The organism is Streptomyces sp. NPDC001450, assembly GCF_053597295.1.
In genome coordinates this window covers 111,491-166,938 of record NZ_JBSFHY010000015.1, presented here as the reverse complement: position 1 = coordinate 166,938, position 55,448 = coordinate 111,491, and the positions used below count along the sequence as shown (strand labels likewise).

Below are 55,448 nucleotides of genomic sequence, written 5' to 3'. Positions count from 1 at the left end.
CCGGATCGTCGAGTCCGGCGGTGCCGAGCTCGCCGACAAGCTGGAGGACGAGGGCTACGAGGCGTACACGAAGGGTGGCGCATCCGAGTGACACAGCTGCCGGGCCTCCTCGACACCGAGGCGATCCGCAAGGACTTCCCCGTCCTGGACCGACTGATCCACGACGGCAAGAAGCTCGTGTACCTGGACAACGCGGCGACCTCGCAGAAGCCGCGCCAGGTGCTGGACGCCCTGAGCGAGTACTACGAGCGCTACAACGCCAACGTCCACCGCGGTGTGCATGTGCTCGCCGAGGAGGCCACGGCGCTGTACGAGGGCGCGCGCGACAAGGTCGCCGCGTTCATCAACGCGCCGAGCCGCGACGAGGTGATCTTCACCAAGAACGCCTCCGAGTCGCTGAACCTCGTGGCGAACATGCTGGGCTGGGCCGACGAGCCCTACCGGGTGGACCACGAGACCGAGATCGTCATCACGGAGATGGAGCACCACTCCAACATCGTGCCGTGGCAGCTGCTGGCGCAGCGCACGGGCGCGAAGCTGAGGTGGTTCGGCCTCACCGACGACGGCCGGCTGGACCTGTCCAACATCGACGAGATCATCACCGAGAAGACGAAGATCGTCTCCTTCGTGCTGGTGTCGAACATCCTGGGCACGGTCAACCCGGTCGACGCGATAGTCCGTCGCGCCCAGGAGGTCGGTGCGCTGGTCTGCATCGACGCCTCGCAGGCCGCCCCGCACATGCCGCTGGACGTGCAGGCCCTGCAGGCCGACTTCGTGGCCTTCACCGGCCACAAGATGTGCGGACCCACGGGCATCGGTGTCCTCTGGGGCCGCCAGGAGCTGCTGGAGGACCTGCCTCCCTTCCTGGGCGGCGGCGAGATGATCGAGACGGTGTCGATGCACTCCTCGACCTACGCCCCGGCCCCGCACAAGTTCGAGGCGGGCACACCGCCGATCGCCCAGGCTGTCGGTCTCGGTGCCGCGATCGACTACCTGAACTCGATCGGCATGGAGAAGATCCTCGCCCACGAGCACGCGCTCACCGAGTACGCGGTGAAGCGCCTGGCAGAGGTCCCGGACCTGCGGATCATCGGCCCGACCACGGCCGAGGACCGCGGGGCGGCGATCTCCTTCACGCTGGGCGACATCCATCCGCACGACGTGGGCCAGGTTCTCGACGAGCAGGGCATCGCGGTCCGCGTCGGCCACCACTGCGCGCGGCCCGTCTGCCTCCGCTACGGAATTCCTGCGACCACACGAGCGTCGTTCTATCTGTACTCCACGCCGGCCGAGATCGACGCACTGGTCGACGGCCTGGAGCACGTACGGAACTTCTTCGGCTGAAGGGCGTGCTGAAAAGGTGAAGCTGGACTCCATGTACCAGGAAGTCATCCTGGACCACTACAAGAACCCGCACGGGCGTGGTCTGAGGGATGGCGACGCCGAGGTGCACCACGTGAACCCGACGTGCGGCGACGAGATCACCCTTCGCGTGAAGTACGACGGAACGACGATCAGGGACGTCTCGTACGAGGGCCAGGGCTGCTCCATCAGCCAGGCCTCGGCCTCCGTGCTGAACGAGCTCCTCGTCGGCAAGGAACTGGCCGACGCGCAGAAGATCCAGGAGACCTTCCTGGAGCTGATGCAGTCCAAGGGCAAGCTCGAGCCCGACGACGCGATGGAGGACATCCTGGAGGACGCGGTCGCGTTCGCCGGTGTCTCCAAGTACCCCGCCCGGGTCAAGTGCGCCCTCCTCAGCTGGATGGCGTGGAAGGACGCGACGGCCCAGGCGCTGGGTGGCGCCGACGCCGAAAGGAAGACGGCATGAGCGAGACCGCTGAGATGAAGCCGGCCTCGGAGGAAGAACTCCGCGAGGCGCTGTACGACGTCGTCGACCCCGAGCTGGGCATCGACGTCGTCAACCTCGGTCTGATCTACGGCATCCACATCGACGACGCGAACATCGCGACGATCGACATGACCCTGACCTCGGCGGCCTGCCCGCTGACGGACGTCATCGAGGACCAGGCCAAGTCCGCAACGGACGGCCTGGTCAGCGAACTGCGTATCAACTGGGTCTGGATGCCCCCGTGGGGCCCCGACAAGATCACGGACGACGGCCGGGAGCAGCTTCGGGCGCTCGGGTTCAACGTCTGAGACATCCGCGTACGTGAAGCGGCGGCACCTGAGAGGTGCCGCCGCTTTCGTGTGTTCAGGAGAGCCCGTCCACCAGTAGGAACGCCGAGTCGGCCCGGTACAGGTCGGTGTTCTGGTACGGGTCCAGCTTCAGCTGGAAGTTCTGGTGGCGCAGGAAGCGGCCCGGGTAGTTGACCGACTCCAGCATGGTCGCGCCGGTGAAGGAGGACGTGCGGGGGCAGAACGTGGCGTCCTGCTCGAACAGGCGGGAGCCGTCGTCGTGTTCGGCGCGCAGGAGGAAGTCGCGGTGGCGGAGGTAGTCGCCGTCGGCCGTGGCGAAGGAGTAACAGCGGGCGTCGGACAGGCCCTTGACGAGTGCGAAGGTGGCGGCGCGGCGGGCGGAGGGTGAGCCGACCGGGTCGAGCTTCACGTAGTCGTCGACGACGTGCCAGTAGCGGTCGGGGTAGTTGAGGGAACGGACGGAACGCCGGTCGGCGGTCGGCTTCGGGGAACTTCCGTGGTGCGCCGGGGACTTGGCGGGGGCGGGTGTCGAGCCGGCCGCGTGTGTGGCCGTGGGTGCGGGGGACCCGGCTGTGGACGGTGTTGCCGAGGCCATGCTCGTCCTGCCCTTCGGCGGAGCGGGCGTACTCGCCGAAGGGGAGGCGAAGGAGAGCAGGCCGGGGCCGCTGTCCGTGGATGCTCCGGCCGCGGGTGGGGTGGCCCGCTGCTCGCGGGTCTGGTCGGTCACGGCTATCGCCGTCACACACGCCGTGATCGTGGCCACGGCAAGTGCGCCTGCCAGCCAGAGCCTTCGGGTGCCGGGAGCCCGGGAGGTGTCCGGGTTCCAGCCGTTCTCCCAGGGCTGGCGTTGCGGGGAGTGGGGGGTGTTTTCAGGCATGCGGCTCTCCACCGCCGCCGGGGCGACGGCCGGGGTGTGTGGGTGAGGTGAGTGAAGCGTGAAGCAGAAGTGGTGCCGAGGGGCTGCACATTAGCGGAGCGGGGTGTGATGGCGAGCGATTTCTATGAAACTGAAACTTTCTCGTTGTGTACGGCCGTACACAACGCTGGGTACGCTTGTGCCCATGGGATACCTGTTGCTCGCCGGCGCCATCGCCGCCGAGGTCGCCGCCACGACGGCGATGAAGTTCAGCGAGGGCTTCAGCAGGCTCGGGCCCTCGCTCGTGACGGCTCTGGGCTACCTCGTCTCCTTCGCGCTGCTCGCCCGGACGCTGAAGACCGTGTCGATCGGCACGGCGTACGCGATCTGGTCCGGGGTGGGCACCGCGACCATCGCCGTCATAGGTCTGATGCTGTTCGGGGAGGGGCTGAGCGCGACCAAGGTCGCCGGGATCCTGCTGATCGTCGGGGGAGTGGTGGTGCTGAACCTGGGCGGGGCGCACTGATGCCCCGCCGTTACGACCCCGAGCGGCGGCAGCGGATCATCGACGCGGCGATCCGGGTCGTGGGGAAGAAGGGCATCGCCGGGCTCAGTCACCGCACGGTCGCCGCCGAGGCGGACGTGCCGCTCGGCTCCACGACCTACCACTTCGCCTCCCTGGACGACCTCCTGGTGGCCGCCCTGTGCCAGACCAACGAGGGGTTCGCCAAGGTGCTCGACGCCAGCGAGGTGCTGGCGGACACCGACGGTGATCTCGCTGCGGGCCTCGCCCGGGTCCTCGGCGAGTGGCTGGGCGGCGACCGGCCGGGCATCGAGCTGGAGTACGAGCTGTACCTCGCGGCCCTCAGACGCCCCGCCCTGCGCCCCGTCGCCGCGCAGTGGACCGAGGAGACGGCCGCGCGGCTCGCCGCGCGCACCGATCCGGTGACGGCGCGGGCGCTGCTCGCGCTGATGGACGGCATCTGTCTGCAGGTGCTGCTGACGGGAGGTTCGTACGACGAGGAGTACGGGCGCGCGGTGCTGAAGCGGGTGATTCCCTGATCACCCGCGCGTTCACCGGTCGAGCGACGACTTCCGGAAAACCATGAACTCTCCGATGCCCATCGGGGAACAGGAGGTGACACGCACTCACCGACGAATCAGGGGAGCCTTGTGAGCGGACCACCGCCGTCCACGGTACGGACGGAGGACGACGCGGAGATAGTCGCGCAGTCGCTGGAGCAGCCGGAGCTGTTCGCCCTGCTCTACGACCGCTACGCCCCCGACATCCACCGCTACGCGGCTCGCCGCCTGGGCGACACCGCTGCCGACGACATCACCGCCGACACCTTCCTGGTCGCGTTCCGGATCCGGTCCCGCTACGACCGTGCGCGCCCCAACGCGCGTCCCTGGCTGTACGGCATCGCCGGAAACCTCATCGGCAAGCAGCGCCGCGCCGAGGTGCGGGCGCTCAGGGCGCTCGCCCGCACCGGCCACGACCCGGTCGCCGAGTCCTGGGGCGAGTCCTGGGTCGAGGACACCGACAGCCGGATCGCGGCGCAGGGCCCCCTGGCCGGCGCCCTCGCCGGGCTGTCGGCGCCCGACCGGCACGTCCTGCTGCTCGTCGCCTGGGCCGAACTCACCTACCAGGAGGTCGCGGAGGCGTTGGACATACCGGTCGGCACGGTTCGCTCGCGGCTCAACCGGGCGCGACGCAAGGTACGTACGGCGCTGGGCGCCGATCCCGCATTCGTGACCGACGCGGCGGAGGTGGCGTAGCGATGGACGAGATGACCGAGGTGCGCGAGCTGCGCGCCAACGCACCGGTGCCCGACCGGGCCCGGCTCGCGCCGGGACGGGCGCGGCTCACCGAGGCCGCGCGGGCCGGGGAGCTGCGCCGCGCGTTGTGGCGACGGCGGGAGTTCGTGATCGTCGCGGTCGTGGCCGCGGTGACCGCCGTCGCCGTCACCGCCGCCCTGCTGGTGGGCGGGAAGGGTACGGGACGCAAGGTGCAGCCCGCGGCCACGCCGGGCGTGCGCTTCAAGGGGGTGAGCGCCGCCGAGTTCCTGCGGCAGGCCGCCGACGCGGTCGAGGCACAGCCGGACGGCGCCGTTCCGACGGCGAAGCAGTGGATCTACACCAAGTCGGCGCAGGAGCCTTTGGACAAGTCCCGGAGCCCGCTGGGCGAGCAGGAGAGCTGGATCCGGTACGACGGCTCCGCCAGCGCCTCCCGGATGGGAGACGAACCGCTCGACATCACCAAGATGCACCTGGAGAACGGCGGCGAGGGCGACGACCGCTCGCCGCGCGAGATGTACCGGGTCCTCGTCGCCCTGCCGGCCGACGGTGAGGGGACGCTGAAGGCGCTCCGTGAGCAGAACGCCATCGCCGACAGCAAGGGAGTCTCCCAGGCACGGAACGACTACGTCGAGATCAGCGTCCTGCTGTCGGCCGACGTGATGCCGGGCAAGGGCCTGGCCTCTCTCTACCGCGCCCTCGCGCTCGTGCCGGGCGGGAAGGTCACCGGCCACCTCGTCGAGACCGCCGCCGGAGGCCGGGCGATCGCCCTGGACTACGGCCGCGATAAGAACCCCAAGACCGGTGAGTCGATGCATGACCAGTGGCTGATCGACCCGAAGACCTACCGGATCGTCGGCATACGGCTGGTCGACGGCGGCAAGGTCCGCGGCGGCAACTCGGTCGTCACGACGGCTGTGGTGAACCAGGCGGGCGACCGCGGCTGACCACCTACGATCACGGGCGGCCCGCACCACAGGGGAGTGCGGGCCGCCCGTGTCCCGCCCCGGCGGGAGAGACACCGCAGAGACGATTCCGCCCGGCACATGAGACGTCCTGCTCACCGGTTCGCGGGTACGACCCCCCTCGCGTTAGTTTTCCCTCATGACCGACACGAACGCTCCCCGCACCACCGGCGCCGTCGCCGCCGGCCTCGCCACCCTCGCCTCCGACGGCACCGTTCTCGACACCTGGTTCCCGGCCCCCGAGCTCGTCGCCGAGCCCGGCCCCGCCGGCACCGAGCGGCTCTCCGCCGAGCAGGCCGCCGAGCTGCTCGGCAGCGGCGCCACCGCGGCGATCGGCCCGGACGCCCGCCGGGGCGTCGAGGTGGTAGCGGTCCGTACGGTCATCGCCTCCCTCGACGACAAGCCGCTCGACGCGCACGACGTCTACCTGCGCCTGCACCTGCTCTCGCACCGCCTGGTCAAGCCGCACGGCCAGAACCTGGAGGGTATCTTCGGGCACCTCGCCAACGTCGCCTGGACCTCGCTCGGCCCGGTGGCCGTGGACGACGTCGAGAAGGTGCGGCTGAACGCCCGCGCCGCGGGCCTGCACCTCCAGGTGACCTCGATCGACAAGTTCCCGCGCATGACGGACTACGTCGCTCCCAAGGGTGTCCGTATCGCCGACGCCGACCGGGTCCGCCTCGGCGCGCACCTCGCCGAGGGCACCACGGTCATGCACGAGGGCTTCGTGAACTTCAACGCCGGCACGCTCGGCACCTCCATGGTCGAGGGCCGTATCTCCGCGGGTGTCGTGGTCGGCAACGGCTCGGACATCGGCGGCGGTGCCTCCACCATGGGCACGCTGTCCGGTGGCGGCAACGTGATCATCTCCATCGGCGAGCGCTGCCTGATCGGTGCAGAGGCGGGTGTCGGCATCGCGCTCGGCGACGAGTGTGTGATCGAGGCCGGCCTGTACGTCACCGCGGGCACCCGGGTGACGATGCCCGACGGTCAGATCGTCAAGGCCCGCGAGCTCAACGGCGCCTCCAACATCCTCTTCCGCCGCAACTCGGTCACCGGTGTCGTCGAGGCCCGTCCGAACAACGCGGTGTGGGGCGGTCTGAACGACATCCTGCACAGCCACAACTGACGCAGGCGACAAGAATGATCAACGGCGGCCGCAGGTGCGGCCGCCGTTGCTGTTCGTGTGTGTCCGTCACAGACCCAGCGAGATGGCCAGCCGGGTCAGCTCGGCCGTGCTGTTGATGTTGAGCTTGGCCCGGATGCGGCGCAGGTAGGCGTCGACCGTGTGCTTGGAGAGTCCCATGTGGCGGGCGGTCTGCAGGTAGGTGCGGCCGGCCGCGATGTGCCCCAGGGTCTCCCGCTCACGCGGAGCCAGCTCGGGGGCGGGGGCTTCGGCGATGGTCGTGGTGAGAGTGAGGCTCATGGGAATTCCTTCGGCGGGTCGACTCGGTCGTCGCTGCTCGCATCCTCGGAAGCAGTGGGCAAATGTCCGAATACCGGCTTTTCGCCCTCTTTCTTCGAGTTTGAGATGGTGACGTCATGGCCGTGTCCGCCGACTGTCACAGCCGTGTCACGAGCCCGCCCAGAGCGTTTGCCAGCGCCGTGAAGTCCTCCTCACGCAGCCCGAGCTGCGGATCGACATGGTGCAACAGCGCAGGTCCGGGGTGGTGCGCCGCGGTGTAGGCGGTGTCTGCCGGACTCTGCTCGTCGTCCACCCAGGCGAAGGGGCGCCCCGCCGCGTACGCCACGATCGCCGCCGTCTTCCAGTGCTCCCCGCCCGGCCGCTCGGCGAACAGGTCGGCGCCGAAGTCGACGTACGGCAGCTCGGGCAGGCCGACGACCGGCGCGATCCAGCGGTTGGCCTCCGCCATCCAGGTCGTCGCCCAGCACAGGTCGTAGCCGAGCGACTGCAGTGCCGGGCCGTGGGACGGGTTCAGCCAGACCCGCAGGGGGCGGCCCGGGTGCAGGGACGCCCTGATCGTCGTGTAACCCTCGGGGCGGCGTTCCGGCCTGGCCGCGTACGGGTTGAGGGGGCCGTCGACGTCCAGGAACAGCAGGGGGCGGGTCATGGAGGCACCGTACGGGGGCGGATCCGGGTGATCTTCTGAATTTTCTGTGGCGGGCAGGCATAGCGGCGGGTCGCCCCGCACGTCACATGGGGTACAGGGCTCGGACAGCAGGTCGGCCCGGGGGAAGAGAAGGTGACGATGGATGCCCAAGCGCAGGAGAGTTTTCGACAGTTCGTGGCCGGCAGGTCCTCGGCGCTGCTGAAGACGGCCGTCCTGCTCAGTGGCGGGGACCAGCACGCGGCCGAGGATCTGCTGCAGAACGCGCTGGTCAAGGCGGCCGGGCGGTGGCAGCGGATCGACGAGCCGGAGGCCTATGTCCGGCGGATCCTCTACCGGCAGCAGGTCAGCCGCTGGCGGCTGAAGTGGCGGCGCCGTGAGGTCACGGTCGCCGAGCTGCCGGAGGCCGCCGCGGCCCCGGACGCCTCCGGCACCGCCGAGCTGCGCCTCGTGCTGCGCACCGCCCTGTCCCGGCTCACCGCGCGCCAGCGCACCGTGCTGGTGCTGCGCTACTTCGAGGACCTGCCCGAGGCCGACGTGGCCCGGCTGCTCGGCTGCTCCGTCGGCACCGTACGGTCCACCACCCACCGCTCCCTGGCTCGGCTGCGCACCCTCGCGCCCGAGCTGGCCGCGCTCGGCCCGGACGGCAACGACCAGCGGCCGTCCCGTGACTTCTCGCCCGTGGAGGTGCGTCCGTGAACGTCGAGGAACTGGTACGCGACTCCCTGAAGGAGATGGCGGGACAGACGCAGCCCGCGGCCGCGAACCTCGCCGACCGGGTGTTCGTGCTGCGCCGCAGGCGTCGTTCCCGCCGGATCGCCGTGGTCGCCGCGTCCGCCGCTGCCGTGGTCGCCGTCGCCGTGGGCGTGCCCCTGCTCGACGACGGCGGCCGGGACGTACGACCCGCCGGCGTCTTTGACGGCCGGGTCGTGGCCCACCCCGACCAGTCGCCGCCGCGCGATCTGATCGGCGCCGGGGACACCCTCATGGCCGGGTACAGCACGCCGAAGACCGTGAAGCTGGCCGACAAGGACTGGATCTACACCCGGACCTACCGGCTGCTGGATCCCGGGACCGGCACCTACAAGAAGGACGACCGCTGGTCCTTCGTGACCGTCGCGCCGGGCGCGCGCACGGCCGCCGTACTGGAGCGGGAGCTGCCCGCCACCCGGGTGGGGCTGCTCGACCTGGCCAGCGGCGAGGTCAAGCGGTGGATCCCGGTGCCGCAGGGCGCCGGCGGGGCCGTCTTCTCGCCGGACGGGAGCAAGCTGGCCGTCACCACGTACGCCAAGAACCCCGACCGTGCCTTCTGGAGCGCCAAGGTCGAGGTCAACTCCAAGATGGAGCCGCAGGGGGTGCCCAGCCGGACCGGGTTCACCCTGATCGACGTCGCCTCGGGCGCGGGGCAGTGGCACAAGCTGCCCTTCTGGAAGGACAAGTATGGGCTGGACGGCAATGCACGCGCGGATCTGGAGTTCAGTCACGACGGGAAGTACCTCTGGGAACCCCTGAGCGAGAACCCGGGCCGCAAGTACCACGCTCTCGACGGTACGGACGTGCAGACGCCCGCTGTGGAGAAGAACCTGCGGCCCTACGTCGAGGCCGGCCTCTCGCCCGACGGGAAGTACGCGGCGGGCGACTTCGCCGGGCACGGCAAGGTGATCGCCTCCGCCATCGGAGACGCCGTCACCGGCAAGTTCATCACCACGGTGCCCGGACAGCAGCTGCTGGCCTGGGCCGACGGCAAGCGGCTGATCGCCTGGGGCATCGGCGGTGACGGCAACGAGTTCCACCAGCGGCTGGTCCTCGTCACCATCGGCAGCGACAAGGTGCAGCCGATCAGCGGCTTCCGCTCGCCGAAGGATGGCGGCGGCCGCTGGGAACCGCTGTTCACGACCCGCTGACCAGCTCCTCGTACCGCGCCAGCAGCCCGTCGGCCGTCTCCCGGCCGACGGGCAGCAGCGGTGCCCGCACCGGCCCCGCGGGCAGGCCGAGTTCACCGAGGAGCGCCTTGGCGGTGACCGTGCCGGGCAGGCCCGCGCCCATCATCGCCTCGATCAACGGCGTGACCCGCAGCTGGAGTTCCGTCGCGCGGGCCGTGTCACCCGCGTCGAACGCGTTCAGGATGGCCGCGATGTGGCCCGGCACGGCGTTGGCGACCGTGCTCACGCACCCGGCCGCACCCACCGCGTACAGCGCGAGGACGTGCTCGTCGCAGCCTGCGTAGTACGCCAGATCCGTGTGCGCCAGCACCTTCTGGGCGCCCAGGAAGTCGTAGGAGCAGTCCTTGACCGCCACGATCCGCGGGTGCCCGGCGAGGCGGATCATCGTCTCCGGCTCGATCCGGGTGCCCGTGCGGCCCGGGATGTCGTACAGCATCACCGGCAGCCCGCTCGCGTCGGCGACCTGGCGGAAGTGCGCCTCCAGCGCCTCCTGCGGCGGCCTGCTGTAGTACGGCGTCACCACCAGCACCCCGTCGGCGCCCGCCTTCTCGGCGGCGAGGGCCAGCTCGATCGTGTGCCGGGTGTCGGCGGTGCCGACGCCCGCGACCAGCGAGACGCCGACGCCGACCGTCTCCCGCACGGCCGCGATCAGCTCCGCCTTCTCCGCGTCCGTGGTGGTCGGCGACTCGCCCGTGGTGCCGTTCAGCACCAGGCCGTCGCAGCCCTGGGCCACCAGCCGGCCGGCCAGCCGCCGCGCCCCCTCCACGTCGAGCGTGCCCGTCTCGGTGAACGGGGTGATCATCGCGCAGAGCGTGCGGCCGAAGGGCCGGCGTCGATTCGTCATGGGAGTAGTCTCGGCAGGGGCAACGGTGAAGCTCTACTTAATTTTTCTGAGAGGTATTGCTAAGCATCCCTGATGTGTTGAGAGGGTGGGCGACCGAAGGTCCTATGGGCAATTCGGTCCTTCATGCGTCACCATGGGCCGGGACGGTCATCGATGTCGGTCATGGGAGGCACCATGAAGCTCGGCAAGGCACTGGCCACCGGGGTCGCCGAAGAGCGGCCGCTCGTCCACGAGGAGGAGCCGCAGCTCCCCGAGGAGACCACCCTCAGCGCACCGGCCGAGCCGGCCCGCGAAGAGGTGCCGGCGGCCCGATGAGGCTGCGGCTCCCGGCCGAACGCCCGACGGAGCCGCCGACCGGATACAAGATCGCCCGCCCGGTGCTGTCCCAGGACGGCACCCGGGCCGGGTTCACCGGCGTGTCACTGGGCAGCGCGCTGCCGTACGGCGTGCTCGACGACGCCTCGTGCGTCTACGGGCGCAGACACCGCGCGCCCGCGCGCCGGTGCGACTGCGGCTTTCACTGCGTGCACGACCGCGCGGCCGCCGAGGCCCTGCTGTGCGCGGCGGAACACCGGGCCGCGGTCCTGCTCGAAGTCTCCGTGCTCGGCGTCTACATCCGCTTCGAGCGCGGCTTCCGCTACGCCCGCCAGCGGGTGCGCACGGCGACCGTCGGTCCCTGCGCCTGCGGCGCCACCGCGGTCGCGCTCGCCGCCGACGACGACTGGGGCAGGCCCGGCTGGCGGGGCCTCGCCCCCACGTGCGCGGGCTGTGCACGGGGCCGTACGTCCGTCTCGCTCGCCGGATTCGCCCGGCTGGCCGGGGAGGGTCTGCGGGTGAGGGCGGGTGGTGCCGGTACGCCGGCTCCGAACGCCGGGCTGACGGCCGACGGCGAGCTGGGGGTGCCCGAACTCGTCGCGGAGGCCGCCCTGTTGCAGGCCCGGCTCGACTGGTTCCAGACCCAACTCGCACGGCTCGGCGAACGCGGGGCCGGGGGAGCGGAGCACGACTGACGGTCTTCGGTGGGGGTACCCGGATGTTCCGCGGGGAGAGGAGGCGGAACACCCTGCCGGCGATGTGATCAGGGAAAGGACACACCGATGAAGCACAGGATGATCCCGCACGGCTCGGGCGCCAAGGGCCCCGACGAGCTGCGGCACCAGTTCGAGCAGGCGCGCAGCCGGCTCGGCCACACCGCCGCCCAGTGGAAGGGCAAGGCCGATGTGAAGGGCCGGGCGTCCACCCGGGCCGCCGACCTCAGGGACAAGGCCGGCGCCATGACCGTCCAGCTGCGCTCGAGCGCCGCCGCACACCCGGGGCCCGTACTGATCGCGGGCGCGGCGGGGGCCGCCCTGGCCACGGCGGGCGTGCTGCGCCGCCGGCACCACTGACCGCACGCCGGCCCGGCGGCACAAGGGCTCCGCACACCCTCCACCGAAAACTTCCTCCGTCTGGACAAAAAAAGTTTTCGGTGCGAGGGTGGACGCATGCTGGACGTGACCGTGATCGAGGACCCCGAGACGGCGGCCGTATCGCTCGACCCCGTACGGGCCAGGCTGCTCGCCGAGCTGGCCGCCGGACCCGCGTCGGCCGCGATGCTGGCCGGCAAGGTCGGACTGCCCCGGCAGAAGGTGAACTACCACCTCAAGGCGCTGGAGCGGCACGGCCTGGTCGAGCTGGCCGGGGAGCGCCGCAAGGGCAATGTCACCGAGCGGCTGATGCGCGCGACCGCGGCGTCGTACGTCATCTCGCCCACCGCGCTCGCCCCCGTGCAGCCGGACCCGGAGCGCTTCCGTGACCAGCTCTCCGCGCGCTGGCTGCTGGCGCTCGGTGCCCGCCTGGTGCGGGACGTCGGCGCGCTGATCACCGGCGCCGAAAGGGCCCGCAAACGGCTGGCGACCTACGCCCTGGACGGCGAGGTCCGCTTCGCCTCCGCCGCCGACCGCGCGGCCTTCGTGCAGGAGCTGACGGCGGGCGTGAGCGCCCTGATCCGCAAGTACGACGCCCCCGGTGCCGAGGGCGGCCGCGACCACCGGATCGTCGTCGCCCTCCACCCCACGGTCAAGGACCAGCCCACCCCCGAACCGGATCGGTAACCAGCAGGAGCCCCACCATGTCCAAGGAATTCGAGATCGTCCGCGAGTTCGAGGTCGACGTCCCGCCCGAGAAGGTGTGGGAGGCGATCACCACCGGAACCGGTGGCTACCTGTGGCCGATGGACCCGCCCGAGCCCCGGGTGGGCGGCAGCGGACCCTTCGGGTCCACCGTCACCGCCTGGGATCCTCCCCACCGCTACACCAACCGCAGCGAGGACGTCGGCTTCCCGGTCCAGTCGCTCAACCAGCTCGACTACACGATCGAGCCCCGCGACGAGGGCCGCCGCGCCTGGGTGCGTTACGTGCACAGCGGCATCTTCACCGACGACTGGAACAACCAGTACGACGGCGCCAGCAAGCACACCAACTTCTACCTGCACACCCTGTGCGAGTACCTCACGCACTTCGCGCCCCGCCCGGTCGCCTTCGCCCAGCTGCAGGGGCCCGCGGCCTCGCAGTCCCCGCGGGCGCTCGCCGCCGTCGGCCGTGCGCTCGGCCTGGCGGACGACACGGCCGCGGGCACGAAGGTCGGCGTCCAGGGGCCCGGCGGGCAGACCCTGGACGCCGTACTCGACTACCGCAACCCGTACTTCATCGGGCTGCGCACCGGCAGTGCCCTCATCCGCTTCTTCGGACGCGGTCACTGGGGCGCGCCGCTCGGCATCAGCGTCCACGACTTCGCGCCGGACGCCGACGCCGAGGCGAACGAGACCGCCTGGCAGGACTGGCTGAACGGCGTGTTCGGCCGGTCCTGAGGTCCCCGGAGCGCCGGGTTACGGGCGGAACCGCAGTACCTGCGGGTCGTGGTCGGAGATCTGGTCGTTGAACTCCGAGTTGACGTGCACGCTGTCGTACTCGAAGTCGCAGCCGCGCCGGATCGCCGGGCTGACCAGGATCTGGTCCAGGACCTGCTGGTTGCCCTGGTAGTCGTAGGTGTAACGCTCGCTCTTCGGCAGCGACTTGATCGCCGACCACAGCTCGCCGTCGCCCTCGAGGATCTTCGCGGTCTCGGAGAACTCGAAGTCGTTCATGTCGCCGAGCGCGATGACGTTCGCGTTCTTCTGCACGGACAGGATGTCCTTGACGAACGCGTTCACCACGGTCGCCTGCGCGTGGCGCTGGATCTCCGAGCTGCGCACCGGCGGCTGGTACTGCGAGGTCAGACCCTGGTCGCCGCCCTTGGAGTTGAGGTGGTTGGCGATCACGAACACGGTCTTGCCGCGGAAGACGAACTCGCCGGCCAGCGGCTTGCGGCTGCTCTTCCAGGCCGCGTTGTCCGGGTCGATCCGGCCCGGCGAGACCGTCAGCTGCGCCTTGCCGTTCGCCTTGGTGACGCCGACGGCGGTGGTGGAGTCGCCGCCCGCGCGGTCCACGAAGGACACCCGCTCGGGGTTGAACAGGAACACCTGGCGGATGTTGCCGCCGGGCTCGCCGCCGTCCTGGTCGTTGACCGGGTTGATCGAGCGCCAGTCGTACTTCGGGCCGCCCGCCGCGACGATCGCGTCGATCAGCTTGTTCACGGTCCCGCTCGCGTCGACCGTGCCGTCGTCCTTGGCGCCGTTGTTGTCCTGGATCTCCTCCAGGGACACGATGTCGGGCGACTGCAGGTTGTTCACGATCGCGGCGGCGTGCTTGTCGAAGGTGGCGTCCGACGGGTCGAGGTTCTCGACGTTGTAAGTCGCCACGGCCAGCTCGCGGCTCGACTGCTTCTGCGTGGTCTCCCGCTCCAGGCCGCCGCTCTCCAGCGTGCCGAGCTTGCTCGCGACCAGGGTGTAGCCGCCGTACTGGTTGAAGTCCAGCGGGCCGGTGGTGGCGCCCTCCAGGGTGTCGCCGACGTTCGCCTTCGGGAAGTCGGCGGTGGAGCCCAGCGACTCGATCTGCAGCCGGCCGGTGTTCTGTGAGCCGTAGGAGCCGTAGACCGTGCCGCCACGGCGGTTGCGGTGCTCCCACGGCTTCACCGTGACCCACAGCTCGCTGTAAGGGTTGGTGGCGGTGACCACGCGGGTGTCCTCGACCTGGACGTTCATGCCCTCCAGGGACTCGTAGTAGTCCAGGGCGTACGCCGACGGGTCGAGGGTCAGGCCGTTGACCGAGCCGGCGGCGGCGGTGTCGCCCTGGGGGGCGTACGCGTCCGGCACCGAGTCCTCGTCGATCACGGCCGGCGCCGGGACCGCGTTGCCCGTGGAAACCGTGGTGACCGTCGGCTTGGTGATCTCCGTCACGGACTGGTTGCCGGAGGAGGCGCCGCCCGGGACGTACTCGGAGACCGTGCCGGTCACCGTGACCGAGTCACCGACGGCGACCTTCGGCGTGGAGCTGGTGAAGACGAACACGCCCTCACTGGTGGCCGGGTCGTCGTCCGGGGTCGGGTCCTGGATCCAGAAGCCTCTGGAGGAGCCGTAGGTGCGCGTGGCCGTGACGATGCCGGGCACGTCCGTGACCTTCTGGCCCGCGAACGGCGATATCCGGGTCGTGCCCTGGACGTCGTGGATGCGCACCGAGTCGGCGTGCGCGGGCGAGGTGAGGACGACGGCCGACGCGGCGGAACAGACGGCGGCGACGGTGAGCGCGGCGAGGCGCGCGGAAGACCTGCTCGGCAAGGGATCCCTCCGGGGGCGTACGTGAGCGCCGGGACGAGGTGGTGACGGAAGCGTGCGGGCGGGTAGCCCTGTGTGACACGCATAGAGCAGAGTGAACAGTTGTCCCCCCAACTTCTACGCGCGTCAATCTCCTGCCTGCGCCCGGGAGTTGTCAAGGTTTCGGCCATGTACGGGCGCTGGCCGGGAGATGAACCGGGCGGCATGGGTGGAAATCCGTCTAGGCTGAGCGGCTGAGTCCTTTCACGGCCCGAGGAGAACCAGCCGATGTCAGACAGCTCCCCCCTGCCGCCCGTACGGCTGCACCCCGAAGCGGAGCTGGCGCGCGCCGCGCTGTCCACGCCGTTGCTCTCCCGCGCCGCCCGCCTCGCCCGCTGGGCCGGACCCGACACCCGCGTGGACGCCGGCGGCGGACTGGTGGAGGAACAGCTTCCGGCCGCCGCCGAACTGCTCGGACTGAGCGGGGACGACGCCGCCGCGTACGCCAGTGAGGCCTGGCGGGTCGCCGTGGACACCGGACTGGTCGAGATCACCGACGAGGAAGCCGGCACCGTGGCGGCCGGGGAAGAGCTGACGCTGCTCACCGGCGGCTCACCGCACGACGTGCTCACCGTCTGGCTCGCCGCCCTGGAGACCGTCGTCGCGGACGCGAGCGTGCCCGACCTGGACGGTCTGGTCGACGCGTTGGACGAGGGCGGCGAGGTCGATTTCTCGTCACTCGACTGGGACCCGGAGGCCGAGGCGGAGTTCCTCGACGGCGTCCTCGGCAACCTCTACCTGCTGACCGTCAGTGAGGACGGCTCCGGCGACGCTCCGGTGCCGCTGCCCGCCCTCGCCGCCTCGATGATCGTCCCGAGCGGCATGGGCGAGCCCACCAACGACGTCCTGGAACAGGTCTCCGACGCGATGATGCGCCTCGACGACCAGTTCCGGATGCTGGAGCCGGTCGGGCTGGTGGAGTTCCAGCCGGTGGACGAGGCACTGATGGCCGACGGGGAGGAAGAGCCCGCGGCCCCGGTGGACGACGACGACGTCTCCCGCTACGGCATGGTCCGGCTGACCCCGCTCGGCGCCTACGGCCTGCGGGCGCGGCTGCTGGAGGCCGGGTTCGAGGCGCCCGCGGTCGGTGAACTCGCCGACAAGGGCGCGGACGTGCTGCTCGACGGCACCGCCCACTTCGGGCAGTCCGCCGCCCAGGCCGAGACCGAGCAGTGGCTGGCCCGGCGGGAACCGCTCGCCGCGGCACGGGAGTTGCTGGCCGCGGCGCGGGGTGCCGACGCCGGGGCGCCGTTGCGCAGGCTGCGCTGCCAGCAGGCGCTGTCCCTCGTCGGCCTGGAGGCCGAGGCCGCGCTGCGCGAGGTGCTGGACGATCCCGAGCTGGGCGGACTCGCCCGGGTGTGGCTGAGCGAGCGCGGCGCCCCCGACGTGCCCGCGCCCTCGCAGGAGCTGGTGTTCTGGCTGACCGTCGACACGGTGGCCGCGCAGCTCCAGGCCGAGGGGAACTCCGAGGAACTGCGGGCGCTGGTGGAGGGGCTGGCCGAGCAGCACAGCGGGTTCTTCGCGGCGGCCTGGCGGGTGGAGCACCCCGCCACCGCGGACGTGCTGGAGGCGATGGGCCGGCTGCACCCGGACAAGAAGGTGGCGAAGGAGGCACGGAAGGCAGCCTTCAAGGCGCGCTCGGCACAAGGGGGTTGAGCGGCTTGAGCGCTCTCGCCCATCGCGGACGGTTCGGCACCGCCTGACGGCGATGGCGACGGCGATGGCGTGGCCGACCGCTGTGACGGCGGAAAAGCGCTGGTGACGCCGGGGAAGAACATGGCCGGTGTTTTGGGTGGCCATGGGTCTGTGCATGCGGATTCATGGAACAGGGGTCTCCGAAGTAGCCCGGTGTTCAACCGCCGTTCAAAAGGCGGCGGGAGCGTGAGCGCCGCAACGAGGCCGCCACCCTCCACCCGGCACGCCCACCGTCACAGGAGACACCATGTCGCTCAGCCGCAGGGACTTCGCCAGAAAATCCGCGATCACCGGTGCCGGAGTCGCCCTGGCGGGCAGCGTCGGCGCCCTCGCCACCGCCCCGAACGCCCTCGCCGCCACGGACGACATCGAGACCGTGGACGGCGAGCCGGCGCACGGACACCACGGCGTCGGCTACGGCCCGCTGATCCCCGACCCGGACGGCATCCTCGCCCTGCCCGAGGGCTTCACGTACCGGGTCATCACCTACAGCGGCAGGACCAGGCTGGAGTCGGGCGAGTTCACCCCGTCCAACCACGACGGCACCTCCACCTTCGACGGCCCCCGCGGCGCCACCCTCCTGGTCAACAACCACGAGCTGAAGGGCCCGCGGTCCGGCTGGAAGTACCCGGTCCCGCTGGCGGAGGGCCTCGTCTACGACCCCGCCGCCTCCGGAGGCTGCACGGTGGTCGAGGTGCGCCGCGACCACGTCGCCGAGTGGGTCGGCATCGCCGGTACCTCCACCAACTGCGCGGGCGGCAACACCCCGTGGGGCACCTGGCTGACCTGTGAGGAGACCGAGGACAAGGCCGGCCAGAACGGCATGACCAAGGACCACGGCTACGTCTTCGAGGTCGACCCGGAGGACCGCCGGGCCAACCGCGACCCCAAGCCCGTCAAGGCGCTCGGCCGCTACGCCCACGAGGCCGTCGTCGTCGACCCCAAGCGCGGCCACCTGTACCTCACCGAGGACGCGGCCGGCCCCAACGGCCTGCTCTACCGCTGGACCCCGCCGGAGGGCTACCGCCACGGCCGCGGCAAGCTGCGCACCCTCGCGGACGACGCGGGCGTCCTGCAGGCCTTCAAGTGCTTCGACTCCGGCGGCAAGTTCATCGACGACCTCTCCCGTGCCACGAAGATCGGCACCGTCTACGGCGTCGACTGGGTGGACGTCCCGGACCGCGACGCGAAGACGACCTCCGTCCGCAAGCAGTTCACCGACGGCCAGGTCACCCGTGCCCGCAAGCTCGAGGGCATGTGGTGGGGCGACGGCGGCGCCTACATCGTCTCCTCCTACGCCCGCACCGAGAGCCCCGTCCAGCACGACGGCGCCGTCTGGTTCTACGACCCCAAGCGCCGCACCCTGACCCTCAAGGTCCTCCTCGGCGTCAACCCGGACCCGTCCGCCGACAACGGCAACTTCGACGGCCCGGACAACATCACCGTCTCCCCGTACGGCGGCCTCGTCATCGCCGAGGACGGCGAGGGCGTCCAGCACCTGTTCGGCGCCACCGACAGCGGCCGCACCTACCCGATCGCCCGCAACGAGCTGAACATCGGCACCGCGGACAAGCCCGAGTACAGCGAGTTCACCGGCGTCACCTTCTCGCCCGACGGCCGCACCCTGTTCGCCAACATCCAGGAGCCCGGCATCATGCTCGCCATCACCGGCCCCTGGAAGCGGCAGAAGTGCGACTGACGTCCGCGCGGTGATTAATTCGCTCGCTCGCCCCGCGGCTCCCCTCCTAGAGTGATCCTCGTCCAGGTGCGACAGGCAGGACCTACTTCCACTCTTAATGGGGAGGCCGCGGGTTCGAGTCCCGCCACCGGCTCTACGGGCCGGTGTAGCTCAGGGGTCAGAGCACCAACCGTCGGTTCCGCCGGCCTCGATCTCTGGACACCGAAAACTTCATGCACCTCCCGGTGCGCAGGCTGCGGTTACTTCTTTTGCAAAGAGAATCCACGACCGCCGCCGAATTGATCTCGGGAGGCGCAGCACATGGTGGGTGTCCGGTGCGCAGGCAGCGGTTACTTCATTGGGATCAGAGGGTTGCGGGTTCGACTCCCGTCATCGACTTCGGGTCGATGTAGCTCAACGGACAGAGCATCTGACTAAAGTCCGTCGCCGACTCCCGATCTCGGACACCCTCCATTTGCTGTGCCTCCCTCCGAAACACGAACGAATTCGGGGGAATTCACCATGGCGCGATTCAACACGCGTGCCGCCAAGGCGCAGCTGAAGTCGGCGGTGACGTCGACGGGCCGCATCCTGCGGACCTACGAGGGCGGCCGGGGCCAGGAGCGCGAGCCGCGCTCGGAGCTTTTCCTGCTGGCGGTATCGCACCTCCTCGGGGACACCTTCTACGAGAACGCCGAGGACCGCGACGACCGGTTCACCCGACTGCTCCGCGACCTCGCCGTCAGCGACCCGGAGTGGACGGCCGGCCTGCTCGGCTGGCTGCGCGGTGCGGGCAACATGCGGACGGCCTCGATCGTGGGCGCCGCCGAGTACGTGCACGCCCGGCTGACCGCGGGCGCCACCGACGGTCCGTCCAACCGGCAGGTCGTGGCATCCGTGCTGCAGCGCCCGGACGAGCCCGGTGAGCTGCTCGCCTACTGGACGGCGACGTACGGCCGCGCCATCCCCAAGCCCGTCAAGCGCGGTGTCGCCGACGCGGTACGACGGATGTACCACGCCAAGTCGCTGCTCAAGTACGACACCGCGTCCAAGGGCTACCGCTTCGGCGACATCCTCAACCTGGTGCACGCGGCGCCGGACGCGGACAAGCCGTGGCAGGGCGACCTGTTCCGGTACGCGCTCGACCGGCGGCACAACCCGGACACCGCCGTGCCGCCCGCGTCGAGCCCGGTGCTCACCGCGCACCGCGAGCTGATGGCGCTGCCCGTCGAGCAGCGGCGGGCGGTCGTCACCGCGCCCGGCGGCGCCGAGCGGCTGGCGGCGGCCGGGATCACCTGGGAGGCGCTGGCCGGCTGGCTGCAGGGCCCGATGGACAAGGCGGCCTGGGAGGCCGTGATCCCGTCGATGGGCGCGATGGCGCTGGTCCGCAACCTGCGGAACTTCGACGAGGCGGGGGTCTCGGACGAGGTCGCCGCCCAGGTCGCGGCGAAGATCAGCGACCCGCAGCAGGTGGCACGCTCGCGGCAGTTCCCCTTCCGCTACCTGGCCGCCTACCGGCACGCGCCCTCGCTGCGCTGGGCGTACCCGCTGGAGCAGGCGCTCGGTCACTCGCTGGCCAACGTGCCCGCGCTGCCGGGCCGGACGCTGGTGCTGGTCGACCGGTCGGGCTCGATGTTCTGGTCGCAGGTGTCCGAGCGCGCCCAGCTCACCCGGGCCGACGCGGCGGCGATCTTCGGCACCGCACTCGCGCTGCGGGCGGCGGACGCCGACCTCGTCGAGTTCGGCTCGACCAGCGCGAAGGTGGAGTTCCGCAAGGGCGAGTCGGTGCTGAAGATCCTGGAGCGCTTCGGCGACCTCGGCGGCACCGACACCACCGAGGCGGTACGCCGGCACTACAAGAAGCACGACCGGGTGCTGATCGTCACCGACGAGCAGTACGCGCCGCACCAGCACGGCGACCCGACCGCCCAGATCCCGTCCCGCGTCCCGGTCTACACCTGGAACCTGGAGGGCTACCGGGCGGGCCACGGACCGTCGGGCACGGGCAACAGGCACACCTTCGGCGGCCTCTCGGACTCGGCCTTCCGGATGGTGTCCCTGCTGGAGGACGCCCGTGACTCCCGCTGGCCGTGGGAGGCCTGACCGTCGGCCGGCCCTGACCGTGGCCCGCACTTCCACCGGGGGTGCGGGCCACACCCTTGCCTGTTCCCGGCATTGATATCTAACATTTCAGTTGTGACGCTACGACCCGTGCCCCGCACCCTGCTCCGGGACCGCGCCTACGCGGCGATCCGGGACGCCATCGTGGCCGGGGAGATCGAGCCCGGCGCGGTGGTGCGCGACGCCGACCTCGCCGAGCGGCTCGGACTGTCCCGGGCGCCGGTGCGCGAGGCCTTCGCGCGGCTCGTGGACGAGGGGCTGCTGGAGAGCAAGCCACAGAGCTACACGCGGGTCACCCCGCTCGTCGCCGCCGACGTACGGGACGCGGCGGCGGTGGTCGGGGCCATGCACGAACTGGTCACCCGGGTCGCCGTACCCAGGCTGGGCCCGGCGGACCTCGACCGGATGCGCGCGGCCAACGACCGGTTCGCCACCGCGGTAGGCACCGGTGACGTGGACGAGGCCCTGCGTGCCGACGACGAGCTGCACGACGTCCTGGTCCGGGTGAGCGGCAACCGCGCCGCCGCCGCGACCGTCGCCCGCTACACCCCGCTCATCCGCCGTCTGGAACGGCAGCGCTTCGGCGAGGGCGGCTCGTGCCGCTCCGCCGGGCTGCACGAGCGGCTGATCGAGGCCTGCGCCGACGGTGACGTGGACGGCGCGGTCCGGGTCACGGCGGACATCTGGCGCACCCTCGCAGACCTGGCCGACCCCGACTGAACCTGGAGGTCCCGTGTCCCTGTCTTCCTACGCCCGCTACCCGCTGCTCTTCGGCCCTTCGCCCGTGCACCCCCTGGAGCGCCTGACCGCCCACCTCGGCGGCGCCGCCCTGTGGGCCAAGCGGGAGGACTGCAACTCCGGGATCGCCTACGGCGGGAACAAGACCCGCAAGCTGGAGTACCTGGTCGCCGACGCGCTCGCGCAGGGCTGCGACACGCTCGTCTCGATCGGCGGGGTGCAGTCCAACCACACCCGCCAGGTCGCCGCCGTCGCGGCCCGCGCCGGACTCAAGTGCGTACTGGTGCAGGAGAGCTGGGTGGAGTGGCCGGACTCCGTGTACGACAAGGTGGGCAACATCCTGATCAGCCGGCTCGCCGGGGCCGAGGTACGGCTGGTGCGGGCCGGGTTCGGGATCGGGTTCAAGGAGAGCTGGGAGCAGGCACTGAGGGACGTGGAGGAGGCGGGCGGGAAGCCGTACGCCATTCCCGCCGGTGCCTCCGACCACCCGCTCGGCGGCCTCGGCTTCGCCCGCTGGGCCTATGAAGTCGCCGAGCAGGAGCAGGAGTTGGGCGTCTTCTTCGACACGGTGATCGTGTGCTCGGTCACCGGCTCGACCCAGGCGGGCATGATCGCCGGCTTCCGGGCCCTGGAGGAGGCGGGCGGGCGGCCGCGCCGGGTGCTCGGCATCGACGCCTCGGCCGAGCCCGCCCGCACCCGCGGGCAGATCTCCCGGATCGCCCATGCCACCGGCCGACTCATCGGAGTCAAGGGCGAGTTGACGGTCGAGCTGGACGAGCGATATCACGCGGGGACGTACGGCATCCCGGACGAGTCCACCCTGGACGCGATGCGGCTCGCCGCGCGGACCGAGGGCATGGTCACCGACCCCGTCTACGAGGGCAAGTCCATGGCCGGGCTCGTCGACCTCGTCCGGCGCGGCGAGATCGGCGCCGACTCGACGGTGCTCTACGCCCACCTGGGCGGGCAGCCCGCGCTCAACGCCTACAGCGCGCTGTTCTAGGCGGTACGTGGACGACGGCCTGGGCGTGGCCGGGCAGCGGCCTTCGGCGGGCAGGGTGATGATGGCGGTGTGCCCTGCCCCCCGACGCCCGGCCCGGGCGGCGCCCTTGGCCGCCTGGAGTCGGCCCCGACGCCCCGGACCGCCGTGGCCTGGCTTCCACCGGCCGGACTGTGGCCCGCCATCCAGCGCATCCGAGTCGAGCACGACCCGCAGATCCGCCGCTGGCCGCCCCATGTGAACCTGGTCTTCGGCTTCGTACCGGAGGAGGACTTCCCGGCGGCGCTCCCGTTGCTGGCCGCCGCGGCCGCCGGGTGCGAGCCCTTCGACATCCGCCTCAGCGGGGTCCGCTTCTTCCGCCACCGGTCCTACGCCACGGTGTGGCTCGACCCCGCGGCCGACGGCGCCGCGCCCTGGACGGAGCTTCAGCGCGCGCTCGCGGAGCCCTTCCCGTACTGCGCGGAGCGCTTCCCGCGCTTCACCCCGCACCTCTCGCTCGGGCGCACCCACGTGCCGCGCGTCCTCGCGGCCGACTGCGCCGCCCGGCTCGACGTGCTGCACGCGCGCGTGGCCGAGATCGAAGTGCTCTCCCGCCGCGGTGACGGCCCCATGCAAACGCGCGCCACGATCGGCCTGGGCACCGGCGAGGTACGCCGCAATTCCGGGCCGGACCCGGCCACGGGCGGGTACGAGCCACCGGAGGGGCACTGACCGCTCGGCGATGAGCCTTTCGTGGTGCTCGATAAGCTGCGAAGAGGATCCCCGGTTGGCAAGGAGCATCTGGATGACGCCGGTCAGACCCATGCGTGCGGACGCTCGGCGCAACCACGAGCGGTTGCTGAAGGTGGCGGCCGAAGCCTTCGCCGAGCATGGGGAGAACGCGTCGCTGGACGACATCGCCAAGCGCGCCGGCGTCGGCTCCGGCACGCTCTACCGGCACTTCCCGACCCGGCAGGCGCTGCTGGAGGCCGCGTACGTGGACCGGATCCAGGCCATGGCGGCCCGGGCCGGCGCGTTCGCCGCGGACCTTCCGCCGGGCGAGGCGCTGATGGAGTGGCTCAACGAGGTGTGCGTCGGGACGATCCAGGTACGCGGCATGAAGACGCTCCTGGGCTCGGCCGTCACCGACGGCAGCTCCGTCGCGGCCACGGCCTGCGGCACGCATCTGCAGGAGGCGGCGCGGCGGCTGGTGGGGGCGGCACAGCGGGAGGGCAGCCTGCGCGGGGATGTCGAGCCGATCGAGGTGCTGCGGCTGGCGCATGGCGTGGCTACGGCTTCGGAGCTGGCGAGCGGGCAGGGGCAGCAGATACGGCGCTACCTGTCCCTGCTCACGGAGGGACTGCGCCCGCGCGGGGAGGCCTGACAACCGGGCGCCCCCTGACCGACGGGGGCGCCGATGGCTGTGTCGTACGACGGCTTACAGGGCCCGAGCCCCCGGCTCGACCATGTTCCGTACCGTGCGTGCCTTCACGAACTCGCCCATCGCCGTCATGTCCCACTCGCCGGAGAACTGGCGGATGAGCTTGGCCATCATGACGCCCGTCTGCGGCTCGGCGTTGGTCAGGTCGAAGCGGACCAGCTCCTCTCCCGTGGCCGCGTCCACCAGGCGGCAGTAGGCCTTGGCGACCTCCGTGAACTTCTGGCCGGAGAAGGAGTTGACCGTGAAGACCAGGCCGGTGACCTCCTGGGGGAGGCGGCCGAGGTCGACGGTGATCACCTCGTCGTCACCCCCGCCCTCGCCGGTGAGGTTGTCACCCGAGTGTCTGATCGCGCCGTTCAGGATCGTCAGCTTGCCGAAGTAGCAGCTGTCGACGGCGTTGCGCTGCGGGCCGTAGGCGATGACCGAGGCGTCCAGGTCGATGTCCCTGCTGCGGAACGCGGGCTCCCAGCCGAGGCCCATCTGCACCACGGAGAGCAGCGGGCGGCCGCCCTTGACCAGGGACACGGTCTGGTTCTTCTGGAGGCTGACCCGGCCCTTGTCCAGGTTGATCTTCCCGGCGCCGGGCACCGGGGCGGGCGGTGCGGCGGGAACGGGCGGTGCGACCGGTGCCTGCGCGGCGGGCGCCGGCGGTGGGGCCGGTGCTGCCGCCGGCGCCGCGGCGGGCTCCTCCACCGTCACGCCGAAGTCCGTCGCGATGCCGGCCAGGCCGTTGGCGTACCCCTGGCCGACGGCGCGGGCCTTCCACTGGCCGTTGCGGCGGTAGATCTCCACGATCACCAGTGCCGTCTCCGTGCCGAGCTGCGGCGGCGTGAACGTGGCCAGGACCGAGCCGCCGTCCGCGTCCCGGATCGTGGCCGTCGGCTCGATGCCCTGGAAGGTCTGGCCTGCCGCGTCCGGGCTGGCTGTGACCACGATCTTCTCGATGTCCGGCGGCACGGCGCCGGTGTCGACCGTGATCGCGTCGGGCGCCGCGCCACCGCCGGACGTGTACGTCACGCCCGGCCCGGCCGGCTGGTTGTAGAAGATGAAGTCGTCGTCGGAGCGCACCTTGCCGTCGCCGGTGAGCAGCAGGCCCGACACGTCGAGCCGCACCGGTGCGGAGACGTCCACCGTCACACGGGCGGCCGACAGGGAGATGTTCGAGCCTGGGGTCATAGCTGTCATGCCTGAGGTAACGCGCGGGGGTGCTTTACCGTTCCCTTACCCGGGCAACAGCCTGCTCGGTTCGCGGTGACGACCTCGTCCACCCGCTACGGCACCACCACTATCTTCCGCCCCACGCCCGCCGCGAACTGTTCCAGCGCCTCGGGGTACCGCTCCAGCGGGATCCGGTCGCTGATGAACACCTCCGGGTCCAGCACCCCGTTCGCGAACAGTTCCGCGGCCCGTTCGAAGCTGTGCAGGACCGCCATCGAACCGGTGATGGTGATCTCCTGGTTGTATATGCGGTACGGATCGATCGTCACGCGCGTCGCGTAGTCGGCCACCCCGAACTGCAGGAACGTGCCCGCCTTCGCCACCCGGTCCAGGCCGTCCTGGATCGCCGCCGCGTTGCCGGTCGCGTCGACGACCACGTCCCAGCCCTGCGGGCGGTCCAGTTCGTCCGCGCCTGCGGCGGACGCCGAGACGCCGAGGCGGCGGGCCGTCTCCAGACGGGACGGGTTGAGGTCCACGACGTCCACGCTCGCCGCGCCGGTGCGCTTGGCCAGTTCCAGCATCATCAGGCCCATGGTCCCGGAGCCGTAGATCAGGACGTGGGCGCCGAGGCGGGCGCGGAGGACGTCGTAGCCGCGTACCGCGCAGGACAGGGGTTCCACGAGGGCCGCGTCCTGGGTGCGGACGTGTTCGGGGAGCTTCACGCAGTTCGCCACCGGCGCCACCGCGTACCGGGCCGCACCGCCCGCCGTCGTCACGCCGATCGCCGCCCAGCGCTCGCACAGGTTGTTGTGGCCGGTACGGCAGTAGCGGCACTCGTAGCAGTAGAGGGAGGGGTCCACGGCCACGCGGTCGCCGACGGCGATTTCCGTCACCTGGGTGCCGACGCCGACCACCTCGCCCGCGAACTCGTGCCCGGGGACGATCGGCAGCTTGGGTGCGAACTCGCCCTGGAGGATGTGCAGGTCGGTGCCGCACAGGCCGCAGGCGGCGACCTCGACGACGACCTCGCGGGGCCCTGGCGTCGGGTCCGGGACCTCGGTGACGACGGCGCGGCCCACGGACTCGATGACGGCGGCCTTCATTTCACGGCTCCCAACGACAGGCCCTGGACCAGCTTGTCCTGGGCGGCGAACCCCGCGGCGAGCACCGGCAGGGAGATGACGAGCGACGCGGCGCACACCTTCGCCAGGAACAGGCCCTGGCTGGTGATGAAGCCGGTCAGGAAGACGGGGGCGGTCTCGGCGACCACGCCCGTCAGGACCCGGGCGAAGAGCAGTTCGTTCCAGCTGAAGATGAAGCAGATCAGGGCGGTGGCGGCGATGCCGGGCAGGGCGATGGGGGCCACCACGCGGGCGAGGATCGTCGGCAGCCGGGCGCCGTCGATCTGCGCCGCCTCGATCACCGCCACCGGGACCTCGGCGAGGAAGGACTGCATCATCCACACCGCGATCGGCAGGTTCATGGAGGTGTAGAGGATGACGAGCAGCCAGATGTTGTCGAGCATCCCGGTGTTCTTGGCGAACAGGTAGATGGGCAGCAGGCCCGCCACCACCGGCAGCATCTTGGTGGACAGGAAGAAGAACAGGACGTCCGTCCACTTCTTCACCGGGCGGATGGAGAGCGCGTAGGCCGCCGGGAAGGCCAGCAGGAGCACGAACAGCGTCGAGGCCGCCGATGCCATGGTCGAGTTGATCAGCGCCGGCCAGGGGCTTGCGCCCCCGCCGATGCCGAAGAAGTCGCGGTAGCCGTCCAGGGTCAGGGCCGCAGCGAAGGACGGGGGATTCGTGGCGGCGTCGGCCTCCGAGTGGAACGAGGTCAGGACCATCCAGGCGATGGGCAGGAAGAACAGCAGACCGACCAGCCAGGCCAGCAGGCCCAGGCCCACTGCGCGGCGACTGCGGGTGTGTACGGCGACTGCGCTCATGGGCGGGACACCTCCTCGCGGAACAGGGACGACACCACGCGCAGGGCGAAGGTCGCGATGACGATCGAGCCGATGACGACCAGGACTCCGGCCGCCGAGGCGAGGCCGTTCTCATGGGCCTGGTAGAAGCTCTGATAGACGGTGTAGGGAAGGTTCGCGGTGCCCAGGCCGCCGGAGGTGATCGTGAAGACCGCGTCGAAGTTCTGGACGATGTAGATCGAGCCCAGCAGGGCGCCCAGTTCGAGGTAGCGGCGCAGATGCGGGAGCGTGAGGTGGCGGAAGATCTGCCAGTCGCTCGCGCCGTCCACCCGAGCCGCCTCGATCTGCTCGGAGTCGCGGCTCTGCAGTCCCGCCAGCAGGATCAGCATCATGAACGGCGTCCACTGCCAGATCAGCGCGGCCTCGACCGCGAGCAGCGGGGTGTTCGAGATCCAGTCCGGCTGGGGGCCGCCCACATAGTGCAACAACCCGTTGAACAGGCCGTATTCGGGGTTGTAGAGCACGTGCTTCCACAGCAGGGCCGCGGCGACCGGGACCAGCAGGAACGGGGCGATCAGCAGGGTGCGGACCAGGCTGCGGCCCCGGAACCTCCGGTTGAGCAGCAACGCTGTTCCGAGGCCGAGGACCAGGCTGACCAGGACCACCGTGACCGTCAGCAGGACCGTCGTCCACACCGAGTGGCGCAGGTCCGGGTCGGTCAGGACCTGGCGGTAGTTGTCGACGCCGGCGAAGTGACGGGCCTTTGGATAGAGGGCGTTCCAGTGGAAGAACGAGATCACCACGGTCGCCACGAACGGCAGCTGGGTCACCGCGATCATGAAGATCAGGGCGGGCAGCAGAGGGGCCCGGACGGCCCACGCTCGCAGACGGCTCGGCGGCCGGGTCGCCGGCCGCGCGGTGGCGGTGGCGACTCGGGCGGAGGAGGTTGTGACGGTCATGATCCCTCGTACTTCTTGGCGACGGCCTCGGCGAGCTGCTGCGACTTGTGCAGCGCGCTGTCGACGGACTTCTGGCCGGCGACGGCGGAGCTGATCTCCTGGGAGACCTTGGTGCCCAGGTCGGTGAACTCGGGGATGCCGACGAACTGGATGCCGGGCGCGGGACGGGGCTGCACACCCGGGTCGTTCGGCTTGGCACCGGCTATGGCGTTCCGGGTGACGTCCGCGAAGGCGGCCGCCTCCTTGCGGTACTCCGGGATGTCGTACGTCGAAGAACGCTTGCCGGCGGGCACGTCGGACCAGCCCGCCGTCTTGCCGACGAGGTTCTCGTAGCCCTTGCCGGACGCCCACGAGATGAACTTCCAGGCGTCGTCGGGGTTCTTGGACGCCTTCTGGATGCCCCACGCCCAGGTGTAGAGCCAGCCGGAGCTGTCGGTCTTCTCGACCGGGGCCTGGACGTAGCCGATCTTGCCCTTGACCGGGGAACCGGAGGCCTCCAGCGAACCCGCGCCGGACGTGGCGTCGTACCACATGGCCGTCTTGCCCTGCGTCATGTCGTTCAGGCACTCGGCGAAGCCGGACTGCGCGGCGCCGGACTCGCCGTGCTTACGGACCAGGTCGACGTAGAACTGCGTGGCCTGCTTGAACTCCGGGGAGTCCACCCGTGCCTTCCAGTCCTTGTCGAACCAGGTGCCGCCGAAGGTGTTGACGACGGTTGTCAGCGGAGCCATCACCTCGCCCCAGCCGGGCAGCCCGCGCAGACAGATGCCCTTCATCCCGGACTCGGCGCCGTCCGCCTTGGCGGCCAGGTCGGCGACCTGCTTCCAGGTGGGCTTGGCCGGCATGGTCAGGCCCTTCTTCCGGAAGACGTCCTTGCGGTACATCAGGAAGGAGGACTCGCCGTAGAAGGGCTCGCCGTAGAGCTTGCCGTCCGCGGCGGTGAGGGCCTGCCGCATCGGGGCGAGGATGTCCTGCTGGTCGAAGGCGGTGTCGCTCTTGACGTACGAGTCGACCGGGTGGAGCCAGCCGTTCTTGGCGTAGATCGGGATCTCGTAGTTGCTGAGCGTGGCGACGTCGTACTGGCCCGCCTGGTTGGCGAAGTCCTGGCTGATCTTGTCTCTGACGTCGTTCTCCGGCAGGACGGTGAAGTTCACCTTGATCCCGGTGTCCTTGGTGAAGTTGTCGGCGGTGAGCTTCTGCAACTCCACCATCTGCGGGTTGTTCACCATCAGGACGTTGATGGAGTGGGCGGAGGACCCGCCGCCGGCGCCGCCGGCGCCCGAGCAGCCGGCGAGCAGTGGAGTGATCAGCGTTCCTGCGGCGGCCACGGCAAACAGGGCGCGGGGCGTTCGGCGGCTCTGGGTTCGCATGGAGTGCTCCTGGACGTATGGGGAGATAACGGGCACATTTGGGCATGGATGTGCCCCTGGGGGCTGTGTTCGGTTCTTCAGACCCGGATGACCTGCGGGCCCAGCAGGGAGTAGCGGTGGGCCTCGGCTGCCGGAAGCAGTGTGCTCGTCACGATCGCTTCCAGCGCGCCGACCTCGGCGAACCGGCAGAAGCTGACCGCTCCGAACTTGGTGTGCACGCCGGCGAAGACGGTCCTGCGCGCGGCGCGCATGGCCTGGGCCTTGACCTCGCTGACGGCGGGGTCGGGGGTGGTCAGGCCGTGTTCGCGGGAGATGCCGTTGGCGCCGATGAAGGCGAGGTCGACCACGAAGCCGGACAGCATCCTGGTCGTCCAGTGGTCGACGGTCGCCAGGGTGCCGGCGCGGACCCGTCCGCCGAGGAGCAGGACCGACATGTTGCCGGCCTCGGCGAGGGCGCCCGCGACGGGCAGGGACGCGGTGACCACGGTCAGCGGCCGGTCCGTCGGCAGGGCCTCGGCGATGAGCTGCGGGGTGAAGCCCTCGTCGACGAAGACCGTCTCCGCATCCCCCAGCAGCTCGGCCGCGGCGGCCGCGATCCGGCGCTTCTCGGGGACGTGGCTGGTGGCGCGGAAGGCGAGTGTCGTCTCGAAGCCGGCGCTCTCGACCGGGTAGGCGCCGCCGTGGGTGCGACGGACCAGCCCGTGGTCCTCCAGGGCGCGCAGGTCGCGCCGGATGGTCTCCTTGGCCACGCCCAGCCGGGCGGCGAGTGCGGTGACGTCGACCGAGCCCGTGGTGCGCGCGGCCAGCACGATCTCGCGCTGGCGTTCTTCCGCCGTCCTCGTGCTCATGTCGTCACCCACTTCCCTGTGGAGCTGCCCGTTCGGGCCCATGGGGGAAGTTCTACAGCGGGTGTGCGGCGCTGACCAGGTCTGTTGCGGGCTCGATACTGCCCGTGTGTGCCCGTTTGCGAAGCGGTGTGCCCGCCTCGGACCTGCGCGGCTGCCGGGCGAGGGGTGGGAGCGGGCGGCCCGGATGCCCGAACGCGACGGCGGGCGGGCCCGTTCGGTGCCCGCCCGCCGCGATGAGCGATGGTTTTCCGCCGCCTCGCCCGGATATCCGGTCCCGCCGGAGGCTCAGTACGGCCAGAGGGGCGGATCGCTCACGAAGTGCCCGCCCAGGTGGCTGTGGGCCGGGTTCTCCGGGTCCAGTTCGCCCTGCTCGGCGATCAGCTTCTCGGCGTACGGCTCCGAGTCGTCCTGCGGCTCGTAGCCGAGTGACCGTGCGGTCGTGAGGTCCCACCAGAGGCGGGTGTTCGCCGAGGAGCCGTAGACCACGGTGTGGCCGACCTCCTCGGCGGTGAGCGCGGCGTGGAAGAGGCGGGCGCCGTCGGCCGGGCTCATCCAGACCGAGAGCATGCGCACGCTGGTCGGCTCCGGGAAGCAGGAGCCGATGCGCACGGAGACGGTCTCCAGGCCGTGCCGGTCCCAGTAGAGCTGGGCGAGGTCCTCGCCGAAGGACTTGGACAGTCCGTAGAAGGTGTCGGGGCGGCGCGGGGTGTCGATCGGGATCAGCACTCTTGAACCGAGAGGTGTGCCCGGGCGGGGGGCCGGGGTGAAGCCGACGGCGTGGTTGGAGGAGGCGAAGACGATCCGCGGCACACCTTCGAGGCGGGCGGCCTCGTACAGGTTGTAGGTGCCCTCGATGTTCGACTTCAGGATCTTCTCGAAGGGCGCTTCCAGGGAGATGCCCGCGAGGTGCAGGATCGCGTCCACGCCCCGCACCGCCTCGCGCAGCGCCTCCTTGTCGGTGAGGTCCGCGGTGATGGCGTCCGGCGCGTCCTCGACGGGGCGCACGTCGAGCAGGCGCAGCGTGTAGCCGTACTCCGGCAACAGGGATCGCATCAGGGTGCCGAGCCCGCCGGCGGCGCCGGTGAGCAGCACGGTGCGGGGAGCGGGCATCCTCGGTCTCCTTGGCGACAGCGGCCGCATGCATGGACGGGATTCACATTCGTGGACACGCTAGGGAGCGGCGACGGATCTAGTCAAGTGTGCCGTGGAGTGGGGAAATCCGTCGCTGTGTCGCGGGTTTGCCCGCTTGACCCGCGCCAAGACGGGCCCGTAGCGTGAAGTTGTTCAGAAATATGGACACCGATCAGAAACGTGCACCGACAGGGAGCGCCCGTGACGCCTGCCCCTCTCGCCGCCCGGCTCCGCGACCCGAGCGGGCCGCTGTTCTTCCCCGTCACGGCCTACGGCCCGGACGGCTCCGGCGCCCCCATCGATCTCCACGTCTACCGCACCCATGTGCGCCGGGGCGTCGCGGCCGGCGCCGCCGCCGTGTTCGCCTGCTGCGGCACCGGGGAGTTCCACGCGCTGCTGCCGGAGGAGTTCGAGGCCTGCGTCCGGGCGGCCGTCGAGGCGGCCGAGGGCCGCGTCCCGGTCATCGCGGGCGCCGGCTACGGCACCGCGCTCGCCGTCCGCTACGCCCGTCTCGCCGAGGACGCGGGCGCCGACGGGCTCCTCGCCATGCCGCCCTACCTCGTGCTGGCCGGCCAGGAGGGCCTGCTGCGGCACTACCGCGAGGTCGCCGCCGCCACCGCCCTGCCGGTGATCGTCTACCAGCGCGACAACGCCGTCTTCACCCCGCACACCGTGGTCGAGCTGGCCCGCACCGACGGCGTCATCGGCCTCAAGGACGGCCTCGGCGACCTGGACCTGATGCAGCGCATCGTCAGCGCCGTGCGCACCGAGGTCCCCGGCGACTTCCTGTACTTCAACGGCCTGCCCACCGCCGAGCAGACCCAGCTCGCCTACCAGGCCCTCGGCATCACCCTGTACTCCTCTGCCGTCTTCTGCTTCGCCCCCGAGATCGCCCTCGCCTTCCACCGGGCCCTTCGGACGGGCGACCGGGACACCGTGCGCCGCCTCCTGGACGGCTTCTACCGCCCGTTCGTCGAGCTGCGCGCCCAGGGGCGTGGCTACGCCGTCTCGCTCGTCAAGGCGGGCGTACGGCTGCGCGGCCTGGACGTGGGCGAGGTCCGGCCCCCGCTGGACGAGCCCGGCGAGGACCATGTCAAGCAGCTCGCTCAGCTCATCGAGCGTGGCTACGCGCTGCTGGAGGAAGACGCGTGAAGGCGTCGGTGTTCGTCTACCCCTGGGACGTCAACGGCGACCCCGGCGCCCCCGCCCGCATCGCCGCGCTCGGCGTACGTCAGGTGACGCTCGCGTCCGCCTACCACTCCACCCGCGCCCTGACCCCGCGCCACCCGCGCCACCGCATCGTCACCGCCGAGTACGCGGCCGCCCTGTACCCGGTCGGCGACCGCTGGGCCGGCCGCGGCCTGCGGCCCTACACCGCCGGGCGCTGGGCCCCCGCAGACGCCTACGGAGAGGCCGCCGAGGCGCTCGCCGCGGCCGGGCTCGACGTGCACACCTGGGTGGTCCTCGCGCACAACTCCCGCCTGGGCGCCGAGCATCCGGACACCTCGGTCGTCAACGCCTACGGCGACCGCTACCCGTGGGCCCCCTGCATCGCCCAGCCCGCCACGCGCGTGTACCTGGTCGACCTGGCCGCCGAGGCGGCCGTGCGCCCCGGCGCGCACGGCACCGAACTGGAGTCCCTCGGCTGGTACGGGCTCCAGCACCTGCACGCCCACGACAAGACCGCCGGGGTCGGCCTCGGGGACGCCGGGCAGTACTTGATGGCGCTCTGCTTCTGCCCCGTCTGCCTCGCCGGGTACGGCGAACAGGGACTGGACGCCGACGGGTTGGCGGGCGCCGTACGGGACGCCCTGGAGCCGCTGTGGCGGGGCGCGGCCGACGACGGGGGCTGGCCGACGGTCGAGAAGCTCCTCGGTAAGGACACCGCGGCCGCCACGCGCGCGTGGCGCGACTCCACCGCCCGCACCCTCCAGGAGCAGGCCGTCACCGCCGTACGCGCCGCCGCACCCGACGGCTTCCAGGTCCTGCTGCACGCGGACCCGGTGCCGTACCACTGCGGCGCCAACGCCGGCGTCGACCCCGCGCACATCCTCTCCGTCGCGGACGGCGTGGTGGTGCCGTGCACGGGCGGTACGGACCTGCTGGCGCCCTTCGCCGAGCGGGCGCGCGAGGGGACGGTGCTGGCCGCCAACTTCACGGTGGTCTCCGGGATGGGCGGCAGCCCCGGCACCCTCGCGGCCGACGCGGCACGCGCGCGTGCCCGGGGTGCGACGGAACTGCGGCTGTATCACGCGGGGTTGGCGTCGGACGGGGACCTCGTGGCGGTGCGCGAGGCGCTCGCCGCGCGCTGAGCCGCGAGCGCGGCGGCCGTCAGGAGCAGCGCCAGGCCGTACAGGGGCAGCAGCAGCCCGGAGCCGGCCAGTTCGACCAGGCCGGCCCCGACGGTCAGTCCGACCACGTTCGGCGTGAACATCAGTGTGTGGGCGGTGGCGGTCGCCCGGCCCAGCAGCCGACCCGGGGTCTCGCGCTGCACGGCGGTGAGCGCGGCGATCAGCACGCAGGGCAGACCGAGGCCGACGGCGGCCCCGGCCGCCAGGGCCACCGGATCCGACGGCACGGCCCGCGCGGCCACCCCGGCCGCCGTCAGCGCGATCCCGGCCGCCGCGAACCGGCGCCCGCCCAGCCGCCGCAGCGCCGGCCCGGAGACCGGCCCGACCGCCACCGAGCCCGCACCCTGGACGGCGTACAGCACACCCGCATAGGCGGGGGAGTGCCCGAGGCGGTCCACGACGGCGTACACCGTGGTGCTGCCCAGCGAGGCGAGGAGCATCGTCGAACCGGCCGCCCGGACCAGCGGACGCAGCCCCGGGTGCCCCCACAGATGGCGGACGCCCACAGCGGTCTGCCGCCACCGGCCGTCGTCCGGGCGGACGGGCCGTTCCTCGGGGATGCGCCCGGCGATCTCCGGGCGGCGGAAGCGGCGCATCGGCCCTACGGTGACCTGAGAGGGGGCGGGCCGAACGCGTACAACGGAGGAAGCCGCCATGCAGGAGCACTACGTGTGGGTGACGACGCGCCGCCTTCAGCCGGGCATGTTGGAGGAGTTCGAGCGGGCATGGCGCCCGGCCCCCGCCCCGCCGGGCCTGCACCGCGCCTACGCGTACTGGTCCGAGGACGGGCAGGAGATCACCGGCGTGTCGTTCTGGGACACCCAGGAGTCGTGCGACGCGTGGCGGTCCTCCGACCCGGAGGCGCAGCGGCGGGCGGCCATGGCCCCGTACGTCGTCTCGGAGAGCGAGAGCTTCTACCGCGGCCGTGAACTCACCCTCCCCGGCGTCGGCCACGGGTGAACGCGGCTGACATGAGCGAGATCGTCGTCGTGTACGAGCTCGACCCTCCGGCGGCCGCACGCACCTCCCCGCACGGCCCGCCCGACGCGGAGCGGCTCCCGCGCCGGGTGCACGCGGTGCCCACCGCCCCGGGCAGGCCGGACGCCGCCGGACCCCGGACACTGTGCGGCAAGGACACCTTCGCCATGGAGCCGGCTCGGTGGAAGCCCTCCGAGCAGCCCGGGGCGCCTTGGTACCCCGCCGAGTACGCGTCCGTGGTCTGTCCCGACTGCGATGCCGTGATGGAGGTCTGAGTACGATCCCCGGTCCGGGCGGAGAGCGGGGGCGTCATGGGGCCGGTCGTGGGACTGTGGCTGTTCGACGAGGGGCGCGGCGCCCAGGAGGTCGTGGCCGGTCTGCTGCCCTGGCTGGAGACCTTCTGCGATCCCGTCCGGCCCACCGGCGACGGACACGCCGACTTCCGGATCGCGGACGCCCGCCCGCTCGGGCTGGAGCAGGCGGACGTCGAGAGCACAGGCTGCTTCACCCTGGGGGTGGACGAGCAGATCCCCGCCGACGACGAGGACTATGCGGCCTTCCCATGTCCGCCCGCGCACGGGATCGTCCTGTCCGCCGGTTCCTCGGGCCGGCCTAACCACCGCGCCCTCGGCCGTCTCGCCCTCACCCTGGCCCGGCGCCTGGACGCGACGATCGACTTCGACGGGATGCTCTTCGAGGGACCCTCGCCCTTCCCGGGCACCCTGCGCGAGGTGTCCTACGACACGGGGGACGGCGAGCGCTGGGTCCGCCACGTCGGCGACGCCGAGTTCCTCGCCGCCTGGCTGCGCCACCCCGGGTTCCACTTGGTGAAATGAGCAGGAGCCGGGCGTAACGCGTCGTACTCTCCTGCCATGCCGCTCACCCTGACCGTCCTCGGTACCGCCTCGCCGCACCCGGGCCCCGACCGGCCCTGCTCCGGCTATCTGGTGTCCGGCGGCGGCGCCGAGGTGTGGGTGGACGCGGGGCCCGGTACGTTCGCCGCGTTGCAGCGGCACACGGATCCCGCCCGGCTCACCGCGATCTGGATCTCGCATCTGCACGCCGACCACAGCGCCGACCTGCTCGCCGCCGCCTACGCCTTCGCCTTCGGCGCCATGACCCCGCACGCGCCGATCCCCGTGTACGCGCCCAAGGACTGCGCGCGCCGGCTGGCCGGCTTCTTCGGCCGCCCGGACATCGAGTTCCTGAAGGGCGTCTTCGACTTCCGGGGCCTGTACGACGGCCACGACGTCCGGCACTGGAACCTCCGCCTGACCACCCGCGCCGTCGCCCACGACACCGAGGCGTACGGGCTGCGCGCCGAGTCCCAGGGCAGCGTCCTGGCGTACTCGGGAGACAGCGGAGCCTGCCCCGCGCTCACCGAACTCGCCTCCCGCGCCGACCTGTTCCTGTGCGAGGCGGACATCGACGAGCATCGCGTCGGCGAACACCTCCGGCCGGTCCATCTGACGCCCGAGGAAGCCGGCCGGATCGCCCGGGACGCGCACGTACGCGAGCTGCTCGTCACCCACGTCGGCCCCACGCTCACCCGTGAGGCGGCCACCGAGCGAGCCGCCGCGGTCTCCGGCCGGCCCACGTACACCGCCGTCGAGGGCGACACCCGCACCGTCTGAGCCGGCGCGCCCCAGCGGCCGCATTTCTCGACCCGCCCACCCGTCAGCCCCGACTTCCTTTGTCAGAAGCCGTCAGCCCCGACTTCCTTTGTCAGAAGCATTGACGAATCACGGGCGCCTCCCTACCTTCAACGCGTCGTACTTCGTACGTCATATATGAGACGCGATATGTGAGATCCGAGAGGGCCGCATGACCTCTGTGCCCACCCCGATCCCGTCCCGCACGCAATACGTGCTGGACGCGATCAAACACCGCATCCTGACCGGCCGGTTGACGCCCGGCCAGGCCCTGGTCGAGACGGAGCTGGCCGCGCAGTTCGGGGTGTCGAAGACCCCGGTGCGGGAGGCGCTGAAGACCCTCGCCGGGACCGGTCTCGTCGTGATGAACCAGTACAAGGGCGTCACGGTGCGCATGGTGGACGCGGACATGGCACGTGAGGTCTACGACGTGCGGCTGCTGCTGGAGCCGGAAGCGCTCAAGCGCGCGGTGAAGCGCGGGGCCCGCCTCGACGCCGCCCGCGACGCGCTCACCCGGGCCGACGCCGCCACCGACACCGCCGAACGCTCCCTGGCCAACCGGGAGTTCCACCGTGCCCTCTACCTGCCGTGCGGCAACCCGCTGCTCGGCCGGATGCTGGACGAGGTCCGCGACCAGGCCGCCCTCGTCTCCGCCGTGGCCTGGGCGACCGACCCCTCCTGGGAGCGGGAGGCCGCCGAGCACCGGGAGATCCTGCGGCTCGCGCTGGACGGCGACGCGGACGGCGCCGCGAGCGCCCTGCACTCCCACATCGCCTCGTTCGTACGGCGCGCTTTCCCCTCGGACACCGAGCCCCACCCAGCGGAAGGTCATCAATGAGCAGCGTGACGTTCGAGACCCAACGGGCGGCCCTGGCCGACGTGGTGGCCATCCCGGTGACCCCCTTCGCCGAGGACGGCTGCGTCGCGCAGGACACCCACCGGGCCCTGCTGCGTCGCCTGCTCGACGGCGGGATCAGAACGCTCACCCCGAACGGCAACACCGGCGAGTTCTACGCCCTCACCCCCGAAGAGCGCCGCCTGGTCACCGAGCTGACCGTCGACGAGGCCGGCGACCGCGCCGTGATCCTGGTCGGCGTCGGCCACGACCTGCCCACCGCGACCGCCTCCGCCCGGCACGCCCGCGCACTGGGCGCGCGGATGGTGATGGTCCACCAGCCCGTCCATCCGTACGTCTCGGCGGCCGGCTGGGTCGACTACCACCGCGCCATCGCCGAGTCCGTGCCCGAACTGGGCGTGGTCCCCTACATCCGCAACGCGCAGCTGCCCGGCGCCCGTCTCGCCGAACTCGCCGACCACTGTCCCAACGTCATCGGCGTGAAGTACGCCGTCCCGGACGCCGCACGCTTCGCGGCCTTCGCGCGGGACGCGGGCCTGGACCGCTTCGTCTGGGTGGCCGGCCTCGCCGAACCGTACGCACCCTCCTACTTCTCCGCAGGCGCCACCGGCTTCACCTCGGGGCTCGTGAACGTCGCCCCGGCCGTTTCGCTGAACATGATCGAAGCGCTTCGATCCGGCGACTACCCGGCCGCCATGAAGGTCTGGGAGCAGATCCGCCGCTTCGAGGAACTGCGCGCCGCCCACGGCTCCGCCAACAACGTCACCGTCGTCAAGGAGGCCCTCGCGGCGCTCGGCCTGTGCCGCCGGGACGTCCGCCCGCCGAGCAGGCGGCTGCCCGAGGACGAGCGTGCCGAGGTCGCCGCCATCGCCGCCGGATGGTCGATGTGAAGCAGCCGCACGAACTGAGAAGCCACCAGTGGTACGGCACCGACGGCCTGCGCTCCTTCAGCCACCGTGCCCGTACCCGCCAGCTCGGCTACCTGCCCGAGGAGCACCTGGGCAAGCCGGTCATCGCGATCCTCAACACCTGGTCGGACATCAACCCCTGCCATGTGCATCTGCGGGACCGGGCGCAGGCCGTGAAGCGCGGGGTCTGGCAGGCCGGGGGCTTCCCGCTCGAGTTCCCGGTCTCCACGCTCAGCGAGACCTTCCAGAAGCCGACCCCGATGCTCTACCGCAACCTGCTCGCGATGGAGACCGAGGAGCTGCTGCGGTCGTACCCGGTCGACGGCGCCGTCCTGATGGGCGGCTGCGACAAGTCCACGCCCGCCCTGCTGATGGGCGCGGCCTCGGTGGACCTGCCCACCGTCTTCGTGCCGGCCGGGCCCATGCTCCCCGGCCACTGGCGGGGTGAGGTCCTCGGCTCCGGCACCGACATGTGGAAGTACTGGGACGACAAGCGGGCCGGCCTGATCGGCGACTGCGAGATGGCCGAGCTGGAGAGCGGACTGGCCCGCTCGCCCGGCCACTGCATGACCATGGGTACGGCGTCCACGCTGACCGCGGCCGCCGAGGCGCTCGGCGTCACCGTGCCCGGCGCGTCCAGCATCCCGGCAGTGGACTCCGGACACGACCGGATGGCCGCCAGGGCGGGCCTGACGATCGTCGAACTGGTCCACAAGGACCGCAGGCTGAGCGAGATCCTCACCCGGGAGGCCTTCGCGGACGCCGTCACCACCGTCCTCGGCCTCGGCGGCTCCACCAACGCCGTGATCCATCTGATCGCCATGGCGGGCCGGGCCGGAGTGAAGCTGACGCTCGACGACTTCGACCGCATCGCCCGCACGGTCCCGGTCCTGGCCGACGTCCGCCCCGGCGGGCAGCGCCACCTCATGGAGGACTTCCACTTCGCGGGCGGCCTGCCCGGCTTCCTCTCCCGGATCCCCGACCTGCTCCACCTCGACCGCCCGACGGTGTCGTACGACACCCTGCGCGAGCAACTGGACGGCGCGCAGGTGCACGACGACGACGTCATCCGCCCCCGCGACAACCCGGTCGCGGGCGAGGGCGGGGTCGCGGTGCTGCGCGGCAACCTCTGCCCCGACGGCGCCGTCATCAAGCACATCGCCGCCGAGCCGCACCTGCTCCAGCACACCGGCCCCGCCGTCGTCTTCGACGACTACAGGACGATGCAGCGCACCATCAACGACCCGTCCCTCGGCATCACCGCCGACAGCGTGCTCGTGCTGCGGAACGCCGGCCCCAAGGGCGGCCCGGGCATGCCCGAGTACGGCATGCTCCCGATCCCGGACCACCTGCTCGAGCAGGGCGTGCGGGACATGGTGCGGATCTCCGACGCCCGGATGAGCGGCACGAGTTACGGCACCTGCGTGCTGCACGTGGCACCGGAGTCGTACGTCGGCGGCCCGCTGGCGCTGGTGCGGACCGGGGACCTCATCACCCTGGACGTCGAGGCACGCGCCCTCCGTCTCCACGTGGACGACGAGGAGCTGGAGCGCAGGCGGGCCGAGTGGACACCGCCGCCCGCCCGTTACGAGCGCGGCTACGGCGCCCTCTGCAACGAACAGATCACCCAGGCCGACACCGGCTGCGACTTCGAGTTCCTGGCCCGCCCGGGCAAGGTGCCGGACCCGTACGCCGGCTGACCCCCGCACCCCCTCTGGTGAAGCGCTTCACGCGTGTGCATGTAGCAAGCGCTTCCTGCGCCCACTGTATCGGTCCCACTGCGAACGGAGAACAGTCATGGCCCAAGCCGCAGCCGTGGCGAGACCGCCCGCGCCACCCCGGCGGCGCCGTGTCTCCGCGACCCCGCGCAGGCTGCCGTACCTGCTGATCGCCCCGGCGGCCCTGCTCATGCTGGGCTTCATCGCCTACCCGGTCCTCAGCGTCTTCTACTACAGCCTGCAGAACTACAACCCCACCAAGCCGTGGCGGAACGGCTTCGCGGGCTTCGACAACTTCACCCAGGCCTTCGCGCACGACCCGCAGTTCTGGGACACGCTGACCTTCAGCGCCAAGTGGGTCGTGGTGGAAGTCGGGTTGCAGCTGCTGTTCGGGCTCGCGCTGGCGCTCATCGTCAACCAGACCTTCGTGGGGCGGGCGTTGGGCCGGGCGCTGGTGTTCTCGCCCTGGGCCGTCTCCGGCGTGCTGACCTCCGCGATCTGGGTGCTGCTCTACAACTCCCAGACGGGTGTCACGCGTTATCTCGCCGACGCCGGTATCGGGTCGTACGGCACCAGCTGGCTGTCGGACACCTCGACCGTCTTCCCGGCCGCGGTCGTCGCCGACCTCTGGCGGGGCGTCCCCTTCTTCGCGATCCTCATCCTCGCCGACCTCCAGTCCGTCTCGAAGGACCTGTACGAGGCCGCCGAGGTCGACGGGGCGAGCCGCCTCAAGCAGCTCTGGCACATCACCCTGCCCCATCTGAAGGACGCGATCGTCCTGTCCACGTTGTTGCGCGCGGTGTGGGAGTTCAACAACGTCGACCTGCTCTACACCCTCACGGGCGGCGGACCCGCGGGTGAGACCACCACCCTCCCGCTCTACATCGCCAACACCAGCGTCGACGCCCACAACTTCGGCTACGCCTCCGCGCTGACCACGGTGGCGTTCGTGATCCTGCTCTTCTGCTCGATCGTCTATCTGCGGCTGAGCAAGTTCGGAGGTGAGACCAAGTGATCACCGAGATCGCTCCCGCACCCGAGCGCGTGGCGTCCGAGCCCGCCCGGCCGCGCGGCAGGCGCCGCGCCTGGGACGAGGTCCCGCGCCTGCAGATCTACGTCCCCCTCACGATCTACCTCCTCTTCACCCTGATCCCGTTCTACTGGATCCTGCTCTTCGCGCTCCGCCCGGCGGGCTCCATCTCCCTGGTCCCCTGGCCGATGACGTTCGAGCACTTCCAGAAGGTGTGGACCGAGCGCAGCTTCGGCACCTACTTCGCCAACAGCGTCTACGTCGGCCTCGCCACGCTCGTCCTGACCACCGTGGTCGCCCTGGCCGGCGGCTACGCCCTCGCCCGCTTCGACTTCCGGATCAAGCGCGGCTTCATGCTCGCCCTGCTGTGCTCCCAGTTCGTGCCGGGCGCCCTGCTGCTGGTCCCGCTGTTCCAGATCTTCGCCAAGCTCCAGATGATCAACTCGCTGGGCAGCGTCATCATCGCCGAGACCGTCTTCCAGCTGCCGCTGTCGATGATCCTGATCAGCGGGTTCATCCGGAACGTGCCGTACTCCCTGGAGGAGGCCGCGTGGGTGGACGGCTGCAACCGGCTGACCGCCTTCCGGATCGTCGTCCTGCCGCTGCTGCGGCCCGGGCTGATCGCCGTCGGCTCCTTCGCCTTCGTGCACGCCTGGAACCACTTCCTGTTCGCCCTGATGTTCCTCTCCGACCAGAGCAAGCAGACCATCCCGGTCGGCCTCAACACCCTGATGAGCGCGGACAGCGTCGACCTGGGCGCCCTGGCGGCGGGCGGCATCATCGCGGCCGTACCGGTCGTGATCGTGTTCGCCTTCATCCAGAAGTGGCTGATCACCGGCTTCAGCGCGGGGGCGGTGAAGGGATGAGGCTCCGTCACCTCATGCTCACCGCAGCACTGTTGAGCGTGCAGTGCGTGCCCGCGCACGCCGACGACGCCGGTGACATCGGCCGGGACGTGCTCGCCCCGGACGACGACTACGCCACCGACGGCTACAGCGCCTCTGATTGGCCCGGTGGAGCCGAGGGACGCTCAGCGGGTGCGGCCAATCACCTTCGCGCACCACGCGTCCGCTACGGGCAGGTGCACGTGTACGACAACCGCTACGTGGTCCCCGAGGGCAGCGAGCACCAGTACTCCCTGGGCGTCTCCACCGAGTCGGCGATCCACGCCGAGAGGGTGCCGCTCCGGCGCAGCTTCAAGGGCTACAGCGCCGCGGTGGCCGACCGAGAGGTGGCGCGCGGTGCGGGCGCAGGGAGGATCCCATGACCGTACCCATCGTCCTGGCGGGCGCGCGCGGCCACGGCCGCTGGCACCTGGACAACATCCGCCGGCTCCAGGCGGACGGCCTCGTCCGGCTGGCCGGGATCTGCGAACTGACCCCGCTGGGCCAGGAGGAGATTCCCGACGGCCTGGGCACGCCGGAGCAGTCCGCCGACTTCGGGGCGCTCCTCGACGCCACCGCAGCGAGGATCGCCGTCATCTGCACACCCATCCCCACCCACACCGACCTGGCGTTGCGGGCCGCCGAGCAGGGCGTCCACCTCCTGCTGGAGAAGCCGCCCGCGCCCTCCTACGCCGAGTACCGGCGGATGGCCGACGGGGTCGCCAAGGCCGGCGTGGTCTGTCAGATCGGGTTCCAGTCGCTGGGCTCGCACGCCGTGCCCGCGATCCGGCGGCTCGTCGCCGAGGGCGCGATCGGCGAGATCCTCGGGGTCGGCGGCGCCGGGGCCTGGGCCCGCGACGAGGCCTACTACCGGCGCGCGCCCTGGGCGGGCCGGCGGCGACTGAACGGCGTCGACGTGGTCGACGGCGTCCTCACCAACCCGCTCGCCCACGCCGTCGCCACCGGCCTCGCCCTGCTCGGCACCACCCGCGCCGAGGACGTCACCGGCATCGAGACCGAGCTGCTGCGCGCCAACGACATCGAGTCCGACGACACCTCGTGCGTCCGCGTGCGCACCCCACGCGGCCCGGTCACGGTCGCCGCGACCCTGTGCGCCGAGGAACCGGGGGAGCCGTACGTCCTGGTGCACGGCGACAGCGGCCGGATCACCTTCTGGTACAAGCAGGACCGGGTGCTTCTCCAGCGGGCCGGCCGCGGCCCCCAGGAGTCCGATTACGGCCGCACGGACCTGCTGGAGAACCTGGTCGAGCACCTCACCACCGGCGCGCCGCTGCTGGTGGCCCCGGACGAGACCGGCGCCTTCATGCAGGTGGTCGAGGCCATCAGAACCGCCCCCGACCCGGCCCCGCTGCCCGAGACCGCCTGGCGCCTGCTCCCCGCCGAGCGGCGCCGGGTCGTGCCCGGCATCGACGGCCTGGTCGCGGCCGCGGCCGACACCCTCGCCCTCTACTCCGAGCTGGGCGCTTCCTGGGCCCTACCGAAAGAGGAGAGCACGTGATGACACAACATGACACCCCGGTCCTCAGGGTCGCCGGGCGCCCGGTCGGCCGGTACGTCACCCGGCCCGAGCTGCCGGACCGGCTCGCCCCGCGCCCCTATCTGCACCCTGTCACCACCCTGGCCGGCACGGCGGTCACCGAGCTGAGCCCCGCCGACCACGCACACCACCTCGGCGTCGGTGTCGCCGTTCCCGACGTCGAGGGGCACAACTTCTGGGGCGGGCGCACCTTCGTGCGCGACCGGGGGCCGACCGAGCTGGACAACCACGGCTCCCAGCGGCACACCGCCTTCCAGCTGCGCGACCCCGACGGCTTCGTGGCCGAGCTGCGCTGGGTCGCCGCCGGAGCCGAGCTGCTGCGCGAGCGCCGTACCGTCGCCGCCACCGAACTCACGACCACCGGAGGTCGAGCTACGCCTGGACGGCACCGAGCCGGGCGCCCGGGCGGGCCTCGCGGTGCTCGGGGACGCCTTCGGGTGGATCGGCCTCGAGCGGGGGGCCGACGGGACGGTCCGGCTCGTGCACCGGTTCGCCGAGGCAGTGGCAGAGCGGGAACGGGACGCCGGTGTGCCGTGCGTCGCGCCCGAGGGGCGGGCCCGCCTGCGGATCGAGGTGGCGGCCGGGGCACGCTGCCGCTTCTCGTACGACGTCGGAGACGGCCCGCGCCCCTCCGGACCGGTCTTCGTGGCCACCCCCTGGCGCTGGGTCGGCGCCCTGCTCGGCCTGTTCGCCGCAGCCCCCGAGGGACCGGGGCGCGCGGGGGCGGCGACCTTCACGGAGTTCCGGATCAGCCCCTTGTAGTGCCCTGCACGACAGCTCGACCACTCCATTGGATCCAGAAGAAGAGAGCCGACCGATGAAGAGCAGCATCCACAGAAGCAGGCGCGCCGCCACGGCCGTCGCCCTGGGCTCCGTGCTCGCGCTGACCGCCACCGCCTGCGGCGACGACGGCAGCGGCGGCGCGGGCGACAAGGGGGGCGAGGGCTCCGGCAAGGGCACGATCACCTTCTGGGACAACAACGGCGGTGTGCGCACCGACATCTGGAAGCAGATCATCGCCGACTTCGAGAAGAAGTACCCGGACATCGAGGTCAAGTACGTCGGCATCCCGGCGGCGAGCGCCCAGTCCAAGTACGACACCGCCATCCAGGGCGGCGGCCTGCCGGACGTCGGCGGGGTGGGCACCGCGATGCTCGCCGAGGTCGCGGTCCAGGGGGCGCTGGAGCCGCTGGACGGCCGGCTCTCGAAGAGCCCGCTGAACGGAAGGCTGAGCCAGAACCTCATCGGCGTCAGCAAGGCGGCGGGCGGCGGGGACACGCTGTACCAGTTGCCGACCTCCGCCAACAACGGCACGCTGTGGTACCGCACGGACCTGTTCAAGAAGGCCGGTCTGGACGCGCCGACCACCTGGTCGAGGTTCTACGCGGCCGCCGACAAGCTCACGAGCAAGGGCAAGAACGCGTTCGGCTTCACCATCCGCGGCGGCGAGGGCGCCATCGCGCCGGCCCTCGACGCGGTGTACGGCCAGACCGGCATCACCTCGTTCTGGAACGGCGACAGGACCACGGTCAACGACCCCAAGAACGTGGCCGCGCTGGAGAAGTACGTCGCGCTGTACAAGAAGGACACCCCCTCCGCCGACGTCAACAACGACTTCACGAAGATGGTCGCCCAGTGGGACAGCGGCACGATCGGCATGCTGAGCCACAACCTGGGGTCGTACCAGGACCATCTGAAGGCGCTCGGCAAGGACAGGTTCCGGGGCATTCCGAACCCCACGCTGGACGACGGCACCCGGGTGCAGGTGTCCAACCCGGTGGACGGGCTGAGCCTGTTCAAGTCGAGCCAGAACAAGGCGGCCGCCTGGAAGTTCATCGAGTTCGCCGTGTCCGCCGAGGAGAACTCCAAGTTCAACCAGTCGGCGGGGCAGGTGCCCGCGAACACGGACGCGGCGAAGGACGCGTGGATTCAGCAGGCCGAGCCCACGAAGCTGGCGGCGGAGGCGTTGAACGGGGGCGGTACGAAGATCGTGCAGTTGCCGTACTACCTGCCTGACTGGAACACGATCTCCAAGGCTGACAACGAGCCGAACTTCCAGAAGCTGCTGCTCGGGAAGATGAGTGCGAAGGAGTTTCTGGACACGCTCGCCGATCAGCTCGACAAGGCTCAGGCCGACTGGAAGAAGAACCACTGACACATCAGTAACCCGCGCCCCTGTCAGGGCGCGGGCTTCACCACCTGTGTGAAAGGCACCCTTGTGTCGCTTACTCGCAGACAGGTCACCTCCGCCGCCCTCGCCGCCGTACCCCTTGTCGGCCGGTCCGCGAAGGGGCACCGCACCCTCTACATCGCCGGTGACTCCACCGCCGCCCAGAAATACGCCGACGCCGCTCCCGAGACCGGGTGGGGAATGGCGCTCCCCTTCTTTCTTCGGAAGGAGTTGGAGGTCGCCAACCATGCTGTGAACGGGCGGAGTTCGAAGAGCTTCGTGGATGAGGGGCGGCTCGACGCCATCCTGTCCGTGATCCGGTCCGGGGACCTCCTGATCGTCCAGTTCGCGCACAACGACGAGAAGGCCACCGACCCGGCCCGGTACACCGAGCCCTGGACGACGTACCAGGAGTATCTGCGGCTGTACATCGACGGTGCCCGGTTCCGTGGCGCCCGGCCCGTGCTCGCCACCCCGGTCGAGCGCCGCAGGTTCGACGCCGAGGGCAACGCCGTGCCGACCCACGGCGACTACCCGGCTGCCATGCGCGCGCTCGCCGAAGCGGAGCGTGTCGCACTGCTCGACATCGAGGCGCTGTCGCTCGCGTTGTGGCAGGAGCTGGGTGCCGAGGAGACGAAGAAGTACTTCAACTGGACGAACACCGAGCAGGACAACACGCACTTCAATCCGCCGGGCGCCATCGCCGTGGCCCGGCTCGTGGCGCGGGAGCTGCTGCGCACCCGGGTGCTGGCCCAGCACGACGTGGCCCGGCTGCACGAGGACATCCCCACGTCCTGGATCACCTGGCCGCCCGCATCACCGTTGTCACCTTCGTGAAAGAGGAGACCCGTACAGTGCGCACACAGAAATGTCATGGACGTGTCATACCTGCGGTCGTGGGCTGCACGGCTCTCGTGCTCGCCGTCACCGGCACCGGGCCCGCGCAGGCCGCCCACCGGGCCGGACCCGACCGGCAGGTGCTGCCCGCCGACGACGGCTGGGCCGCCTACGGCACCGGGACGACCGGCGGTGCCGCCGCCGACGCCGCACACGTCTACACCGTCACCACCTGGGAGCAGTTCAAGGCCGCCCTCGCGGACGGCGGCAGCGCCCCGAAGATCGTCAGAGTGCAGGGCACGATCGACGCGGACGGGCCGGGCTGTGCCTCGTTCGCCGTGCCCGGGTACGGCCTCGACGCCTACCTGAAGACCTACGACCCGGCGGTGTGGGGCCGCACCACGAACCTCGACAACGAGCCCGACGACAGCCCCGAGGGCCTGCGCCGCGCCTCCGCCGCCCAGCAGGAGACCTACGTCAAGGCGAACATCCCCGCCGACACCACCATCGTCGGCGTCGGCAAGGACGCCGGTTTCAAGGGCGCCAGCCTCCAGATCCAGGGCGTCGACAACGTCATCGTCCGCAACCTGAGCTTCGAGAGCCCCCTGGACTGCTTCCCGCAGTGGGACCCGACCGACACCGCCGACGGCAACTGGAACTCCGAGTACGACAGCGCGGTGATCTACGGGTCCACACACGTGTGGATGGACCACGACACCTTCACCGACGGGGACCACCCGGACAGCACGCTGCCGTACTACTTCGGCCGGATCTACGAGCAGCACGACGGCGAGCTGGACATCGTCAAGGGCGCCGACTACGTCACCGCCTCCTGGAACGTCTTCGAGGACCACGACAAGACGATCCTCATCGGCAACAGCGACAGCGCCTCCACGGCCGCGGTCGACCGAGGGCACCTCAAGGTCACCTTCCACCACAACCTGTTCTCGAACCTGGTCGAGCGCGCACCCCGCGTCCGCTTCGGACAGGTGGACTCCTACAACAACCACTTCGTCGCCGGTGACGGCTACTCCTACAGCTACGGCATCGGCATGGAGTCACAGCTCGTCGCCGAGCACAACGCGTTCACCCTGCCGACCGGCGTGAAGACCGGTTCGATCCTGAAGAAGTGGAAGGAGTCCCCGCTCACCGCCGACGACAACTACGTCAACGGCGTGCCGACGGATCTGATCGCCGTCCACAACACCGAGATCCCGGGCGAGATCCTGCGGTCCGGGGCCGGCTGGACGCCGACCCTGCGCACCAAGGTCGACCCCGCCAGGGCCGTGCCGGGCCTGGTCGACCACTGCGCGGGCGCGGGCCGCCCCGGCTGACCCACCGGGGCCGGACGCCCGGCCCCGACTCTCTCTTTCCCACGAGCCGCACCGCGAAGGAGCACTCCCATGCCCTCGCCCCAACTCCCCCTGTCCAGACGACGCCTCCTGGTCGCGAGCGCCGGGGCCGCCGCCGCGCTCGGCCTCGCCTGCGTCCCCGCGCGGGCCGACGGGGGACCGCGCCCGTTCGGCCGCTACGGGTCACCGGCCCGCCGCCTCACCCCGCAGACCCTGTACATCGACCCGTACGGCGCCGGTGACTTCACCTCCGTGCAGGCCGCGGTGACCGCCGCCACCGGCAGCGGCCGGACGCTGGTCCTCGCACCCGGCACCTACCGGGAGACGGTCGCCGTCGACGTCAGCCGTACGGAGATGACCTGGATCGGCGCCTCCGAGGACCCCCGGGACGTCGTCATCGTGTACGACAACGCGGCCGGCACCCCCAAGCCCGGCGGCGGCACCTACGGCACCACCGGGTCGGCCACGACGACCGTGCAGGCCGACGGCTTCACCGCCCGCTGGATCACCTTCGCCAACGACTGGCTGCGCGCCGACCACCCGGACATCAGCGGCACCCAGGCCGTCGCCGTCAAGGTGCAGGGCGACCGCAGCGCCTTCCTGCACTGCCGTTTCCTCGGCCACCAGGACACCCTGTACGCCGACTCGACGGCCCTCGGCACCTTCGCCCGCCAGTACTACGCCCACTGCTATGTCGAGGGTGACGTCGACTTCGTCTTCGGGCGGGCCACCGCCGTCTACGAGCACTGCCACTTCCGCACGCTGAACCGCACGGACCTGGCCGGGGCGCCGTACGGCTTCGTCTTCGCGCCCTCCACGGCCGTCGCCAACCCGCGCGGCTACCTGGTCGCCCGCGGCCGCGTCAGCAGCGAGGCCCCGGACGCCTACTACAAGCTGGCCCGCCCCTGGGTACCCGGCTCCGACCCCACCGCCCGCCCCATGCTCACCGTCCGCGACACCTGGCTCGGCCCCGGCATCGACCCGGTCACCCCCTACACCAACATGCGGGACGCCTACCCGTGGCAGTCCATGCGCTTTCGCGAGTACCGCAACTCGGGGCCGGGCGCGGTGATCACCGTCCCCGCCGACCGGCCCCAGCTCACCGACGCCGAGGCCTCGCTGCACACCCCGGCGGCCTACCTCGGCGACTGGCATCCCCGACCGACGCGCTCACTCTGATCGACGAAAGGACCCGCACGTCATGCGTCGCATCAGCACACTCACCGCGCTCTCCGCCGTCGCCGCGTCCCTCGGACTCGGCCTCCTCACCACCCCGGCCCACGCCGCGACCGTGGTGGTCAGCAACTCCACCGACCTGTCCAACGCCATCAAGAACGCCACCGCCGGCACCGTCATCCAGGTACGCGGCGGCACCTACCACCCGACCGCGACCCTCCAGTCGACGGCCAACGGCACCTCGTCCTCCCCGATCACCCTCACCGCCTACGGCTCCGAGACCGTGAAGATCGACGGGTCCTCGCTGCCCTCCGGCTCCTGGATCTTCAAGCTGACAGCCGACTACTGGAACGTCTCCGACATCACCTTCCAGAACTCCCCGGACAGCGCGGTCGTCTGCCAGTCCTGCACCGGCACCGACTGGAACAACATCAAGACCATCAACGGCGGCGACTCCGGCTTCACGCTCACCGGGGACGGGACCGTGAACAACACGGTCAAGAACCTGGACTCGTACGGCAACTACGACGCCGCCACCCACGGCCAGAACGCCGACGGGGTCGCCATCAAGTTCGGCTCCGGCACCGGCAACCTCGTCACCGGAGCCCGCCTGTACAACAACTCGGACGACGGCATCGACCTGTGGTCCTTCTCCTCCCCGGTCACCATCGAACACACCTGGTCCTTCGGCAACGGCAGGAACCGCTGGGGCGACTCCGCCTTCGAGGGCAACGGCAACGGCTACAAGCTGGGCGGCAACGGCGTGACGGTCGCCCACGTCGTCAACAACTGCGCCGCCTGGGACAACGCCGGCAACGGCTTCACGGAGAACTCCAACACCGGCGCGATCGTCATCAACCGCACCACCGCCTACGCCAACGCCAAGTGGGGCTACTACTTCGCCACCAGCTCCGCCCGCCTCGGCAAGAACCTGGCGGAGAGCAACGGCGGCGGACCAGTCAGCAAGGGCTCGTCGGTGGTCTCCGCCGGCAACAACTGGGACTCCGGCATCTCCACCCCGTCCTTCGTCTCCACGGACGCGTCGACGACGTACGACGCGCGCAAGTCGGACGGCTCCCTGCCGTCGACGACGTTCCTGACGACGGGTAGTACGACGATCGGGGCGACGATGAACTAGAGACCGGAATTCCCGGGTCAGGTTCGCCTCGCTCCCTCTACCCTGTTGTCTGACGGTCCGTTGGGACAGGATGCAGGATCGGGGGAACCTGTGGACGTACGTGTGGATGTCCGCGTCACGGACGATGCCGACAATGCCGGCGCAGCCGACGAGGCGAGGTCGCTGCTCGCCTGGCTCACCGAGACGGACGAGCTGCGCGGCAGAGTCACGCCGCAGGAGCGACCACCGGTGCCCGGCACCCTGGGCCCGGTCCTCGACGGCCTGGTGGTCGCGCTCGGCTCGGGCGGGGCGGTCACCGGACTCACCACCGCCCTGGTCGCCTGGATCCGCAGCCGGCACAGCGACGTCACCGTCAAGGCGACCCGGCCCGACGGCGCCTCGCTGGAGATCTCCACGAAGCTCGTCGGGCCGATGACCCCCCAGGAACTGCGCACCTTCGTGACCGACACCTCCCGGATCCTGGAGGGCGGCCAGGGCGGCCAGGGCGGCCAGGAACCGGACGGCGGCGCGTTATGAGCACCCGGCCCGCCGAGTCACCGGCCCTCACCGTACCCACCACCGCTCTGGCGTCCTCCGGAGCCCGGGTGCTGCTCATCGGCACCGGCACCCACGGCGGCCCGACGCTGACCTCCGTACCGGCCGTGCCACGCAGCGTGGAAGCCCTGGCGGCCACCCTGATCGAACGCTGCGGGGTGACCCCCGACCGGCTGCGCACCCTCGTCGACCCGGCGGACGCCCGCACGATGGCCCTGGCCGTCGCCGACGCGGCACAGGAGGCCGAGAGCACCCTGCTCGTGTACTACGTGGGACACGGTCTCATCGGCCCGGGCGACGAGCTGTACCTCGCCGCCAGCGCCACCGACCGGCTCACCCCGGGCCTCGCCGCACACCAGGCGCTGTCGTTCTCGGCCCTGCGTGAGGCGCTCACTCTGTGCCGCGCCGCTTCCGTGATCGTCATCCTGGACTGCTGCTTCTCCGGACGGGCCCGGCTCGGTGCCGGTACGCCGCAACCCGCGGCCTTCAGCCTGCCCGCCGGGCACGGCATGTACTTGATGGGCTCCGCCGAACAACTGGCGCTCGCTCCCGACGACGCGGAACACACCGCTCTCACCGGCGAGTTGATCACCCTTCTGCGGGACGGCGATCCACGCGCACCGCGCCTGCTCACCCTGGACGACGTCTACGACCACCTGTTCCGCGCGTTACGGGCCCGCGGCGGGCCACTGCCGCGCCGCCAGGCCGGCGACCGCTCCGGCGGGCTGGTCGTCGCCGTCAACGCGGCCGCACCGACGACCGACGAGCCCGACGCCACCGCGGCCGAGGAGCCCGCGCCGGGCCCCTGCCCGTACCCGGGCCTCGACGCGTTCACCGTGGACGACGCCGAGTTCTTCCACGGCCGGGAGAAGCTGGTCGACGAGCTGCTCCGCGGCTGCCTCCAGGCCGTCGAGCAGGGCCGGCCGCTGGCGGTGGTCGGGCCGTCCGGCGCCGGCAAGACCTCACTGCTGCACGCCGGACTGCTCGCGGCGTTACGGGCCGGAACCCCGCTGCTGCCCGGTTCGGCCGCCTGGCCCGGCCTTGTCCTGACCCCCGGCGAACACCCTCTCCGCAGCCTGACCACCGCCCTGCGGGGGGACACCGTCCTGTCGGCCGAGGACCCGAAAGCCGCCGTCGGCTGGGCCCACGACCTCGTTCCGGACCGGCGGCGCCTGGTGCTGGTGGTGGACCAGCTGGAGCAGCTGTTCACCCTCTGCCGCAGCCGAACCGAACGCACCGCGTTCCTCGCCGCGTTGACGGCTCTGGCCGAGGCCGGGACGCTCGTCGTCGCCGCCCTGCGCGCCGACTTCTACGGCCACGCCCAGGCCCTGCCCGAGCTGGACGCGGTGCTGCGGTCCGACCAGGTGCTCGTCAGCCCGATGCGGCAGGAGGAGCTGAGGGCGGCGATCGAGCGTCCAGCCGGGGCCGTCGGCCTGGAACTCGACGAGGGCCTCGCGGACCTGCTCATCCACGAGCTGGGCGCCGCCCGGCTGGCCAGGTCCCAGACCGGCACCCTGCCGCTGCTCTCCCACGCACTCTGGTCCACCTGGCGACACCGGCAGGGCAGACGGCTGACCGTCGCCGGCTACCGCGAGAGCGGAGGCATCGACGAAGCCATCAAACAGACCGCCGACGACACCTATGACCACCTGGACGACGCGGGCCGCGCCGCCGCACGCCGCATGCTGCCGCGCCTGGTGCACATCGACGACGACGCGCCGGACACCAGCCGCCCCGTCGACCGGACCGTACTGCTGGACGGCCTGCCGGACCCTCAGGCCGCCGAGCGGGCCCTGAACCAACTGGCCGCGGCACGGCTGCTGGTCCTCGACGAGCACACGGTCCGCATCAGCCACAACGCCCTGCTGCACACCTGGCCCCGGTTGCGGGAGTGGATCGACGCGGACCGGGAGTGGCTGCGTGCGCGCCAGCAGGTGGCAGTTGACGCCGCTGCCTGGTGGGAGGCGGACAGGCATCCCTCGCTTCTGTATCGGGGTCCGCGGCTTGCTGCCACCCGGGAGCGTCTGGAGGGCGCGGGTCTGACCTCCGCCGCGCGCGGCTCCCGCCGGGAGGAGTACGCCGGTGAACTCGAACCGCGACTCGCGGAGTTCCTGAACCAGTCGTGGCGTCAGGAACGGCGTGGGGTGCGCGTGCGCAGGGCTGTGATCGCCTGTATGTGTGTGCTGACCCTGCTGGCCGGGGCGGGCGGGGGCGTGGCCTGGTGGTCGGGGCAGAAGGAGGCGGCTCAGCGCCGGCAGGCTGTCGCGCGGCTGGTTGCGGCGGAGGCGGAGAAGCTGCGGGACAGCCGCCCCGGGCTGGCCAAGCAACTCAGCCTGGTCGCGAACCGGCTGGACCCGCAGGCCGACACGGCTTCCATGATCGCCGCCATGGAGCTGCCAGGCATCTTCATGTCCGACGCCTCCGCCGGCGACATCTCGCTGGACGCCCGAGGCGACCGGATGGCCGTCTCGACCGGTTCCGATGTCGTCCTGTGGGACACGGAGCAGGGCAAGAGGAGGCGGTTGGGACACCTTGGCCAGATGCGGACGGGTGCGGTTGCGCTCAGCTCCGACGGACGGCTCCTGGCCGTCGTGCGGGCGGGCAGCACGGTGAGTGGCCCGTTGGGGTTGTGGGATGTCACCGCTCCGAACGACCCGCGCCGCATCGCCGTCCCCGGCCGGCAGCAGGTCAAGACTCTGACGCTGACCATCAGCCCCGACGGCCGCATGCTCGCTCTCGGCCGCGTCGACGGAAGCATCCAGTTGTGGGACATCGCCAACCGGTCCACCCCACGCCCGCTGCATACCCTGAGCGGCCACACCGGAGCCGTCCACTCGGTCGCCTTCGCCCCGTCCGGGCGTCTCCTGGCGAGTGCCGGCAGTGACGGCAAGGTACGGCTCTGGGACACGTCGGACCCGCGGCGCACCTCGGCCCTCGCGGTCCTCCCCGGCCTCAAACTGGACTCCCAGACCTACGACCTGAACGGAAAGCCGCTGCACCAGGTGGCGTTCAGCCGGGACGGCCGGCTGCTGGCCGGACCGGGCGACGGGAAGCAGATCGGGGTCCGGCTGTGGCGGCTGCGGGACCGGGGGCAGCCGACGTCGGCGGGTACGGTGCAGGAAAAGTTTCTGACCGACTGTTCGACAGACCTGGCTTCCGCCGCGTTCAGTCCCGATGGAAAGAATCTTGCCACCGCCTGTGGCAGAAGCACCCTTCTCTGGGACGTCGGCTCGCGCCCGCACCTGCGACAGTCCGCTGAGCTCAAGGGCGCCGACAAGGGCAACGGGATGGCCGGTCCCGCCCTGTTCATGCCGCGCGGCCACCGACTGCTGCGGGCCACCGGCCGCGGAGTCCAGCTGTGGTACGTGGAGAACACGGCAATGCCCACCGCCGCGGCCAGCTTCGGGCAGACTCCGGCCGGGTTCCAGACGACCGCGACGTTCAGCGGTGGCTCCAAGCGGCTGCTGGTCATTCACGGCGCCGACGGCGGTGCCCTGTGGGACCTGAGTGGTTCGGCGACGCTCCACAAGAGTCTGGCCCGGCTGCCGGGCAGTGGCGACATCGGCGCGGAGGGGGCCGCCTTCAGTCCCGACGGGAAGATCCTCGCACTCAGCGAGCTGAGCGGAAACAAGCATGTCGTCCGGCTGCGGGACACCCGCCGGTCCGGCGCACCCGTCATCGCGACCATCACGGACATCGCCAATGGCGTCGAGGACATCTCCTTCAGCGCTGACGGACACCTGCTGGCGGTAGCCGACGGCAATGACCATCTCGACGTCCGGACCGAGACACCCTCGGTCAGGGTGTTCGACATCACCACCGTCTCACGCCCCCGTCAGACCGCGTCCATGAAGGGTGACGTCTTCTACCTCGCCTTCTCCCCGAAGGGTCGCCTCCTGGTCGCCAACACCGCCGACACGTTGCTCTCCTGGACGGTGGCGAACCCGCGGCATCCGGTGCCCCAGCCGACCCGGTGGCTCACCCGGGGCGCCGGTGTGTCGCAGTCCGCCTTCCGCCCCGACGGCAAATGGCTCGCCGTCACCGACACCGGGGACACCACGCGTCTGTGGCCGATCAAGGACGGCCGGATCACGGACGACTCGCACTATCCCGTGGTGATCCGCACGATCGGCTCAGGAGGAGGCATCACCTTCAGCCCTGACGGCCGCACCCTCGCCTGGGGAAGCTCCGGCGACCTGAGCACGACCGATGGGAACGATATTCCCGGCCACATCGAGCTGTGGGACGCCAGTGATCCGGAGACTCCGGTCTACAAGGCCGCGTTCGCCTACGGCCTCGACAACCTCGGGGGCTTCGGCAGCCTGTCGTACAGCTCCAGGGGGAAGCCCCTGCTGGCCGCCGCCGGCGCGACCGTCAACGTCTGGGCCACCAACCCCAAGGACCTGAGGTACATCCTCTGCAAGAGCATCGGTGACGTCATCACCCGGGAGGAATGGAAGGCATACGTCCCCGGCGAACCCTACGACCCGCCATGCGAGTGACCAGCCCCTGCCTCCAACCGAATTGCTGTATATCGATCAGGCAACGGATCTCGCATTGGACTGGGTGACGCGCGTAGAAACCTGTCATGCATAAATCACAGCGGATCGCGGCGATCACCGCCGCATGTGCCCTCGCCGGTGGCGCCCTCTACGGCGCCGGCGCGGCCACCGCCGGTCAGTCGACGGCGAACTCGACCCACGAGCCCTACAACATCGGGCTTCTGGTGAAGGACATCGACACCTACTACGGCACCACCGCCGACAGCAACGGCGTCTACCAGGCGTCCCCGGACAGCCCGTACGCCCAGGACCTGGCGGAGATCGACGCCAGCGCCAAGCGCTACATCGACAAGGCGGCGCGCAAGGCGCACCGCCACGGCGAGAAGCCGGCCGTCGTCTTCG

Annotated in this window: 55 protein-coding genes and 4 pseudogenes (2 of these 59 running past the window's edge); 46 read left to right on the top strand and 13 right to left on the bottom strand. The window is 71.0% G+C overall.

Features of this window, described 5'->3' with window-relative positions:
* The 4 genes in view from sufC to ACWC5O_RS18985 are tightly spaced (at most 16 nt apart) and all read left to right on the top strand, a layout consistent with a single transcriptional unit that may run on beyond the window.
* Positions 1–91, top strand: partial view of a Fe-S cluster assembly ATPase SufC gene (gene sufC / locus ACWC5O_RS19000; RefSeq protein ID WP_450588524.1) — the 3' portion only. The gene continues 674 nt to the left of window position 1, outside the view; 91 of the gene's 765 nt are visible here — the last part of the coding sequence; the start codon falls outside the window, past its left edge; the stop codon is at positions 89–91.
* The gene (locus ACWC5O_RS18995; RefSeq protein WP_450588522.1) at positions 88–1,344 is read left to right on the top strand and encodes a cysteine desulfurase; all 1,257 of its coding nucleotides are present in this window, start codon (positions 88–90) and stop codon (positions 1,342–1,344) included. The genes sufC and ACWC5O_RS18995 overlap by 4 nt, the downstream gene beginning before the upstream one ends.
* A 16-nt stretch (positions 1,345–1,360) precedes the next feature.
* The gene (gene sufU, locus ACWC5O_RS18990) at positions 1,361–1,828 is read left to right on the top strand and encodes a Fe-S cluster assembly sulfur transfer protein SufU (protein WP_393481811.1); all 468 of its coding nucleotides are present in this window, start codon (positions 1,361–1,363) and stop codon (positions 1,826–1,828) included.
* Positions 1,825–2,157 (top strand): metal-sulfur cluster assembly factor, encoded by a 333-nt coding sequence (locus ACWC5O_RS18985; protein ID WP_361126148.1) that lies wholly within the window; start codon positions 1,825–1,827, stop codon positions 2,155–2,157. The genes sufU and ACWC5O_RS18985 overlap by 4 nt, the downstream gene beginning before the upstream one ends.
* Before the next feature lie 55 nt (positions 2,158–2,212).
* Here ACWC5O_RS18985 and ACWC5O_RS18980 read toward each other — a convergent pair whose 3' ends face one another.
* Complete coding sequence (locus tag ACWC5O_RS18980; RefSeq protein ID WP_450588520.1) at positions 2,213–3,034, bottom strand: AbfB domain-containing protein; 822 nt, start codon at positions 3,032–3,034, stop codon at positions 2,213–2,215.
* A 184-nt stretch (positions 3,035–3,218) separates the two neighbouring features.
* Here ACWC5O_RS18980 and ACWC5O_RS18975 point away from each other — a divergent pair, with 184 nt between their 5' ends.
* The 5 genes from ACWC5O_RS18975 (at position 3,219) to dapD (ending at position 6,904) form a co-directional block, all read left to right on the top strand.
* Positions 3,219–3,539, top strand: coding sequence for a DMT family transporter (locus ACWC5O_RS18975; protein WP_450588518.1), 321 nt, complete (start codon positions 3,219–3,221; stop codon positions 3,537–3,539).
* Positions 3,539–4,075, top strand: a complete 537-nt coding sequence (locus ACWC5O_RS18970) for a TetR/AcrR family transcriptional regulator (RefSeq protein ID WP_450588516.1) — start codon at positions 3,539–3,541, stop codon at positions 4,073–4,075. Before ACWC5O_RS18975 ends, ACWC5O_RS18970 begins: the two co-directional genes overlap by 1 nt.
* 111 nt (positions 4,076–4,186) lie before the next feature.
* On the top strand, positions 4,187–4,792 hold the full coding sequence (locus tag ACWC5O_RS18965) for an RNA polymerase sigma factor (RefSeq protein ID WP_393481819.1): 606 nt from the start codon (positions 4,187–4,189) through the stop codon (positions 4,790–4,792).
* A gap of 2 nt (positions 4,793–4,794) precedes the next feature.
* The gene (locus ACWC5O_RS18960) at positions 4,795–5,757 is read left to right on the top strand and encodes a CU044_5270 family protein (protein WP_450588515.1); all 963 of its coding nucleotides are present in this window, start codon (positions 4,795–4,797) and stop codon (positions 5,755–5,757) included.
* A gap of 157 nt (positions 5,758–5,914) precedes the next feature.
* Positions 5,915–6,904 carry a 2,3,4,5-tetrahydropyridine-2,6-dicarboxylate N-succinyltransferase gene (gene dapD / locus ACWC5O_RS18955; RefSeq protein ID WP_450588513.1) on the top strand — a complete coding sequence of 330 codons (990 nt, stop codon included), beginning with the start codon at positions 5,915–5,917 and terminating at the stop codon, positions 6,902–6,904.
* A gap of 66 nt (positions 6,905–6,970) precedes the next feature.
* Here the strand turns inward: dapD and ACWC5O_RS18950 are convergent, their stop codons facing one another.
* Positions 6,971–7,201: a response regulator transcription factor gene (locus ACWC5O_RS18950; protein WP_393481827.1), complete on the bottom strand. Its 231-nt coding sequence runs from the start codon at positions 7,199–7,201 to the stop codon at positions 6,971–6,973.
* Between the two features lie 136 nt (positions 7,202–7,337).
* Positions 7,338–7,847, bottom strand: coding sequence for a hypothetical protein (locus tag ACWC5O_RS18945; RefSeq protein WP_450588511.1), 510 nt, complete (start codon positions 7,845–7,847; stop codon positions 7,338–7,340).
* 138 nt (positions 7,848–7,985) lie between these two features.
* On the opposite strand from ACWC5O_RS18945, the gene ACWC5O_RS18940 reads away from it, so the two are divergent.
* Positions 7,986–8,543, top strand: a complete 558-nt coding sequence (locus tag ACWC5O_RS18940) for a SigE family RNA polymerase sigma factor (protein WP_390856376.1) — start codon at positions 7,986–7,988, stop codon at positions 8,541–8,543.
* Positions 8,540–9,748, top strand: coding sequence for a WD40 repeat domain-containing protein (locus tag ACWC5O_RS18935; protein WP_450588508.1), 1,209 nt, complete (start codon positions 8,540–8,542; stop codon positions 9,746–9,748). Before ACWC5O_RS18940 ends, ACWC5O_RS18935 begins: the two co-directional genes overlap by 4 nt.
* Here the strand turns inward: ACWC5O_RS18935 and dapA are convergent.
* A complete protein-coding gene (dapA, locus tag ACWC5O_RS18930) occupies positions 9,735–10,631 on the bottom strand; it encodes a 4-hydroxy-tetrahydrodipicolinate synthase (protein ID WP_450588506.1) in 897 nt (298 codons plus the stop codon). The two genes, ACWC5O_RS18935 and dapA, sit on opposite strands and share 14 nt — an antisense overlap.
* A gap of 174 nt (positions 10,632–10,805) precedes the next feature.
* Here dapA and ACWC5O_RS18925 point away from each other — a divergent pair, with 174 nt between their 5' ends.
* The 5 genes from ACWC5O_RS18925 to ACWC5O_RS18905 all read left to right on the top strand — a co-directional run bounded on the left by ACWC5O_RS18925 (position 10,806) and on the right by ACWC5O_RS18905 (position 13,479).
* Positions 10,806–10,946, top strand: a complete 141-nt coding sequence (locus tag ACWC5O_RS18925) for a hypothetical protein (RefSeq protein ID WP_179851743.1) — start codon at positions 10,806–10,808, stop codon at positions 10,944–10,946.
* Positions 10,943–11,641, top strand: coding sequence for a hypothetical protein (locus tag ACWC5O_RS18920; protein ID WP_450588504.1), 699 nt, complete (start codon positions 10,943–10,945; stop codon positions 11,639–11,641). The genes ACWC5O_RS18925 and ACWC5O_RS18920 overlap by 4 nt, the downstream gene beginning before the upstream one ends.
* A gap of 87 nt (positions 11,642–11,728) precedes the next feature.
* On the top strand, positions 11,729–12,019 hold the full coding sequence (locus ACWC5O_RS18915) for a DUF3618 domain-containing protein (RefSeq protein WP_450588502.1): 291 nt from the start codon (positions 11,729–11,731) through the stop codon (positions 12,017–12,019).
* Between the two features lie 96 nt (positions 12,020–12,115).
* Entirely contained in the window at positions 12,116–12,724 is a 609-nt protein-coding gene (locus tag ACWC5O_RS18910) for an ArsR/SmtB family transcription factor (RefSeq protein ID WP_450588501.1), read from the top strand.
* 17 nt (positions 12,725–12,741) lie between these two features.
* Positions 12,742–13,479, top strand: coding sequence for an SRPBCC family protein (locus ACWC5O_RS18905; RefSeq protein ID WP_450588499.1), 738 nt, complete (start codon positions 12,742–12,744; stop codon positions 13,477–13,479).
* A gap of 18 nt (positions 13,480–13,497) precedes the next feature.
* Here ACWC5O_RS18905 and ACWC5O_RS18900 read toward each other — a convergent pair whose 3' ends face one another.
* A complete protein-coding gene (locus ACWC5O_RS18900) occupies positions 13,498–15,324 on the bottom strand; it encodes an endonuclease/exonuclease/phosphatase family protein (RefSeq protein WP_450588497.1) in 1,827 nt (608 codons plus the stop codon).
* A gap of 264 nt (positions 15,325–15,588) precedes the next feature.
* Here ACWC5O_RS18900 and ACWC5O_RS18895 point away from each other — a divergent pair, with 264 nt between their 5' ends.
* The 7 genes from ACWC5O_RS18895 to ACWC5O_RS18865 all read left to right on the top strand — a co-directional run bounded on the left by ACWC5O_RS18895 (position 15,589) and on the right by ACWC5O_RS18865 (position 23,955).
* Positions 15,589–17,016, top strand: coding sequence for a hypothetical protein (locus tag ACWC5O_RS18895; protein ID WP_450588495.1), 1,428 nt, complete (start codon positions 15,589–15,591; stop codon positions 17,014–17,016).
* 286 nt (positions 17,017–17,302) lie between these two features.
* Positions 17,303–18,754 carry an alkaline phosphatase PhoX gene (locus ACWC5O_RS18890; RefSeq protein ID WP_450588493.1) on the top strand — a complete coding sequence of 484 codons (1,452 nt, stop codon included), beginning with the start codon at positions 17,303–17,305 and terminating at the stop codon, positions 18,752–18,754.
* Between the two features lie 501 nt (positions 18,755–19,255).
* Positions 19,256–20,836 carry a TROVE domain-containing protein gene (locus tag ACWC5O_RS18885; protein WP_450588492.1) on the top strand — a complete coding sequence of 527 codons (1,581 nt, stop codon included), beginning with the start codon at positions 19,256–19,258 and terminating at the stop codon, positions 20,834–20,836.
* Between the two features lie 93 nt (positions 20,837–20,929).
* Positions 20,930–21,574, top strand: a complete 645-nt coding sequence (locus ACWC5O_RS18880) for a GntR family transcriptional regulator (RefSeq protein WP_450588490.1) — start codon at positions 20,930–20,932, stop codon at positions 21,572–21,574.
* A 13-nt stretch (positions 21,575–21,587) separates the two neighbouring features.
* Positions 21,588–22,595: a 1-aminocyclopropane-1-carboxylate deaminase gene (locus ACWC5O_RS18875; RefSeq protein WP_450588488.1), complete on the top strand. Its 1,008-nt coding sequence runs from the start codon at positions 21,588–21,590 to the stop codon at positions 22,593–22,595.
* A gap of 69 nt (positions 22,596–22,664) precedes the next feature.
* A complete protein-coding gene (locus ACWC5O_RS18870; RefSeq protein ID WP_450588487.1) occupies positions 22,665–23,303 on the top strand; it encodes a 2'-5' RNA ligase family protein in 639 nt (212 codons plus the stop codon).
* Between the two features lie 73 nt (positions 23,304–23,376).
* Positions 23,377–23,955, top strand: a complete 579-nt coding sequence (locus ACWC5O_RS18865) for a TetR/AcrR family transcriptional regulator (protein WP_450588485.1) — start codon at positions 23,377–23,379, stop codon at positions 23,953–23,955.
* Positions 23,956–24,009: 54 nt separating this feature from the next.
* On the opposite strand, the gene ACWC5O_RS18860 is transcribed toward ACWC5O_RS18865, so the two are convergent.
* From ACWC5O_RS18860 to ACWC5O_RS18830, 7 genes are all read right to left on the bottom strand, one after another.
* Positions 24,010–25,188: a TerD family protein gene (locus tag ACWC5O_RS18860; protein ID WP_450588483.1), complete on the bottom strand. Its 1,179-nt coding sequence runs from the start codon at positions 25,186–25,188 to the stop codon at positions 24,010–24,012.
* A gap of 95 nt (positions 25,189–25,283) precedes the next feature.
* Positions 25,284–26,273: a zinc-dependent alcohol dehydrogenase family protein gene (locus ACWC5O_RS18855; RefSeq protein ID WP_450588481.1), complete on the bottom strand. Its 990-nt coding sequence runs from the start codon at positions 26,271–26,273 to the stop codon at positions 25,284–25,286.
* Positions 26,270–27,115 (bottom strand): carbohydrate ABC transporter permease, encoded by an 846-nt coding sequence (locus ACWC5O_RS18850; RefSeq protein ID WP_450588479.1) that lies wholly within the window; start codon positions 27,113–27,115, stop codon positions 26,270–26,272. Before ACWC5O_RS18850 ends, ACWC5O_RS18855 begins: the two co-directional genes overlap by 4 nt.
* Positions 27,112–28,053 (bottom strand): carbohydrate ABC transporter permease, encoded by a 942-nt coding sequence (locus ACWC5O_RS18845; RefSeq protein ID WP_450588477.1) that lies wholly within the window; start codon positions 28,051–28,053, stop codon positions 27,112–27,114. The genes ACWC5O_RS18850 and ACWC5O_RS18845 overlap by 4 nt, the downstream gene beginning before the upstream one ends.
* Complete coding sequence (locus ACWC5O_RS18840; RefSeq protein WP_450588475.1) at positions 28,050–29,423, bottom strand: ABC transporter substrate-binding protein; 1,374 nt, start codon at positions 29,421–29,423, stop codon at positions 28,050–28,052. The genes ACWC5O_RS18845 and ACWC5O_RS18840 overlap by 4 nt, the downstream gene beginning before the upstream one ends.
* Before the next feature lie 77 nt (positions 29,424–29,500).
* Positions 29,501–30,271, bottom strand: a complete 771-nt coding sequence (locus tag ACWC5O_RS18835) for a DeoR/GlpR family DNA-binding transcription regulator (protein WP_450588474.1) — start codon at positions 30,269–30,271, stop codon at positions 29,501–29,503.
* Between the two features lie 285 nt (positions 30,272–30,556).
* Positions 30,557–31,381 carry an NAD-dependent epimerase/dehydratase family protein gene (locus ACWC5O_RS18830; protein ID WP_450588472.1) on the bottom strand — a complete coding sequence of 275 codons (825 nt, stop codon included), beginning with the start codon at positions 31,379–31,381 and terminating at the stop codon, positions 30,557–30,559.
* 222 nt (positions 31,382–31,603) lie between these two features.
* Here ACWC5O_RS18830 and ACWC5O_RS18825 point away from each other — a divergent pair, with 222 nt between their 5' ends.
* Positions 31,604–32,554 (top strand): 5-dehydro-4-deoxyglucarate dehydratase, encoded by a 951-nt coding sequence (locus ACWC5O_RS18825; protein WP_450588470.1) that lies wholly within the window; start codon positions 31,604–31,606, stop codon positions 32,552–32,554.
* Positions 32,551–33,714, top strand: a complete 1,164-nt coding sequence (locus tag ACWC5O_RS18820; RefSeq protein ID WP_450588468.1) for a hypothetical protein — start codon at positions 32,551–32,553, stop codon at positions 33,712–33,714. The genes ACWC5O_RS18825 and ACWC5O_RS18820 overlap by 4 nt, the downstream gene beginning before the upstream one ends.
* On the opposite strand, the pseudogene ACWC5O_RS18815 reads toward ACWC5O_RS18820, so the two are convergent.
* Positions 33,651–34,316 (bottom strand): annotated as a pseudogene (locus tag ACWC5O_RS18815) (MFS transporter); the annotation flags it as partial. The gene ACWC5O_RS18820 and the pseudogene ACWC5O_RS18815 sit on opposite strands and share 64 nt — an antisense overlap.
* A gap of 91 nt (positions 34,317–34,407) precedes the next feature.
* On the opposite strand from ACWC5O_RS18815, the gene ACWC5O_RS18810 reads away from it, so the two are divergent.
* The 21 genes and pseudogenes from ACWC5O_RS18810 to ACWC5O_RS18710 form a co-directional block, all read left to right on the top strand.
* Positions 34,408–34,713 carry an antibiotic biosynthesis monooxygenase gene (locus ACWC5O_RS18810; protein ID WP_450588467.1) on the top strand — a complete coding sequence of 102 codons (306 nt, stop codon included), beginning with the start codon at positions 34,408–34,410 and terminating at the stop codon, positions 34,711–34,713.
* Between the two features lie 11 nt (positions 34,714–34,724).
* A complete protein-coding gene (locus tag ACWC5O_RS18805) occupies positions 34,725–35,006 on the top strand; it encodes a hypothetical protein (RefSeq protein ID WP_450588465.1) in 282 nt (93 codons plus the stop codon).
* 36 nt (positions 35,007–35,042) lie between these two features.
* Complete coding sequence (locus ACWC5O_RS18800) at positions 35,043–35,567, top strand: DUF6368 family protein (protein ID WP_450588463.1); 525 nt, start codon at positions 35,043–35,045, stop codon at positions 35,565–35,567.
* 36 nt (positions 35,568–35,603) lie between these two features.
* Positions 35,604–36,365 carry an MBL fold metallo-hydrolase gene (locus ACWC5O_RS18795; RefSeq protein ID WP_450588462.1) on the top strand — a complete coding sequence of 254 codons (762 nt, stop codon included), beginning with the start codon at positions 35,604–35,606 and terminating at the stop codon, positions 36,363–36,365.
* A gap of 190 nt (positions 36,366–36,555) precedes the next feature.
* Positions 36,556–37,221, top strand: coding sequence for a GntR family transcriptional regulator (locus tag ACWC5O_RS18790; protein ID WP_450588460.1), 666 nt, complete (start codon positions 36,556–36,558; stop codon positions 37,219–37,221).
* A complete protein-coding gene (locus ACWC5O_RS18785) occupies positions 37,218–38,129 on the top strand; it encodes a dihydrodipicolinate synthase family protein (protein WP_450588458.1) in 912 nt (303 codons plus the stop codon). The genes ACWC5O_RS18790 and ACWC5O_RS18785 overlap by 4 nt, the downstream gene beginning before the upstream one ends.
* Positions 38,117–39,847, top strand: a complete 1,731-nt coding sequence (gene araD, locus ACWC5O_RS18780) for an L-arabinonate dehydratase (protein WP_450588456.1) — start codon at positions 38,117–38,119, stop codon at positions 39,845–39,847. Before ACWC5O_RS18785 ends, araD begins: the two co-directional genes overlap by 13 nt.
* Positions 39,848–39,944: 97 nt before the next feature.
* Positions 39,945–40,880 carry a carbohydrate ABC transporter permease gene (locus ACWC5O_RS18775; RefSeq protein WP_450588454.1) on the top strand — a complete coding sequence of 312 codons (936 nt, stop codon included), beginning with the start codon at positions 39,945–39,947 and terminating at the stop codon, positions 40,878–40,880.
* Positions 40,877–41,761, top strand: a complete 885-nt coding sequence (locus tag ACWC5O_RS18770) for a carbohydrate ABC transporter permease (RefSeq protein WP_450588452.1) — start codon at positions 40,877–40,879, stop codon at positions 41,759–41,761. The genes ACWC5O_RS18775 and ACWC5O_RS18770 overlap by 4 nt, the downstream gene beginning before the upstream one ends.
* Before the next feature lie 188 nt (positions 41,762–41,949).
* Positions 41,950–42,162, top strand: a pseudogene (locus ACWC5O_RS18765) (pectate lyase family protein); the annotation flags it as partial.
* Positions 42,159–43,298: a Gfo/Idh/MocA family protein gene (locus tag ACWC5O_RS18760; protein WP_450588451.1), complete on the top strand. Its 1,140-nt coding sequence runs from the start codon at positions 42,159–42,161 to the stop codon at positions 43,296–43,298. The pseudogene ACWC5O_RS18765 and the gene ACWC5O_RS18760, both read left to right, overlap by 4 nt.
* Positions 43,298–43,694, top strand: a pseudogene (locus tag ACWC5O_RS18755) (DUF6807 family protein); the annotation flags it as partial. The gene ACWC5O_RS18760 and the pseudogene ACWC5O_RS18755, both read left to right, overlap by 1 nt.
* 6 nt (positions 43,695–43,700) lie before the next feature.
* Positions 43,701–44,099 (top strand): annotated as a pseudogene (locus ACWC5O_RS18750) (beta-xylosidase family glycoside hydrolase); the annotation flags it as partial.
* Positions 44,100–44,154: 55 nt separating this feature from the next.
* A complete protein-coding gene (locus ACWC5O_RS18745; RefSeq protein ID WP_450588450.1) occupies positions 44,155–45,492 on the top strand; it encodes an ABC transporter substrate-binding protein in 1,338 nt (445 codons plus the stop codon).
* Positions 45,493–45,555: 63 nt separating this feature from the next.
* Positions 45,556–46,344 carry a rhamnogalacturonan acetylesterase gene (locus ACWC5O_RS18740; protein WP_450588563.1) on the top strand — a complete coding sequence of 263 codons (789 nt, stop codon included), beginning with the start codon at positions 45,556–45,558 and terminating at the stop codon, positions 46,342–46,344.
* A 17-nt stretch (positions 46,345–46,361) separates the two neighbouring features.
* The gene (locus ACWC5O_RS18735; RefSeq protein ID WP_450588449.1) at positions 46,362–47,678 is read left to right on the top strand and encodes a pectate lyase family protein; all 1,317 of its coding nucleotides are present in this window, start codon (positions 46,362–46,364) and stop codon (positions 47,676–47,678) included.
* Between the two features lie 69 nt (positions 47,679–47,747).
* A complete protein-coding gene (locus ACWC5O_RS18730) occupies positions 47,748–48,875 on the top strand; it encodes a pectinesterase family protein (protein WP_450588448.1) in 1,128 nt (375 codons plus the stop codon).
* Positions 48,876–48,897: 22 nt separating this feature from the next.
* Positions 48,898–50,010 (top strand): right-handed parallel beta-helix repeat-containing protein, encoded by a 1,113-nt coding sequence (locus tag ACWC5O_RS18725; protein ID WP_450588447.1) that lies wholly within the window; start codon positions 48,898–48,900, stop codon positions 50,008–50,010.
* Positions 50,011–50,100: 90 nt separating this feature from the next.
* On the top strand, positions 50,101–50,526 hold the full coding sequence (locus ACWC5O_RS18720) for an effector-associated constant component EACC1 (protein WP_450588445.1): 426 nt from the start codon (positions 50,101–50,103) through the stop codon (positions 50,524–50,526).
* Positions 50,523–55,046, top strand: a complete 4,524-nt coding sequence (locus tag ACWC5O_RS18715; RefSeq protein WP_450588443.1) for a caspase, EACC1-associated type — start codon at positions 50,523–50,525, stop codon at positions 55,044–55,046. The genes ACWC5O_RS18720 and ACWC5O_RS18715 overlap by 4 nt, the downstream gene beginning before the upstream one ends.
* Positions 55,047–55,132: 86 nt before the next feature.
* Positions 55,133–55,448, top strand: the beginning of a protein-coding gene (locus ACWC5O_RS18710) for an HAD family acid phosphatase (protein WP_450588441.1). 482 nt of this gene lie beyond the right edge of the window; 316 of the gene's 798 nt are visible here — the first part of the coding sequence; it begins with the start codon at positions 55,133–55,135; its stop codon lies off the right edge, out of view.

What these genes read in the sequence shown, in the direction of transcription:
- ACWC5O_RS18895 (WP_450588495.1), top strand. Translation starts at nt 15,589, where the DNA reads ATGTCAGACAGCTCCCCCCTGCCGCCCGTACGGCTGCACCCCGAAGCG.
- ACWC5O_RS18885 (WP_450588492.1), top strand. Translation starts at nt 19,256, where the DNA reads ATGGCGCGATTCAACACGCGTGCCGCCAAGGCGCAGCTGAAGTCGGCG.
- ACWC5O_RS18860 (WP_450588483.1), bottom strand. Translation starts at nt 25,188, where the DNA reads ATGACCCCAGGCTCGAACATCTCCCTGTCGGCCGCCCGTGTGACGGTG.
- ACWC5O_RS18715 (WP_450588443.1), top strand. Translation starts at nt 50,523, where the DNA reads ATGAGCACCCGGCCCGCCGAGTCACCGGCCCTCACCGTACCCACCACC.
- araD (WP_450588456.1), top strand. Translation starts at nt 38,117, where the DNA reads ATGGTCGATGTGAAGCAGCCGCACGAACTGAGAAGCCACCAGTGGTAC.
- ACWC5O_RS18915 (WP_450588502.1), top strand. Translation starts at nt 11,729, where the DNA reads ATGAAGCACAGGATGATCCCGCACGGCTCGGGCGCCAAGGGCCCCGAC.
- ACWC5O_RS18805 (WP_450588465.1), top strand. Translation starts at nt 34,725, where the DNA reads ATGAGCGAGATCGTCGTCGTGTACGAGCTCGACCCTCCGGCGGCCGCA.
- dapD (WP_450588513.1), top strand. Translation starts at nt 5,915, where the DNA reads ATGACCGACACGAACGCTCCCCGCACCACCGGCGCCGTCGCCGCCGGC.
- ACWC5O_RS18745 (WP_450588450.1), top strand. Translation starts at nt 44,155, where the DNA reads ATGAAGAGCAGCATCCACAGAAGCAGGCGCGCCGCCACGGCCGTCGCC.
- ACWC5O_RS18920 (WP_450588504.1), top strand. Translation starts at nt 10,943, where the DNA reads ATGAGGCTGCGGCTCCCGGCCGAACGCCCGACGGAGCCGCCGACCGGA.
- ACWC5O_RS18980 (WP_450588520.1), bottom strand. Translation starts at nt 3,034, where the DNA reads ATGCCTGAAAACACCCCCCACTCCCCGCAACGCCAGCCCTGGGAGAAC.
- ACWC5O_RS18775 (WP_450588454.1), top strand. Translation starts at nt 39,945, where the DNA reads ATGGCCCAAGCCGCAGCCGTGGCGAGACCGCCCGCGCCACCCCGGCGG.
- ACWC5O_RS18865 (WP_450588485.1), top strand. Translation starts at nt 23,377, where the DNA reads ATGACGCCGGTCAGACCCATGCGTGCGGACGCTCGGCGCAACCACGAG.
- dapA (WP_450588506.1), bottom strand. Translation starts at nt 10,631, where the DNA reads ATGACGAATCGACGCCGGCCCTTCGGCCGCACGCTCTGCGCGATGATC.
- ACWC5O_RS18855 (WP_450588481.1), bottom strand. Translation starts at nt 26,273, where the DNA reads ATGAAGGCCGCCGTCATCGAGTCCGTGGGCCGCGCCGTCGTCACCGAG.
- ACWC5O_RS18960 (WP_450588515.1), top strand. Translation starts at nt 4,795, where the DNA reads ATGGACGAGATGACCGAGGTGCGCGAGCTGCGCGCCAACGCACCGGTG.
- ACWC5O_RS18890 (WP_450588493.1), top strand. Translation starts at nt 17,303, where the DNA reads ATGTCGCTCAGCCGCAGGGACTTCGCCAGAAAATCCGCGATCACCGGT.
- ACWC5O_RS18985 (WP_361126148.1), top strand. Translation starts at nt 1,825, where the DNA reads ATGAGCGAGACCGCTGAGATGAAGCCGGCCTCGGAGGAAGAACTCCGC.
- ACWC5O_RS18725 (WP_450588447.1), top strand. Translation starts at nt 48,898, where the DNA reads ATGCGTCGCATCAGCACACTCACCGCGCTCTCCGCCGTCGCCGCGTCC.
- ACWC5O_RS18940 (WP_390856376.1), top strand. Translation starts at nt 7,986, where the DNA reads ATGGATGCCCAAGCGCAGGAGAGTTTTCGACAGTTCGTGGCCGGCAGG.
- ACWC5O_RS18785 (WP_450588458.1), top strand. Translation starts at nt 37,218, where the DNA reads ATGAGCAGCGTGACGTTCGAGACCCAACGGGCGGCCCTGGCCGACGTG.
- ACWC5O_RS18945 (WP_450588511.1), bottom strand. Translation starts at nt 7,847, where the DNA reads ATGACCCGCCCCCTGCTGTTCCTGGACGTCGACGGCCCCCTCAACCCG.
- ACWC5O_RS18790 (WP_450588460.1), top strand. Translation starts at nt 36,556, where the DNA reads ATGACCTCTGTGCCCACCCCGATCCCGTCCCGCACGCAATACGTGCTG.
- ACWC5O_RS18760 (WP_450588451.1), top strand. Translation starts at nt 42,159, where the DNA reads ATGACCGTACCCATCGTCCTGGCGGGCGCGCGCGGCCACGGCCGCTGG.
- ACWC5O_RS18925 (WP_179851743.1), top strand. Translation starts at nt 10,806, where the DNA reads ATGAAGCTCGGCAAGGCACTGGCCACCGGGGTCGCCGAAGAGCGGCCG.
- ACWC5O_RS18970 (WP_450588516.1), top strand. Translation starts at nt 3,539, where the DNA reads ATGCCCCGCCGTTACGACCCCGAGCGGCGGCAGCGGATCATCGACGCG.
- ACWC5O_RS18975 (WP_450588518.1), top strand. Translation starts at nt 3,219, where the DNA reads ATGGGATACCTGTTGCTCGCCGGCGCCATCGCCGCCGAGGTCGCCGCC.
- ACWC5O_RS18810 (WP_450588467.1), top strand. Translation starts at nt 34,408, where the DNA reads ATGCAGGAGCACTACGTGTGGGTGACGACGCGCCGCCTTCAGCCGGGC.
- ACWC5O_RS18800 (WP_450588463.1), top strand. Translation starts at nt 35,043, where the DNA reads ATGGGGCCGGTCGTGGGACTGTGGCTGTTCGACGAGGGGCGCGGCGCC.
- ACWC5O_RS18730 (WP_450588448.1), top strand. Translation starts at nt 47,748, where the DNA reads ATGCCCTCGCCCCAACTCCCCCTGTCCAGACGACGCCTCCTGGTCGCG.
- ACWC5O_RS18795 (WP_450588462.1), top strand. Translation starts at nt 35,604, where the DNA reads ATGCCGCTCACCCTGACCGTCCTCGGTACCGCCTCGCCGCACCCGGGC.
- ACWC5O_RS18950 (WP_393481827.1), bottom strand. Translation starts at nt 7,201, where the DNA reads ATGAGCCTCACTCTCACCACGACCATCGCCGAAGCCCCCGCCCCCGAG.
- ACWC5O_RS18905 (WP_450588499.1), top strand. Translation starts at nt 12,742, where the DNA reads ATGTCCAAGGAATTCGAGATCGTCCGCGAGTTCGAGGTCGACGTCCCG.
- ACWC5O_RS18910 (WP_450588501.1), top strand. Translation starts at nt 12,116, where the DNA reads ATGCTGGACGTGACCGTGATCGAGGACCCCGAGACGGCGGCCGTATCG.
- ACWC5O_RS18850 (WP_450588479.1), bottom strand. Translation starts at nt 27,115, where the DNA reads ATGAGCGCAGTCGCCGTACACACCCGCAGTCGCCGCGCAGTGGGCCTG.
- ACWC5O_RS18845 (WP_450588477.1), bottom strand. Translation starts at nt 28,053, where the DNA reads ATGACCGTCACAACCTCCTCCGCCCGAGTCGCCACCGCCACCGCGCGG.
- ACWC5O_RS18830 (WP_450588472.1), bottom strand. Translation starts at nt 31,381, where the DNA reads ATGCCCGCTCCCCGCACCGTGCTGCTCACCGGCGCCGCCGGCGGGCTC.
- ACWC5O_RS18835 (WP_450588474.1), bottom strand. Translation starts at nt 30,271, where the DNA reads ATGAGCACGAGGACGGCGGAAGAACGCCAGCGCGAGATCGTGCTGGCC.
- ACWC5O_RS18840 (WP_450588475.1), bottom strand. Translation starts at nt 29,423, where the DNA reads ATGCGAACCCAGAGCCGCCGAACGCCCCGCGCCCTGTTTGCCGTGGCC.